This window comes from Pseudochelatococcus sp. (assembly GCF_050946405.1).
In the GTDB taxonomy this organism is placed as follows: Bacteria; Pseudomonadota; Alphaproteobacteria; order Rhizobiales; family Beijerinckiaceae; genus Pseudochelatococcus.
The window spans coordinates 1-56,463 of the sequence record NZ_JBMNUS010000015.1 but is presented as its reverse complement, the minus strand read 5'-3'; the positions used below and the strand labels follow the sequence as shown (position 1 = coordinate 56,463).

General features: G+C 66.5%; 50 protein-coding genes and 1 riboswitch. Of the genes, 35 read left to right on the top strand and 15 right to left on the bottom strand.

Annotated elements, in window-relative coordinates; all coding sequences use genetic code 11:
• Positions 1-522: 522 nt before the first annotated feature.
• The 4 genes from araD to ACOYJQ_RS17655 all read left to right on the top strand — a co-directional run bounded on the left by araD (position 523) and on the right by ACOYJQ_RS17655 (position 5,717).
• Entirely contained in the window at positions 523-2,256 is a 1,734-nt protein-coding gene (araD, locus tag ACOYJQ_RS17670) for an L-arabinonate dehydratase (protein WP_433460341.1), read from the top strand.
• 8 nt (positions 2,257-2,264) lie between these two features.
• Positions 2,265-2,990, top strand: coding sequence for a ribonuclease activity regulator RraA (locus ACOYJQ_RS17665; protein WP_433460340.1), 726 nt, complete (start codon positions 2,265-2,267; stop codon positions 2,988-2,990).
• Positions 2,991-3,085: 95 nt separating this feature from the next.
• Entirely contained in the window at positions 3,086-4,600 is a 1,515-nt protein-coding gene (locus ACOYJQ_RS17660; protein ID WP_433460339.1) for an aldehyde dehydrogenase (NADP(+)), read from the top strand.
• 163 nt (positions 4,601-4,763) lie between these two features.
• A complete protein-coding gene (locus ACOYJQ_RS17655) occupies positions 4,764-5,717 on the top strand; it encodes a 2-hydroxyacid dehydrogenase (protein ID WP_433460338.1) in 954 nt (317 codons plus the stop codon).
• Positions 5,718-5,884: 167 nt separating this feature from the next.
• Here ACOYJQ_RS17655 and ACOYJQ_RS17650 read toward each other — a convergent pair whose 3' ends face one another.
• From ACOYJQ_RS17650 to ACOYJQ_RS17640, 3 genes are all read right to left on the bottom strand, one after another.
• Complete coding sequence (locus tag ACOYJQ_RS17650; protein ID WP_433460337.1) at positions 5,885-6,754, bottom strand: ABC transporter permease; 870 nt, start codon at positions 6,752-6,754, stop codon at positions 5,885-5,887.
• A 10-nt stretch (positions 6,755-6,764) separates the two neighbouring features.
• The gene (locus ACOYJQ_RS17645; RefSeq protein ID WP_433460336.1) at positions 6,765-7,538 is read right to left on the bottom strand and encodes an ABC transporter ATP-binding protein; all 774 of its coding nucleotides are present in this window, start codon (positions 7,536-7,538) and stop codon (positions 6,765-6,767) included.
• Between the two features lie 71 nt (positions 7,539-7,609).
• The gene (locus ACOYJQ_RS17640; RefSeq protein ID WP_433460335.1) at positions 7,610-8,626 is read right to left on the bottom strand and encodes an ABC transporter substrate-binding protein; all 1,017 of its coding nucleotides are present in this window, start codon (positions 8,624-8,626) and stop codon (positions 7,610-7,612) included.
• A 119-nt stretch (positions 8,627-8,745) separates the two neighbouring features.
• Between ACOYJQ_RS17640 and ACOYJQ_RS17635 the strand changes: the two genes are divergently transcribed.
• Positions 8,746-9,975, top strand: coding sequence for an alpha-hydroxy acid oxidase (locus tag ACOYJQ_RS17635; protein WP_433460334.1), 1,230 nt, complete (start codon positions 8,746-8,748; stop codon positions 9,973-9,975).
• A gap of 77 nt (positions 9,976-10,052) precedes the next feature.
• Here ACOYJQ_RS17635 and ACOYJQ_RS17630 read toward each other — a convergent pair whose 3' ends face one another.
• From ACOYJQ_RS17630 to ACOYJQ_RS17620, 3 genes are all read right to left on the bottom strand, one after another.
• Positions 10,053-10,748: a GntR family transcriptional regulator gene (locus tag ACOYJQ_RS17630; protein ID WP_433460333.1), complete on the bottom strand. Its 696-nt coding sequence runs from the start codon at positions 10,746-10,748 to the stop codon at positions 10,053-10,055.
• A 288-nt stretch (positions 10,749-11,036) separates the two neighbouring features.
• Positions 11,037-11,657, bottom strand: a complete 621-nt coding sequence (locus tag ACOYJQ_RS17625; protein WP_433460332.1) for an acetate uptake transporter — start codon at positions 11,655-11,657, stop codon at positions 11,037-11,039.
• 307 nt (positions 11,658-11,964) lie between these two features.
• The gene (locus tag ACOYJQ_RS17620; RefSeq protein WP_433460330.1) at positions 11,965-12,726 is read right to left on the bottom strand and encodes an IclR family transcriptional regulator domain-containing protein; all 762 of its coding nucleotides are present in this window, start codon (positions 12,724-12,726) and stop codon (positions 11,965-11,967) included.
• Between the two features lie 264 nt (positions 12,727-12,990).
• Here ACOYJQ_RS17620 and ACOYJQ_RS17615 point away from each other — a divergent pair, with 264 nt between their 5' ends.
• The 16 genes from ACOYJQ_RS17615 to moaA all read left to right on the top strand — a co-directional run bounded on the left by ACOYJQ_RS17615 (position 12,991) and on the right by moaA (position 27,012).
• A complete protein-coding gene (locus tag ACOYJQ_RS17615; RefSeq protein ID WP_433460329.1) occupies positions 12,991-13,743 on the top strand; it encodes a 3-oxoacid CoA-transferase subunit A in 753 nt (250 codons plus the stop codon).
• Positions 13,740-14,429 carry a 3-oxoacid CoA-transferase subunit B gene (locus tag ACOYJQ_RS17610; protein ID WP_433460328.1) on the top strand — a complete coding sequence of 230 codons (690 nt, stop codon included), beginning with the start codon at positions 13,740-13,742 and terminating at the stop codon, positions 14,427-14,429. Before ACOYJQ_RS17615 ends, ACOYJQ_RS17610 begins: the two co-directional genes overlap by 4 nt.
• A 291-nt stretch (positions 14,430-14,720) precedes the next feature.
• Complete coding sequence (locus tag ACOYJQ_RS17605; protein WP_433460326.1) at positions 14,721-15,290, top strand: carboxymuconolactone decarboxylase family protein; 570 nt, start codon at positions 14,721-14,723, stop codon at positions 15,288-15,290.
• A gap of 252 nt (positions 15,291-15,542) precedes the next feature.
• Entirely contained in the window at positions 15,543-16,019 is a 477-nt protein-coding gene (locus ACOYJQ_RS17600) for a TRAP transporter small permease (RefSeq protein ID WP_433460325.1), read from the top strand.
• Positions 16,020-16,022: 3 nt separating this feature from the next.
• Positions 16,023-17,333: a TRAP transporter large permease gene (locus tag ACOYJQ_RS17595; RefSeq protein WP_433460324.1), complete on the top strand. Its 1,311-nt coding sequence runs from the start codon at positions 16,023-16,025 to the stop codon at positions 17,331-17,333.
• Between the two features lie 37 nt (positions 17,334-17,370).
• Positions 17,371-18,366, top strand: coding sequence for a TRAP transporter substrate-binding protein (locus ACOYJQ_RS17590; RefSeq protein WP_433460323.1), 996 nt, complete (start codon positions 17,371-17,373; stop codon positions 18,364-18,366).
• Between the two features lie 117 nt (positions 18,367-18,483).
• Positions 18,484-19,464: a VOC family protein gene (locus ACOYJQ_RS17585; RefSeq protein ID WP_433460322.1), complete on the top strand. Its 981-nt coding sequence runs from the start codon at positions 18,484-18,486 to the stop codon at positions 19,462-19,464.
• A gap of 9 nt (positions 19,465-19,473) precedes the next feature.
• On the top strand, positions 19,474-20,988 hold the full coding sequence (locus tag ACOYJQ_RS17580; RefSeq protein WP_433460321.1) for a bifunctional 3-(3-hydroxy-phenyl)propionate/3-hydroxycinnamic acid hydroxylase: 1,515 nt from the start codon (positions 19,474-19,476) through the stop codon (positions 20,986-20,988).
• A gap of 4 nt (positions 20,989-20,992) precedes the next feature.
• Positions 20,993-21,838: a fumarylacetoacetate hydrolase family protein gene (locus ACOYJQ_RS17575; RefSeq protein ID WP_433460320.1), complete on the top strand. Its 846-nt coding sequence runs from the start codon at positions 20,993-20,995 to the stop codon at positions 21,836-21,838.
• Between the two features lie 38 nt (positions 21,839-21,876).
• On the top strand, positions 21,877-22,701 hold the full coding sequence (locus ACOYJQ_RS17570; RefSeq protein WP_433460319.1) for a DNA-binding transcriptional regulator: 825 nt from the start codon (positions 21,877-21,879) through the stop codon (positions 22,699-22,701).
• Between the two features lie 112 nt (positions 22,702-22,813).
• A complete protein-coding gene (locus ACOYJQ_RS17565) occupies positions 22,814-23,089 on the top strand; it encodes a MoaD/ThiS family protein (RefSeq protein WP_433460318.1) in 276 nt (91 codons plus the stop codon).
• A gap of 3 nt (positions 23,090-23,092) precedes the next feature.
• Entirely contained in the window at positions 23,093-23,566 is a 474-nt protein-coding gene (locus ACOYJQ_RS17560) for a molybdenum cofactor biosynthesis protein MoaE (RefSeq protein ID WP_433460317.1), read from the top strand.
• A complete protein-coding gene (moaB, locus tag ACOYJQ_RS17555) occupies positions 23,567-24,103 on the top strand; it encodes a molybdenum cofactor biosynthesis protein B (protein ID WP_433460316.1) in 537 nt (178 codons plus the stop codon).
• Positions 24,100-24,585, top strand: coding sequence for a cyclic pyranopterin monophosphate synthase MoaC (moaC, locus tag ACOYJQ_RS17550; protein WP_433460315.1), 486 nt, complete (start codon positions 24,100-24,102; stop codon positions 24,583-24,585). Before moaB ends, moaC begins: the two co-directional genes overlap by 4 nt.
• Entirely contained in the window at positions 24,582-25,769 is a 1,188-nt protein-coding gene (locus ACOYJQ_RS17545; protein ID WP_433460314.1) for a molybdopterin molybdotransferase MoeA, read from the top strand. Before moaC ends, ACOYJQ_RS17545 begins: the two co-directional genes overlap by 4 nt.
• 118 nt (positions 25,770-25,887) lie before the next feature.
• A riboswitch (molybdenum cofactor riboswitch) is annotated at positions 25,888-26,021 on the top strand.
• The gene (gene moaA, locus ACOYJQ_RS17540; RefSeq protein ID WP_433460313.1) at positions 26,011-27,012 is read left to right on the top strand and encodes a GTP 3',8-cyclase MoaA; all 1,002 of its coding nucleotides are present in this window, start codon (positions 26,011-26,013) and stop codon (positions 27,010-27,012) included. It overlaps the preceding riboswitch by 11 nt.
• A 20-nt stretch (positions 27,013-27,032) precedes the next feature.
• On the opposite strand, the gene ACOYJQ_RS17535 is transcribed toward moaA, so the two are convergent.
• Complete coding sequence (locus ACOYJQ_RS17535) at positions 27,033-27,239, bottom strand: TOBE domain-containing protein (protein WP_433460311.1); 207 nt, start codon at positions 27,237-27,239, stop codon at positions 27,033-27,035.
• Positions 27,240-27,486: 247 nt separating this feature from the next.
• On the opposite strand from ACOYJQ_RS17535, the gene modA reads away from it, so the two are divergent.
• From modA to modC, 3 genes are read left to right on the top strand one after another with little or no spacing between them, the layout of a single operon-like run.
• Positions 27,487-28,254 carry a molybdate ABC transporter substrate-binding protein gene (modA, locus tag ACOYJQ_RS17530; RefSeq protein WP_433460310.1) on the top strand — a complete coding sequence of 256 codons (768 nt, stop codon included), beginning with the start codon at positions 27,487-27,489 and terminating at the stop codon, positions 28,252-28,254.
• Between the two features lie 7 nt (positions 28,255-28,261).
• Positions 28,262-28,954: a molybdate ABC transporter permease subunit gene (gene modB / locus ACOYJQ_RS17525; RefSeq protein ID WP_433460308.1), complete on the top strand. Its 693-nt coding sequence runs from the start codon at positions 28,262-28,264 to the stop codon at positions 28,952-28,954.
• A complete protein-coding gene (modC, locus tag ACOYJQ_RS17520) occupies positions 28,951-30,009 on the top strand; it encodes a molybdenum ABC transporter ATP-binding protein (protein WP_433460306.1) in 1,059 nt (352 codons plus the stop codon). Before modB ends, modC begins: the two co-directional genes overlap by 4 nt.
• Here modC and mobA read toward each other — a convergent pair.
• The 7 genes from mobA to ACOYJQ_RS17485 are packed head-to-tail and all read right to left on the bottom strand — an operon-like array spanning position 29,981 to position 41,257.
• Positions 29,981-30,622, bottom strand: a complete 642-nt coding sequence (mobA, locus tag ACOYJQ_RS17515; protein WP_433460305.1) for a molybdenum cofactor guanylyltransferase — start codon at positions 30,620-30,622, stop codon at positions 29,981-29,983. The two genes, modC and mobA, sit on opposite strands and share 29 nt — an antisense overlap.
• Positions 30,619-31,725, bottom strand: a complete 1,107-nt coding sequence (locus tag ACOYJQ_RS17510) for a peptidylprolyl isomerase (RefSeq protein WP_433460304.1) — start codon at positions 31,723-31,725, stop codon at positions 30,619-30,621. The genes mobA and ACOYJQ_RS17510 overlap by 4 nt, the downstream gene beginning before the upstream one ends.
• Positions 31,722-32,471, bottom strand: a complete 750-nt coding sequence (gene narI / locus ACOYJQ_RS17505) for a respiratory nitrate reductase subunit gamma (RefSeq protein WP_433460303.1) — start codon at positions 32,469-32,471, stop codon at positions 31,722-31,724. Before narI ends, ACOYJQ_RS17510 begins: the two co-directional genes overlap by 4 nt.
• A gap of 3 nt (positions 32,472-32,474) precedes the next feature.
• A complete protein-coding gene (gene narJ / locus ACOYJQ_RS17500) occupies positions 32,475-33,212 on the bottom strand; it encodes a nitrate reductase molybdenum cofactor assembly chaperone (RefSeq protein ID WP_433460301.1) in 738 nt (245 codons plus the stop codon).
• A gap of 2 nt (positions 33,213-33,214) precedes the next feature.
• Complete coding sequence (narH, locus tag ACOYJQ_RS17495; protein ID WP_433460300.1) at positions 33,215-34,744, bottom strand: nitrate reductase subunit beta; 1,530 nt, start codon at positions 34,742-34,744, stop codon at positions 33,215-33,217.
• The gene (locus ACOYJQ_RS17490) at positions 34,741-38,496 is read right to left on the bottom strand and encodes a nitrate reductase subunit alpha (RefSeq protein WP_433460299.1); all 3,756 of its coding nucleotides are present in this window, start codon (positions 38,494-38,496) and stop codon (positions 34,741-34,743) included. The genes narH and ACOYJQ_RS17490 overlap by 4 nt, the downstream gene beginning before the upstream one ends.
• Before the next feature lie 13 nt (positions 38,497-38,509).
• A complete protein-coding gene (locus tag ACOYJQ_RS17485; RefSeq protein ID WP_433460298.1) occupies positions 38,510-41,257 on the bottom strand; it encodes a nitrate/nitrite transporter in 2,748 nt (915 codons plus the stop codon).
• 306 nt (positions 41,258-41,563) lie between these two features.
• On the opposite strand from ACOYJQ_RS17485, the gene ftrB reads away from it, so the two are divergent.
• From ftrB to ACOYJQ_RS17465, 4 genes are all read left to right on the top strand, one after another.
• Positions 41,564-42,334 carry a transcriptional activator FtrB gene (ftrB, locus tag ACOYJQ_RS17480; RefSeq protein WP_433460297.1) on the top strand — a complete coding sequence of 257 codons (771 nt, stop codon included), beginning with the start codon at positions 41,564-41,566 and terminating at the stop codon, positions 42,332-42,334.
• Between the two features lie 165 nt (positions 42,335-42,499).
• Positions 42,500-42,940 (top strand): Rrf2 family transcriptional regulator, encoded by a 441-nt coding sequence (locus ACOYJQ_RS17475; protein WP_433460296.1) that lies wholly within the window; start codon positions 42,500-42,502, stop codon positions 42,938-42,940.
• Between the two features lie 206 nt (positions 42,941-43,146).
• Positions 43,147-43,587 (top strand): pseudoazurin, encoded by a 441-nt coding sequence (locus ACOYJQ_RS17470; protein ID WP_433460343.1) that lies wholly within the window; start codon positions 43,147-43,149, stop codon positions 43,585-43,587.
• A 13-nt stretch (positions 43,588-43,600) separates the two neighbouring features.
• A complete protein-coding gene (locus tag ACOYJQ_RS17465; RefSeq protein ID WP_433460294.1) occupies positions 43,601-43,969 on the top strand; it encodes a DUF488 domain-containing protein in 369 nt (122 codons plus the stop codon).
• 30 nt (positions 43,970-43,999) lie between these two features.
• On the opposite strand, the gene ACOYJQ_RS17460 is transcribed toward ACOYJQ_RS17465, so the two are convergent.
• Positions 44,000-45,241, bottom strand: coding sequence for an NnrS family protein (locus ACOYJQ_RS17460; RefSeq protein ID WP_433460292.1), 1,242 nt, complete (start codon positions 45,239-45,241; stop codon positions 44,000-44,002).
• A gap of 438 nt (positions 45,242-45,679) precedes the next feature.
• Here ACOYJQ_RS17460 and ACOYJQ_RS17455 point away from each other — a divergent pair, with 438 nt between their 5' ends.
• From ACOYJQ_RS17455 to ACOYJQ_RS17425, 7 genes are all read left to right on the top strand, one after another.
• Entirely contained in the window at positions 45,680-47,296 is a 1,617-nt protein-coding gene (locus ACOYJQ_RS17455; RefSeq protein ID WP_433460291.1) for an ABC transporter substrate-binding protein, read from the top strand.
• A 104-nt stretch (positions 47,297-47,400) separates the two neighbouring features.
• Complete coding sequence (locus tag ACOYJQ_RS17450) at positions 47,401-48,384, top strand: ABC transporter permease (RefSeq protein ID WP_433460290.1); 984 nt, start codon at positions 47,401-47,403, stop codon at positions 48,382-48,384.
• 1 nt (position 48,385) lies between these two features.
• Complete coding sequence (locus tag ACOYJQ_RS17445; RefSeq protein ID WP_433460289.1) at positions 48,386-49,339, top strand: ABC transporter permease; 954 nt, start codon at positions 48,386-48,388, stop codon at positions 49,337-49,339.
• Between the two features lie 4 nt (positions 49,340-49,343).
• Positions 49,344-50,987: an ABC transporter ATP-binding protein gene (locus ACOYJQ_RS17440; RefSeq protein WP_433460288.1), complete on the top strand. Its 1,644-nt coding sequence runs from the start codon at positions 49,344-49,346 to the stop codon at positions 50,985-50,987.
• A gap of 397 nt (positions 50,988-51,384) precedes the next feature.
• Positions 51,385-54,375 (top strand): MHYT domain-containing protein, encoded by a 2,991-nt coding sequence (locus tag ACOYJQ_RS17435; RefSeq protein ID WP_433460287.1) that lies wholly within the window; start codon positions 51,385-51,387, stop codon positions 54,373-54,375.
• Between the two features lie 39 nt (positions 54,376-54,414).
• Positions 54,415-55,443 (top strand): response regulator, encoded by a 1,029-nt coding sequence (locus tag ACOYJQ_RS17430; protein ID WP_433460286.1) that lies wholly within the window; start codon positions 54,415-54,417, stop codon positions 55,441-55,443.
• Positions 55,444-55,652: 209 nt separating this feature from the next.
• Complete coding sequence (locus ACOYJQ_RS17425) at positions 55,653-56,282, top strand: NAD(P)-dependent oxidoreductase (protein WP_433460285.1); 630 nt, start codon at positions 55,653-55,655, stop codon at positions 56,280-56,282.
• Positions 56,283-56,463: the final 181 nt, after the last annotated feature.

Genomic DNA, 56,463 nt, shown 5'->3' with positions numbered 1-56,463 from the left:
AAATTCTCTATCTTATTGACTTTACGCGCTTTCTTCACGCAAAGCGGTTTCCACTTTGCTTGAAAACGCTCTAGCGCAGTTTGCGTTCAAGCCGATCCATCGATTTGAACGCAAGTTGCGGTAAAATATGGAATGGAGAGCGGCGTCACGATTCCGCTTGAATGCACGCCGCTCCAGCGCCTCTCGATCGAACGGAAGCGTTCCGTCGATGATAACTCAATCAAAATCAAGATCTTATAGCATGCCGTCGTTTCGATGAAACGATGGCATGTGCTGATCTCACGTCGCCGAAACGCCGCATGGTTCAAAACCGCGCAGGCGCTCCGGCCGCCGGGAGCGTGGGACTTGCGCGCTTTCATCTAATGCATTAGTGTTTCTGATAAAGCGATTTGTGAGTTTCACACAACCGATGCGGAAGGGGAAAACGATGCGCGCATTGACGAGAAGAACCGGCGAAGCGGGGGGCGGAGCCCGCGAGTCATTGCGCGCGCAGACCTCACGGCCCTGAGAAGTTTCCGGGAAATGGCACTCAAAACACCTGACCAACTCCGCTCGGCGCGCTGGTTCGCCCCGGACGACCTGCGCAGCTTCGGCCACAGATCGCGGATGATGCAACTCGGCTATGGCGAGGAGGATTTCCGCGATAAGCCGGTGATCGGCATCCTGAACACCTGGTCGGAGCTCAACACCTGCCACTCTCACTTTCGCGAGCGGGCGCAGGATGTGAAGCGCGGCATCTCGCAGGCGGGCGGCTTAGCCGTCGAGATGCCGTCGCTGTCCGTCGACGAGAGCTTCACCAAGCCGACCTCGATGCTCTATCGCAACATGCTGGCGATGGAGACGGAAGAGATGATCCGCTCGCATCCGCTCGACGGCGTGGTGCTGATGGGCGGCTGCGACAAGACCACGCCCGGCCTCGTCATGGGCGCGATCTCGGCGGGCGTGCCGATGATCTACCTGCCTGCCGGGCCGATGCTGCGCGGCAATTACGCGGGCCGGATTCTCGGCTCGGGCTCGGACGCCTGGAAATACTGGGACGAGCGCCGCGCCGGCAACATATCGGACGCCGAATGGCTCGGCGTGCAGGGCGGCATCGCCCGCTCGGCCGGGACATGCATGACCATGGGCACCGCCTCGACCATGACGGCCATCGCTGACGCGATGGGGCTGACGCTGCCCGGCGCGTCGTCGATTCCGGCGGTGGATTCGGGGCATCAGCGCATGGCCTCGGCCTGCGGCCGCCGCATCGTGGAAATGGTGTGGGAAGACCTGACGCCGGACAGGATCGTCACCCAGGCCGCCTGCCGCAACGCCGCGATCGTCGCCATGGCGACGGGATGCTCCACCAACGCCGTCGTCCATCTGATCGCCATGGCGCGCCGGGCGGGCGTCGGCCTGACGCTCGACGATCTCGACGCGCTCGGCCGCGTGACGCCGCTCATCGCCAATGTCCGGCCCTCGGGCAAGGATTATCTGATGGAGGATTTCTACTACGCGGGCGGGCTGCGCGCCCTGATGAAGCAGCTCGAGGACCGTCTGGACTGCTCGGCGATCACCGTGACAGGCAGGACCATGGGCGAAAATCTGCAAGGCGCGCAGGTCTACAACGACGACGTGATCCGGCCGCTGTCGAACCCGGTCTATCGCGAGGGCTCGCTTGCGGTGCTGCGCGGCAATCTCTGCCCCGACGGCGCGGTGATCAAGCCCGCCGCCTGCGATCCGAAGTATCATGTGCACGAGGGACCGGCTCTCGTGTTCGACAGCTATCCCGAGATGAAGCGGGCGATCGACGACGAGGATCTCGACGTGACGCCCGACCATGTGCTCGTGCTGCGCAACGCCGGCCCGCAGGGCGGCCCCGGCTTCCCGGAATGGGGCATGCTGCCGATTCCCAAGGCGCTGATCAGACAGGGGCATCGCGACATGCTGCGGATTTCGGACGCGCGCATGTCCGGCACCTCCTACGGCGCCTGCGTGCTGCACATCGCCCCCGAATCCTTCGTCGGCGGGCCGCTCGCGTTGCTGAAGACGGGCGACATCATCCGGCTCGACCTGCCGAACCGGCGGCTCGACATGCTGGTCGACGAGGCGGAGATCGCCCGCCGCCGCGCTGCGTGGAAGGCGCCGCGCCCGCGTTTCGAACGCGGCTACGGCTACATGTTCCAGAACCATGTCACGCAGGCCGACAAGGGTTGCGACTTCGACTTCCTGCAATCCGATTTCGGCCGCGCCGCCGGCGAACCCGACATTTATTGAGGAACACCATGACCGATTACGTCCTTTCCGAAGAGACCCGCGCGAAGCTGAAGAAGGTGTCGACCGCCTCCGTCGCGACGGCGCTCTACAAGCGGGGCCTGCGCAACCAGTTCGTCCAGGGCGTCGTGCCGGTCAGCCCCAAGGCCGGGACCATGGTGGGGCAGGCGTTCACGCTCCGCTACATCCCCGCGCGCGAGGACCGCAACCCGATCACCGTGTTCCGCAACGCCGATCACCCGCAGCGTGTCGCCGTCGAGACCTGCCCGCCGGGTCATGTGCTGGTGATGGACAGCCGCAAGGATGCGCGCGCCGCGAGCGCCGGATCGATCCTGATCACGCGGCTCGCCCTGCGCGGCGCGGCGGGCGTGGTGTCGGACGGCGGCTTCCGGGACGCCGAAGGCATCGGGGCGCTGGACATGCCCGCCTATCACGCGCGGCCCTCGGCGCCGACCAACCTGACCCTGCATGAGGCGCTCGACATCAACGTGCCGATCTCCTGCGGCGACGCGCCGGTCTTCCCCGGCGACGTCATGGTCGGAGACCGCGACGGCGTGATGGTCGTTCCCGCGCATCTCGCCGACGAGATCGCGAGCGAATGCGCCGGCATGGAAAGCTTCGAGGATTTCGTGCTCGAACAGGTTCTGGAAGGGGCGTCGATCATCGGCCTCTATCCGTGCACGCGGGAAGAGCACCAGAGGAAATACGAGGAATGGCGGGCGCGAACCGGCCGATAATGCGAGTCGTCCCTTCAAGGAAACGATAACGGCTTCAAGGTACGGGCGGCGGCCCCGGCCCATCCCGTGCAAACACGGATCTGAAAGGATATCGGATGGCTTTCATCCCTCATGGCAGGCACCTGATCGCAGGTGAGTGGACCGCGACGGACCAGACCTTCGACAACGAGCCGGCCCGCGGCCCGGCGCATGCCTTCTTCGCCGGCACGGTCGATCTGGTCGCGCGCGCCTGCGAGGCGGCGGAACAGGCGTTCCGGACCTACGGCTACGGCAGCCGCGCGGAGCGCGCCGCCTTCCTGAACGCCATCGCCGACGAAATCGAGGCGCGCGCCGCCGACATCACGGACATCGGCAGCCGGGAAACGGGCCTGCCGGAAGCGCGCCTGAACGGCGAGCGCGGACGCACCACGGGGCAGTTGCGCCTGTTCGCGGATCATGTCCTGAAGGGCGACTACCTCGACCGCCGGATCGACGCCGCATTGCCGGACCGCCAGCCCGTCCCGCGCCCGGAAATCCGCCTGATGCAACGCCCGGTCGGCCCGGTGGCCGTGTTCGGCGCGTCGAATTTCCCGCTGGCATTCTCGGTGGCCGGGGGCGATACGGCGGCGGCGCTGGCCGCCGGCTGTCCGGTCGTGGTCAAGGGCCATTCCGCCCACCCCGGCACGGGCGAGATTGTCGCGGAAGCGATTCATGCCGCGATCCGTCGGCTCGGCATCCATCCCGGCGTGTTCTCGCTCGTGCAGGGCGGCGCGCGCGAGGTGGGCGCGGCGCTCGTCCGGCATCCGCTGATCAGGGCCGTCGGCTTCACCGGCTCGCTCGCGGGAGGGCGCGCGCTTTTCGATCTCTGCGCAAGCCGCCCGGAGCCGATCCCCTTCTTCGGCGAACTCGGGTCGGTCAATCCGATGTTCGTGCTGCCGCAGGCGCTGGAGGCGCGCGGCGCCGATCTGGCGAGGGGCTGGGCCGGCTCGCTGACGCTCGGCGCGGGCCAGTTCTGCACCAATCCCGGCATCGCCGTGGTGCCTGCGGGCGAGGCGGGCGACGCCTTCGTCGCGGATGCCGCGCGGGCGCTGGCCGAGGTCGGGCCGCAGACCATGCTGACGAACGGCATCGCCGAAGCCTACCATCGCGGCAAGGCGCGGTTCGACGGCCGCAACGCGGTCCGTCCCGTCCACATCACTGAGAGCGTGGGCCGTGACGTTCGGCCGAACCTGTATGAAGTCGCCTCTTCGGCCTTCCTCGCCGATCATGCGCTGTCCGAGGAAGTCTTCGGGCCGCTCGGTCTCGTCGTGCGCATTCCGCGGGCCGAGGATGCGGTGGACCTTGCGCGCGGCTTCGAGGGACAGTTGACGGCGACGATCCAGATGGACGCGGGCGACGCCGATCTGGCGCGCCGGTTGCTGGCCGTGCTGGAACGCAAGGCCGGCCGCGTGCTGGTCAACGGCTATCCGACGGGCGTCGAGGTCGTCGACGCGATGGTTCATGGCGGTCCCTATCCGGCCAGCACCAACTTCGGGGCGACGAGCGTCGGCACGATGTCGATCCGCCGTTTCCTGCGTCCGGTCAGCTACCAGAACGTTCCGCCGGAGATACTGCCCGCGGATCTCGTCTGATACGACGCCGGCAGGAGCGGATACCGCTTTTGCTTCGTGAGGGGATGGGCGGGGCGGCGATGCTGCCCCGCCATTCGTTTGCCTGCCGCCGGTGGCGTCGTCGTCCTGTCGGGCGCAAAGTGTTTCGGGCGGCCCCGCGTAACCGGAATCATGGAGAATGAACATGGAGAAACCGACAATCCTGCTGGCGGCGGCCCTGCCGGCCGCGACAATCACCGAGCTGAACGATCTGTTCGACGTCATCGCGCTGCCCGCCGACAAGGGAGCCATCGGCCCGTTCCTGCGGGAGCGCGGCGCCGGCGTGCGCGGCCTGGCCTTGCGCAAGACCGTGGTCGACGCGGCCTTTCTCGACGCGCTGCCCGCGCTGGAAGTGATATCGAGCTACAGCGCCGGCCTCGACAATCTGGACGTCGCCCATGCGAAGGCGCGCGGTATCAGGATCGAGAACACGTCGCACATCCTTGCGGATGATGTGGCCAATACCGCGATCGGGCTGGTGCTGGCCGTGACGCGCGATATCGTGCGGGCGGACGCCTATGTGCGCTCCGGCGCGTGGGCGAAAGGGGGCGAGTATCCTCTCGGCCGTTCGGTGAGCCGGATGAAGGCCGGCGTGGTCGGGCTCGGCGCGATCGGCTCGGCGATCGCCGCGCGGTTGCGGGCGCTCGGCGCGGAGGTTGCCTATTCCGGCCCCAGCCGCAAGCCCGTCGATCTCGCCTACTATGCCGATGTCGCGGAGATGGCCTCGGCATGCGATCTGCTCGTGCTGACCTGCCCGCTCTCCCCGGCGACGCATCATCTGGTCGACGCGAAAGTGCTTGAGAACCTCGGGCCGCGCGGATTTCTGGTGAATGTCGCGCGTGGGCCGGTCGTGGATGAGCAGGCGCTGGTCGCCGCGCTGGCGGCCGACGGGATCCGGGGCGCAGCCCTCGACGTGCTGGAGTTCGAACCCGAGGTTCCCGAGGCGCTCATTGCGCATCCGCGCGTCGTCCTGACGCCGCATATCGGTTCCGCGACGGAGGAAACCCGTCAGGCCATGGCGGACAACGTCGTCGATGCCCTGGCGCGGCATTTCGGGATCGCGGGGCCGCGAGACCGGGGCGGCGTGCGTCCGGCCTGATCGCCGGTCTGCGGAAGGAAAGATGCCCCGCTCCCTGAAAAGGGGCGGGGCGCGTCGTGATCGGATGGACATGGGCCCTGAATGTCAGATGGGCCCTGAATGTCAGAGGCTTTCCGATCGGGAGCGAATTCCTGTCGATCAGATGATTCCATCCGATCGAAAAGCGCTCAGTGCTGCATGCCCCATCTCGCGATGGTGCGCTGCTCGATCGTGCGGAAAATGACGTTCTCCACCAGCAGGCCGATGAGGATCACCGAAAGCAGGCCGGCGAAGACCGCCGGAATATCGAGCAGGTTCCTGTTCTCGAAAATGAACCAGCCGAGCCCGCCCTGTCCCGAGGAGACCCCGAAGACGAGTTCCGCCGCCACCAGCGTGCGCCAGGCGAAAGCCCAGCCGATCTTCAGCCCGGCGAGAATGGAGGGAAATCCCGCCGGCACCAGGATCTTGAAGATGTAGCCGAGACCGTGGAGGCCGTAGTTGCGGCCGACCATGCGCAGCGTCGGCGACACGGAGCGGAAGCCCGAATGGGTGTTGAGGGCCACCGGCCACAGCACGGAATGGACGAGGATGAAGATGATGCTGGACGGCCCGAGCCCGAACCAGATCAGCGCCAGCGGCAGGAGGGCGATGGCCGGCAGCGGCGAAAGCATGGCCGTCATCGTTTCGAGGAAATCGGACCCGATCCGCGTGTTGATGGCGGCGACCGTCAGGGCGCCCGCGGCGAGCACGCCGATCGCGTAACCCACCAGCAGCACCTGAAGCGATGCGGATATCCGGGCGGGCAGCACGCCGCTGGCCACATTGGACCACAGCGAGAGGACGGTATCGGTGAGGGTCGGGAAGATGAGCGGGTTGTCGAGCCAGCGGCCGTAGATTTCCCACAGCAGGGCGAGCAGCAGGATGATCGCGGTCTTGCGCACGAAGCCGACGTTCCAGAGCTTCTCGAGGGCGCCGAGTTCCTTCCCGGCGATGTCGGAGCTGCCGGCCGCCTCGCGCAGCTCGATCCGGGGGCCGCGGGTGGTCACGCTTTCGGTCATGTTCGTCATCTCACTCGGCATGAACGGATTCTGCGGAGAACAGCATGTCGCTGATTTCCTTTTCGAGGATGCCCGCCGAGCCGTCGAGCGTGGACGCCTTGTCGACGTCGATGGCCTCGGCCTTGACCCGGCCCGGATGAGGCGAGAGCAGCAGGATGCGGTTGCCGATCTTGATGGCCTCGGCGATGGAATGCGTGACGAACATCACGGTGAACTTCGTGTCGCTCCACAGTTCGAGCAACTGGTCCTGACAGGTCCGGCGCGTCAGGGCGTCGAGGGCCGCGAAGGGCTCGTCCATCAGCAGGATGTCCGGCTCCATCGCCATGCCGCGGGCGATGGCCACGCGCTGCTTCATCCCGCCCGACAGCGTGTGCGGATAGGCGTTCAGGGCGCGGGTGAGATTGACCTTCTCGATATAGTGGCAGGCCCTGTCGCGGGCTTCCGCCTTGCTCATCTTCCGGGCGTCGATGAGCGGGAACATCACGTTCTCGACCACCGTCTTCCAGGGCAGCAACTGATCGAACTCCTGAAAGACCATCATCCGGTCGGGACCAGGCCCCTCGACCTTGCGGCCCTTGATCGTGATCTCGCCCTCGCTGGGGCGGATGTAACCGCCCACAGCCTTGAGAATCGTCGACTTTCCGCAGCCCGACGGCCCCAGAAGGATGAATCGGTCCGAGGTGTTGACCTGGAAAGAGACGCGCTCGGTCGCGGTCACGATCAAACCGGGCGTCTTGTAGCGCAGCGTCACCGACGACGCGTTGAGAAGGGGGGTGTTGGCCATTCAGGAAACCTTCTGGCATGGACAGGGAAGGGGCGGCCCGCCGCGACAGGGCCTCGGCCGGCCGCAGCCGGTCAGTTGCCTGTCAGGTCGTGCGATATCGGCAGATAGAAATCTTTCCAGGATTCCGGCATGTTCTTGATCGCCCCGGTAAAGTGCAGGTGCTCGGCGAATTTCAGGGTGCCTTGCGGGAATATCTCCCACTGCATCATTTCCGGTTGCCTGAACATATCGATCAGGAGCGACGCTTCCGTCTTGTCTCCCGTGACCGTCTTGTAGATATCGACAGCCGCCCCGATATCGTTCTCGATGAAGTCCCTGGCCTCTTCGCCGGCTGCCCGGAGCGCGCGCAGGACGATTTCGTTCTTTTCCGCGAAACCGGTCGTCGTGATGAACTGGCCCTGGGATAGCGGCCCGCCGATGATCTCCGACGAACGGATGAGCAGGCGGGCGTCCGGCACGTTCTTCAGCGCGTAGAAGTCGTAGGGCGGCGCCGCGAAATGGCTCCTGACCTCATGGGTCGGGTTGCGCAGGGCGACATAGGCGTCGGCATGGCCGAGCTGCACGGTCATGGGGTCGAAATGGTTCCAGCCGCTGTCGCCGAACAGCTTGCGCGCCTGCATTTGCAGCAGGATCGATTGCGTCGAGATCCTGATCGTCGGCACCGCGATCTTGTCGTTGCCGCCGAAATCTTCAAGGGACTTGATCCGCGGGTCGCGGGTGATCAGATTGACGGGCTGGGCGGAGCAGGCGGTGATGCCCTTGACGCGGCCTTTGGTGCGGTCCCACAGCAGTAGCAGCGGCCCGGCGCCCGCGTTGATGATGTCGACCCCGCCGGAAAGCAGGGCGTCCTGCTGCGCGCTGCTGTTGGCGAAGGACATCCAGTTGACGCTGAAACCCGGCAGGCCGAGTTTCTCCGCGTGCTTCTCGATGAGCTTCTGCGACTCCATCACGTGAGTCGGAATATAAAGAATCCCGAGCTGGCGGCTGATGGAAACCGTGTCCCTGGCCTGCGCGAACAAGGGGCCGGGCGCTGCCACGGCGCCTGCGGCGCCCGCCATGCCGGCGAGCACCTGTCTGCGGTTCATCATTCTTTCCTCCCAAGCAAATTTGATTGCTCCACTTCTGGAAGCATAATAACATTCTTGCGCACTAATGCATTAGATGTCAACCGCGCATTCCGCAAGAGTGAACGGAACGGAGGAAACCGATGAACGCCCGGAACCGGTGGAGCTTTCCCGAGAGGCCGCCCCGCGCCATGCGGCGGATCTTTTCCCTTGAGGATCTGGAGCCGGCCGCGCGGCGCTTCCTGCCCGCGCCGGTGTTCGGCTATGTCTCCGGCGGCGCCGAAACCCTGGCCGCGATGCGCGACAACCGCGCGGTGTTCGATGAGATCGGTTTCGTTCCGCGCGCCCTGCGCGACGTCAGCGCGCGGCAGCTCGAATGTCCGCTGTTCGACGGCCGGCACGCGCTGCCGTTCGGAATCGCGCCGATGGGGGTCAGCGCCCTGACAGGATATCGCGGCGACATCTCGCTGGCGGCGGCGGCGCGGCGGGCGAACATTCCCATGATCGTTTCCGCGGCCTCGCTCATCAGGTTCGAGGATATCGTCGCGGCGAACCCCGATGCATGGTATCAAGGCTACCTTTCGGCGCAGGAAGACGGAATTGCCGCGCTGCTGGCGCGCGTCGCGGCGGCCGGCGTGACCACCTTCGTCATGACCGTCGACGCCAATGTCGTGCCGAGCCGGGAAAACAACCTGCGCGACGGCTACAGGACCCCGCTGCGCCCGAACTTCGCGCTGTTCCGGAGCGGCGTCACGCATCCGCGCTGGGCGGTCGGCACTTTCCTGCGGACGTTCCTGCACGGCATGCCGCATTTCGAGAACGCCGGAGCGGCGCGCGGCGCGCCGCTGCTGTCGCGCCAGGCCGTGCGCGATTTCTCCGGGCGCGAATCGACTTCCTGGGATGTGCTCCGCTTCGTGCGCGGCAGATGGAAGGGCCGGCTCATCGTCAAGGGCCTGCTCGCACCCGGCGACGTCCGGCGGGCGCGGGAAAGCGGGGCGGACGGCGTGATCCTGTCGAACCATGGCGGCAGGCAGCTCGATTACACCGTCTCGCCCATGCGGGGATTGCGGGCGGCGGTGTCGGTGGCGGGCGGGATGCCGGTCATGATCGACAGCGGCTTCCGGCGCGGCACGGATATCCTGAAGGCTCTCGCTCTCGGCGCGCGCTTTGTCTTTCTCGGTCGGCCGTTCAACTACGCGGCCGCGCTTGGCGGGGCCGACGGCGTATCCCACGCGATCGCGCTGATGGGGTCGCAACTGCATGCGGACCTCGGCATGCTCGGGCTGACGGGCCTTGAGCAGATCGGCCCGGAGCATCTGTTCCTGTCGGGTTTCAGGGAACTCCCGGCCGATTGCCAGAGCGCGTTCCGATAATCGATCAGAATTCGCTCGAATCGAAAAGTGAGAGGGTTTTTGCGTTTCAACGAAACGCGGAAAGCCTCTGACGGCCGTCAGCGTTCGATATACTCCGGGAATTCGCCGACGACCCGTTCGAGCAAGGCGAGCGTGTTGGCAAGGTGGGTCCGCAGGGCCGCCTCGGCGCGATCCGGGTCCCCCTTGTCGATGGCGTCGATCACGTCCTCGTGCTGGCGGACGATGCGATCGACGCCGACATTCTTGAGGTTGAGGCGGCGCAGGCGGTCGAGATGTCCGCTGGAATTGCGGACCAGCGACCACACGATCATCATGTCGGCATGCTGGAACATGGTCTGGTGGAAGGCGCGGTCGGCGACGAGAAAGGCCGCGTGGTCGGCCGCTTCCGCCTCCACGCGCACCAGGGCGTTGGCTTTTCTCAGGTCTGTCACGAGCGCGTCGGTCCGGTTTTCCGCCAGCAGGCGCACCACGTCGGCCTCGATCGCGCGGCGCATGAAATGCGCCTGCCGCGCCTGCCGCAGGTTCACCCGCGAAACCAATGTGGCATATTGTGGAAAGACCGTGACCAGACCTTCCTCTTCCAGCTTGAGGAGCGCATCGCGTACCGGCGTCTGGCTGAGACCGAACTGTTTCTGGAGATCGGCGCGCGACATGGCCAGACCCGGCGCTAGTTCCAGGGAGAGGATTTTCTCGCGCAGGTAATCGGCGATTTGCGGCGCGGCCTGCCGGGTGCGATCAAAGACGAAGCGTTCGGACGAATCGGGAAGGGCCATGAGCTGTGGACGTCGCTTCTGGTTCAGATAGTGTTCGATATATACACTACTACATCAGTTGCGAATGGCCAATGCGAACCATGACCATGAACCACGACCATGGGGAAGAATGCATGACGATGCCGCGGAACGGCTTTTGTTCGAGCCGCCGCTTCGGCCGTCGCCCGTTTTGCCGGATATCGGGGGAGCGGAGCATTTCCGCCTTTCATGCGAGCGGTTTGCGTTTGAAGCGGGGCCGGGTCAAACGCAAACCTCGGCAAATGAAGCGGATGGCGCGTCGGGCCTGCGTCAGCGGATCATCGGCTTGCCGACCGGCAGGACGTCATGGCCGAACACGTCGAGAAAGATCGTGTGCGCCATGACATAGAGCGCAAGCGCGGCGCAGATCATCAGTTCGTAACCGGCAATGACATTGAACACCGGCGCGCCGAAATGTCCGATGACGAGCAGGATGAAACCGATCAGCAGCGTGATGAAGACGAGCCCGAGCCCGGTGCTGATGCGCATGGCGCCCACCGTCATGATCGCGGTGTAGATCGTCCAGACGACGAGGAACCAGCCCACGTCCGCGGCGCTGACCGGAAACAGCCCCGTCTCGCTGGCGATCTGGATCAGGCAGAACGCGATCCAGAACGCCCCGTAGGAGGTGAAGGCGCAGTAGCCGAAATTGTTGCCGGTCTTCGCTTCCTGTAAACCGGCGATGAACTGCGCCAGGCCGCCGAACACGACGCCGAGCCCGATCACCGGACCGAGCGACGCCCAACCGACATTGTGGAATTGCAGAAGCAGCGTGGTCATGCCGAAGCCTGCCAGACCGACGACGGCCGGGTTGCCGTGCCTGTTCGTCTCGGGCGAGACGACAGGCGGGGCCGCAACCGGGGGAGACTGTGAAGCGAGGGTTATATTCATCGGAGGTCCATGAAAAGAGTTGCGTCGGAAAAAACGGCGGTTCCAGTTCGAGGCTTATACTGGGTCGCGGTGACGGTTTGATTTTGAGGATTCTCGAAGCAGGGAAAATCGGAGCCGTTGCCAGCCTCCGGGACAGGCGATGAATTGCTATTCGCTTCAGAATGATGAGTGGAAACGGGAAAAGTCCTTGCGCGTATCGATCCGATAAAAATTGCACCGGCGCCCCGGCGCCCGGACATGGCCACGGCCGGCCGCGCTGCGACACGCCGCATGACGCGGGCTCCCGCCTCGCGCCGCCTTTACGCATTCAGCGCAGGCTCTTCCTGATTTCGTCCCTGATCGCTTGCAGCGCCGGCAGGTAGCGGCTGACAAGGCATCCGGCAGCTTCTCCGATGGCGGGCAAGCCCAGGTTGAGCGCCGCCACCGTGACGCCGCGCGCGTTGAGAAGCGGGACGGCGATGGAACGCAGGCCCATCTCGACTTCCTGATCGATTATCGCGTAACCCTGTTCGCGCGCCAGCCGCACCCGCGCCATCACTTCCCCGGCATCGGTCAGTGTCAGCGCCGTTCGCGCCGCGAGCGGGGAGCGGGCGAGCCGCCGCGACGCCTCGTCTTCCGGCAGGGCGGCGAGCAGCACCCGGCCCATGGAGGTGCAATAGGCGGGCAGGCGCGAGCCGGGCATCAGCGCGATCGACATCACCTTCCGCTGCGCCGCGCGGGCCACGTAGACGATCTCGTCGCCGTCGAGGATCGATACGGAGGTGCTCTCGCCGAGTTGATCGGACAGACGGTCCAGCCACGGCTGCACGACCTGCGGCAGCGGCATGGTCGCCAGGCAGGCCGTGCCGAGGCGCAGCACGCGCGGCGTGAGCGTGAAGAACTTCCCGTCATAGTCCGCGTAGCCCAGTTGCGCGAGCGTCAGCAGGCACCGGCGCGCGGTCGCCCGGTCAAGCCCGCTCGCGGACGCGGCTTCCGCGATGGATTGGCGCGGTCTGTCGGCCGTGAAGGTCTCGATGATCGCCAGGCCCTTGGCGAGCCCGCCCATCGTGTCCCGCTGGCTGATGTCCATCGGCATGCGCTCCGGTTGATGATCGTGCGATAATCGAACAAATAACATATATCGCACAAATCATGTTGCCGTCCAGCCGGGGCGCCTATAGCGTTCGCAAGCGCGGCGGATGCCGATCGCGTTGAGAAAACACGTCAAAACAAACGGTTATGTTGTTTCTTGCCGCAGTTGTTTCTTGCCGTATCGGGTTTCCCCGGCCCGAAGAGCCGTATCCGGGCCGGGGCGCACGTCCGCTTTGGGGCCGGACGGTGAAAGGGGGAGCGAATGGACAAGACGGTGCTGAGTGCCGCCGAAGCGGTGGCGGATATCGGCGACGGAGCGGTGGTGATGATCGGCGGTTTCGGCGGATCGGGCGCGCCGATCGAACTCATGCACGCCCTGATCGACCGTTATGGAGAGACCGGCGACCCGAAGGAACTGACGGTCATCAACAACAACGCGGGCAACGGCCATGTCGGGCTCGCCGCGCTGATCGCGGCCGGCATGGTGCGCAAGCTCGTGTGCTCTTTTCCCCGCTCGGCCGATCCGCGGGTTTTCACCGACAGATATCTCGCGGGAGAGATCGAGCTGGAACTGGTGCCGCAGGGCACGCTCGCCGAGCGCATTCGCGCGGGCGGGGCGGGCATCCCCGCTTTCTACACGCCGACATCCTACGGCACGGAACTGGCGCGCGGCAAGCCCGTGGCCGAGTTCGACGGCCGTCCTTACGTGCGGGAGCGCTGGCTGAAGGCCGATTTCGCGCTCGTCAAGGCGGAGGTCGCGGACGCCCGCGGCAACCTCACCTACCGCAAGGCGGCGCGCAACTTCAATCCGCTGATGTGCATGGCGGCGCGCACGACCATCGTGCAGGCCGCGCGGATCGTTCCGCCCGGCGGCATCGATCCCGAGCATGTCGTGACGCCGGGCATCTTCGTGGATCGCGTGGTCGAGATCGCCGGGCCGATGCAGGAAGAGGTGCTCAACCGCGCCGATGCGCGCTATCCCGAGGCGACCCGTTCCGAAGGACCCCGCCCATGACCGGCACAGCCTACGAAACCATCAGGCTCTCCAACGCCGCCATCGCCTGGCGGGCGGCGCAGGATATCGCGGACGGAGCCTACGTGAACCTCGGCATCGGCCTGCCGGAAGCGGTGGCGCGCTATCAGCCGCCCGGCCGCGAGGCGATCTTCCACACGGAGAACGGCATCCTCGATTTCGGCGAGGCTCCGCCGGCGGGTGAGGAAGACTGGGACCTGATCAATGCCGGCAAGAAGGCGGTGACGCTGAAGCCCGGCGCAGCCTTCTTCCACCACGCCGACAGCTTCGCCATGGTGCGCGGCGGGCATCTCGACGTTGCGATCCTCGGCGCCTATCAGGTGGCGCAGAACGGCGATCTCGCGAACTGGAGCGTCGGCGCCGGGGGCGTGCCGGCGGTGGGCGGCGCCATGGATCTCGTGCACGGCGCCGGACGCGTGGCGGTCATCACCGAGCATGTCACGAAAAAGGGCGAGCCCAAGCTGGTGGAGCGCTGCACCCTGCCGCTCACCGGCGTGGGCTGCGTGACGCGCGTCTACACGAGCCTCGCGGTGATCGACATCGCGGACGGCCGCTTCGTGCTGCGCGAGAAGCTGCCCGCCGTCACGCTCGAAAGATTGCAGTCGTTGACCGGCGCCGAACTCGTCATCGACAGTCCGGTAATCGACCTGATCGTGCCGGATATCTAGAGCGTTTTCAAGCAAAGCGGATACCGATTTGCGTGAAGAAAAAGCGTCAAGTCAATAAGATAGAGCATTTCTACGTTTCAACGAAACGATGAAACGCTCCAGAGCGGCGTGCATTCAAGCGGAATCGTCACGCTGCTTAAATTCTATATTTTACCGCAACTTGCGTTCAAATCGATCAATCGACTTGAACGCAAACTACTCTAGTCAGGGGTTCCTGGCGATCGTCATCGCCGGCGCGCATCGTGGCGCGCCGGCCCTTTTCCGTTTCGGGATCTGATGGAGGCGCGCAACATGACGCATTTCGAACCGATCGACGACGACCGCTGGCCCGAAGAGGCGGAAGCCTTGCGGGGAAGCTTCGCGACGCAGCTTAACGTCTACCGCACGATGGCGCATCATCCCCGCCTGCTGCTGGCATGGGCGCCGCTGCGCGATCACGTGGTGGTGCGCAACGCGCTCGGCCGGCAGTTCAGCGAGGTCGTCATCCTGCGCACCGGTCATCGGCTGGACGCCGCCTACGAGTGGTCGCACCACGTCAGTCGCGGCAGGGCATGCGGCATGTCCGACAGGCGCATCGCCTCCATCGCGGGCTCTCCCGAGGAAATGGAGGAGGCGGACGGGACGCTGGCGCAGGCCGTGGATGACCTGGTGCTTCGTCATGCCCTGCAACCGGCGACGCGGGAAAAGGTCGAGGGCCTCGTGGGCGTCGAGGGGCTCTTTGACCTCATCGCCACCGTGGGCTTCTATATGTCGCTGGGCTTCATCGTGAAGAGCTTCGACACGCCGGTCGACGCAACCGTCGCCGCCGAGCTGGCGGCGCGGCCGCTCCGGCCGGAGCGGGAGACGCACTCCCGTGCCTGATTTTCCGTGTCCGGGGAAAAAGCGTCCGTTCCGGCGGCATCGGCTGTCCGCCAGGCGGACAGCCGGCATATTCCATTACCCTGTCCGAAGGGGCGGCGATAGGCTCTGACCGGCGCATACCCGACGCTGGATGCGTTGATACCATACAAAAAACAGAACAACGGGTTCGGGAGGAAAGTTCATGTATCTGTGCATTTCGCGCCGCCATTTTCCGGCGGGACGGTCGAGGCATGCCGTCCGTCCGGTGGCGGCATGAGCACGCGTCCCCACCGGTCCGGGGTCGCCGACGGATTGCTGGCCGCCGCCGCGATCTGCTTTCTGGCCGGGGCGGCGGTGACCGTCATCGACGTCGCGATCAGGCCCTTCCGGCTGAACGTGCCCGCGGCCATCGAGGCCACGAGCTTCGCCATCGGCCTCGGCGCTCTGGTGTCGATACCCGTCTGCTACCTGTTGCGCAGCCATGTGACGGCGAAGCTTCTCAGCGAAATGATGCCGCGCCGGATGGCCCGGCCCCTCGGCCTGCTGGGGGCGGCAAGCTCCGCCCTGTTCGCGGCGCTGCTGCTGTGGATCATGGCGTCCAATGTCTGGGACAAGTGGGGCAGCCCCGAAACGACCCGCGACATCGGCCTGAGAATGGACGTCCTGCTCGCCGTCGTCGCGGCCACGATGGGCATGTCGCTGGCCGGGGCCGTGGCGGGCCTGTGGCGCGAGATCCGGAAGGAACGCTGAATCGTGGGCAACGAACTTCTGCTGGGCGGGGGCGCCTTCGCCGCCACCGTCATCCTGATCATGCTGGAAGTGCCGGTCGGCGTGGCGATGGGGCTCGTGGGCATCGGCGGCTGCATGCTGGTGCTCGGCCCCCATGCGACGGTGGCGATGGGTGCGACGACGATCTGGGAATCCGTCACCAATTACACGCTGACCATGCTGCCGCTTTTCGTGCTGATGGGCAATCTGGCCATCCAGTGCGGCCTGTCCTCGCGTCTGTTTCAGGCGATGACGACGCTGATCGGCCACCGGCGCGGCGGGCTGGCGCTCGCCACCATCGGCGCTTCGGCGGGCTTCGGCATGATCGCCGGCTCGTCGCTGGCCACCACCGCCACGATGGGCCGCATCGCCCTGCCGGAGATGGAGCGGGCGGGCTATCCGCGCGCGCTCGCGTCCGGGACGGTCGCAGCCGGCGGCACGCTCGGCATCCTGATCCCGCCCTCGACCATCCTGGTCGTCTATGCCTTCCTGGCCGAACAATCCATCAGGGCCTTGATGCTTGCCACGGCGGGGCCGGTCGCGCTGGCGATCCTGCTCTATTGCCTCGCGGTCCATGCGTCGCTCGTCTTCGGCAACTCCGGTTTCGACGGCGTCAGCCGCGGCCGGGCGAGCCTTGCGGAAAAGCGCGCGGCGGTGCGTGAGATGCTGCCCGCCCTCGGGGTGTTCGGGCTGGTGATCGGCGGGCTCTATTCGGGCGTCTTCACGGCCAACGAGACGGCGGCGGTAGGCGCGGCGGTGGTGCTGGCCTATGGGGTGCTTTCACGCCGCCTGTCGCTGCAAGGGTTCGTTCTCGCCGCGCTCGACACGGCCGCCACCTGCGGCGCGCTCTATCTGGTGCTGATCGCGGCGAACCTGTTCAACTTCTTTCTCGCCCTGTCGGGGCTGCCTTTCCTCCTCACCGGCATGTTCAGCGGCGTCATGGACAATCCCATGGTCGTGATCCTGGTGATGACCGCCATCTACTTCGTTCTCGGCATGCTGATGGACGAGCTGGCGATGCTGCTGCTGACCATCCCGCTGTTCGTGCCGATCTGTCAGGCGGCGGGCGTGGATCTCGTGTGGTTCGGCATCTATGCGGTGGTGATCGTGGAACTCGGCCTGATCACGCCGCCGGGCGGCATGAACCTGTTCGTGCTGAAAACCACCAATCCCGAATACCGGATGCTGGATCTCTGGAAGGGCGTGGTGCCCTTCATCGTGGCCGATCTCATCCGTCTCGCGCTGCTGATCGCTTTTCCGATCATCGCCTTGTGGCTGCCGCAGAACGCTTTCTGAAGCAGCCGCGACAATCATCCGGAGGGAGGACAATACAATGACCAGGATCAAGCATCTGCTGGCGGCCCTGCTGCTTGTCGCCGCCGCGCTGCCAGCCGAGGCGCGCGAGTTCCGTGTCTCGAGCTTCGAACCGCCGCTGGGCTTCTATTCCCGGCAGGTGTTGCAGGCGTGGATCGACCGGATCAACCCGAAGCTGACGGCGGGATCGCGGTTCAGGCTCTATCCGGGCGGCATTCTGGGAGCGGCGCCCGCCCAGGCCGAACTGGTGAAGGCGGGCGTGGCCGATGTCGCCCTCGTGGTGACGAATTATACGCCCGGCCTTTTCCCGCTCTCGGGCGTGGTTGAGTTGCCGGGCGTCGCGCCTTCCGCGACGCGCGGGGCGGCGGTGCTGAACGCGCTGGCCGACGACGGCACGCTCGCCGGCGAATATGCCGACTACAAGGTGATCGCCCTGTTCACCACGCCCGGCTATCGCATCTTCACGTCGCGCGGCGCGCGCAAGCCGGCGGATCTCGCGGGGCTGAAACTGCGCACGCCGTCGCCCTTCGCTTCCGAGCTTCTGGCGCTGATGGGCGCCTCGGGCGTCTCCATCCCCGCGCCGCAGGTCTACGAGAACCTCGAACGCGGCGTGGTCGCCGGCGCGGTCTGGGTGTTCGACGCCTACAAGACTTTCCGTCTGAACGAGGTGGCGCCCGCCATCACCTCCACGCGGCTGACCGCAAGCCCGATGGCGATCCTCATGAACAGGGCCGCCTACGAGTCGATGCCCGAGGCCGACCGCAAGGTGTTGGACGAACTGGCCGGCCGCGCGACCGCCGAATGGATCGCGGATATCGTCGATACCGCCGACGCGGAGATCGAGAAGAGCTTTCGCGATGCGAACAAGGTGACGTTCATCGACCCCGCGGACGACGAGGCCGCCGCCTGGAATGCCGTCGTCACCCGCGCGCCGGACATCTGGATCGCCGCCCAGCCCGATCGCGCGGCGGCGAGCGCGACGCTGGCGAAGGCGAAAGCGGCGTCGGGAGGCTGACGCCGCCGCGCCCCGTCCGCCAGACGGACGGGGCGGGCCTTTTGCTGGAGCCGCCTCCGGCCGGATGGGATCATCCCGCTTATCGGCAATCACACAACAGGGACGGGGAGTTGCGCCATGTCCGTGACGGCATTGGGATATATCGGCATACGGTCCGACCGGCTGGACGACTGGTCGGATTTCGCCGGCAAGCTTCTGGGAATGCAGAAGATCGACCGGGGCGGCAAGTCGCTGGCCTTTCGCATGGACGACAAGGCCCAGCGCCTGATCGTCGCCCACGAGCCGGGCGAGACGCTCGCCTTCATGGGCTGGGAGGTCGAGCATCTCGCGGATCTCGATGCTTACGCCGCGCGGCTGGAGCGCGCCGGCACCCGTGTGTTTCGCGCCCCGAAGGCGCTCGCCGGGCAGCGCCTCGTCACGGAGCTGATCGCCTTCGACGACCCGATGGGCAACCGGATGGAGCTGTTCTGGAAGCCGATGCTGGCTGCCGATCCCTTCGTGCCCGGCCGGTCCATCAGCGGCTTCAGGACCGGCCCGCTGGGCATGGGCCATGCGGTGCTGCATGTGCGCGACATCGGGATCATGATGCCCTTCTACCGGGACCTGCTCGACTTCCACGTCTCCGACTACGGCCTTCAGCCCTACGGGCTCTATTTCTTCCACGTGAACGGCCGCCATCACAGCTTCGCCATGGTCGGCTCCGGCCAACAGGGCTTCCATCACTTCATGGTGGAGTTCTGCAACCTGGACGACGTGGGGCAGGGCTACGATCTCGCCTGTCGGCAGGAGGGGCGCGTCGCCTATACGCTCGGGCGGCATACGAACGACTACATGACATCGTTCTACGCGCACTCCCCCTCCGGCTTCTTCGTCGAGAACGGCTGGGGCGGCCGGCAGATCGACCCGGCCGCCTGGACGCCGCACGAGACGACGGACGGGCCGAGCTTCTGGGGGCATGAGCGGCTTTACCTGACGGAAGAAGGCGGCCGCAAGCGGCTGCGCGACATGCGGCTCGACGCCGCCGCCAGAGGCTTGCGCGCGCCGGCCGTCGTCGATTGCCCGTGGCTCTATGGCGAACTGGCGAAACAGGGCCGGTAGGAGGAAGCAATGTTGCAGTCCATCACTCGCCCGGCGGGCGAGGAGGAGTTCGATGTCGCCATTATCGGCTACGGGCCGACGGGCGCGGTGCTGGCCCACCTGCTCGGCCTCTGCGGGGTTCGCACGCTGGTGCTGGAGCGCGAGGGCGCGCACTACCACCTGCCGCGCGCCGTGCATTTCGACGGCGAGGTGATGCGCGTCTTCCAGTGGATCGGCGTTGCCGACAAGATCGAGCCGCTGACGGCGCGCCATCCCGGCATGCGCTTCGTGGACCCGCGGGGCCGGCTGCTGCTCGACTGGCCGCGCCCGCAGGAGACCGGCGCGCAGGGCTGGCGCTCGAACTATCGCTTTCACCAGCCGGACCTGGAGCGCCTCCTGCGCGAGGGCATGAGCGCCCGCCCGCAGGTGACGGTGCGCAACCGCAGCGAGGTTTTTCTGGTGGAAGACCGGGGCAGCCACGTCCATCTGCGCTACGAGGACATGGCGAGGGGCCGCATCCACCGCGTCCGCGCGCAATACGCGGTGGGTTGCGACGGGGCACGCTCGCTGGTGCGCCGCTTCATCGAAAGTCCGATGGAGGATTATGGTTTTCACGAGCGCTGGCTGGTGATCGACGCGCTGCTCAAGCGCGACATGCCGGAACTGGGCGATCATTCGGTCCAGTATTGCGATCCGGCGCGCCCCGCCACCTACGTGCGCGGCCCCTTCAATCGCCGGCGGTGGGAAATCACCGTCCTGCCTGAGGAAGACGCGACGCGCATCGCGACGCCGGCGGAAGTATGGAAGCTGCTGTCGCGCTGGATCGCGCCCGAGGATGCGGAACTCGAACGCACGGCCGTTTACGTCTTTCATTCGCTGGTGGCCGGCTGCTGGCGGCAGGGGCGGCTGTTCATCGCGGGCGACGCCGCGCACCAGACGCCGCCTTTCATGGGGCAGGGCATGTGCGCCGGCATTCGCGATGCGGCGAATCTCGGCTGGAAACTGGCGCTCGCCTGCCGCGGCGTCGGCGGGGAGGCGCTTCTCGACAGCTATCAGTCCGAGCGCAAGCCAAACGCCGCCGAATACATCGCCACCGCGGTCCGCCTCGGCGGGCTCATCAACACCGCGGGCACCGAGGCCGCGTTGCGCGCGGCGATGCCGCAGCCGGACGGCGGTTCGAAGATGGAGTCCATTCACCCGCCGCTCGGTCCCGGCCTTGGCGGCGGGCCGCACGCGGGGCGGCTGTTCGGCCAGCCGGCGCTGGCGGACGGACGGTTGATGGACGATGCCGTCGGCCATCGATTCGTGCTGGTCGCGGATGCGGCGCTGGCCGCCGGCGTGCGGCCGCCGGACGGCGTGGCGCTCGTCACCACCGCCGGCGCGCCCGATGTCGCCCGCCATCTCGCCCGCTTCGAAACCCGCGCGGCGCTGCTGCGCCCCGACCGCTTCGTCCACGGCACCGCCGAGACGCCGGAAACGCTGGCCGCGCTGCTGAATCAGGTGCTACCCTCGCCTTTATCCACCACCACACCGGAGCTGGTCTGATCCCATGAAACTGTCATCCTTCACCCATGACGGCCGCGCGAGCTACGGCCTTGTCACCGAGGCCGGAATCGTCGATCTCGGCGCGCGCTTTCCCGAAACGACGCTGCGCGACTTCCTCGCCGCCGGCGATCTTGACCGCGCGCGGGCGCTGGCGGACGCGCCGGCCGATTTCGCGCTCGACGCCGTGAAGTTCGCTCCGGTGATCCCGAACCCCGACAAGATTATCTGCGTGGGGCTGAACTATCATGCGCATGTGCAGGAGACCGGCCGCACCGTCACCGAAAAGCCGGTGCTCTTCGCGCGTTTCTCCGGCAGCCAGATCGGCCACGGCGCGCCGCTGGTCAAGCCGCTGGAATCCGACGAGTTCGACTACGAGGGCGAGCTTGCGGTGATCATCGGCCGCGAAGGCCGCCGCATCCCCGAGGCCGAGGCGCTGTCCTACGTGGCGGGCTATGCCTGCTACAACGACGGCTCCATCCGCGACTGGCAGCGCCATACCGCGCAGTTCCTGCCGGGCAAGAGCTTCGCCGGTACCGGCGCCTTCGGGCCGTGGATGGTGACGGCGGACGAAATCCCCGATCCGGCGACGCTGCGGCTGGTGACGCGCCTGAACGGCAAGGTGGTGCAGGACACGACGACGGATCTGCTCATCACGCCGATCCCGGCGCTGATCGCCTATATCTCCACCATCCTGCCGCTGCTGCCGGGCGACGTGATCGTGTCGGGCACGCCGGGCGGCGTCGGCGCGCGGCGCAACCCGCCGCTGTGGCTGAAGGAAGGCGATGTCAGCGAGGTGGAAATCTCGGGGATCGGCGTGCTCTCCAACCCGGTGACAGCGGAGCGTGCGTGATCCTTTCCCGCTTTCGGCGCTTGTGGCAGGATAGCCGCATGGTCGAAAACGAGACGGCTAACCGGAAGAGAGACGGTGTTCGGTCGCTGAATCGCGGCCTCGCCATCCTGCGGCAGATCAATGCCGCGGGAGAAGCCAGCGCGGGCGAGATCGCCCGCGCCACCGGCATTCCGCGCCCCACCGTCTATCGCCTGCTGGAGACGCTGGAGGAGGAAGGATACGTCAGTTTCTCGCCTACCTCCAACAGGGTGCGGGTGACGCGCCTCGCGGCTTCCCTCGGCGACGGCTATGCCGTCACTTCCCGCCTCTGTCAGGCGGCCGGGCGGCTTTTCGGGCAATACGCTCCCCGGATCGTCTGGCCGCTCGACATCTCTATCTACGACAATGCGGCGATGGTCATTCAGGAGACGACCCACGGCCGCAGCCCGCTGTCGATCGACCGGGGCATGATCGGCTACCGGCTGCCGGTGCTGCGTTCTTCCGCCGGCCGCTGCTATCTGGCCTTTTGCGAGGCCGAGGAGCGTCGTCTCATCGTCGAGCATATCCGGCGGCTGAACGATCCGGCCGACGGCCCCTATCTCGAGGAACGCTACCTTCGGCCGATGCTGGCCGATGTCGTTCATCGCGGCTACGCCGTTCGCGATTCGGGCGAGTTTCGCCCGCGGACGAGTTCCGTCGCCTTTCCCGTCCGCTCGGGCGGCGCGGTGCCGGCCTGCATTTCCGTGATCTGGATCCGCAGCGTCATGACGGTGCCGCAGGCGCTGGCAAGCTGCGAGGCGCCGTTGCGCGAGATCGCGGCGGGCGTCGCTGAGGCGCTGGACGAAAGCGGCGGGGCGATGCCATCGGACGCGCATTCGGTTTGAGTTGTATCATGCCCGAACTTGATCGCCGACAAGCAGCCTTTCGCAGCGCCCTGCTATGAAAATACGGGTTGCAAGACGCCGCCGGCGCGAGCGGTATTCCGATGGAGGCCCCATGTCCGACATGCGTCAGGAAGCATCCGTGACCGTGCTGTTCTTCGGCCGCGTGTCGGACCGCTTCGGCCGAAGCCTCGCTGTCCCGATTCCCGTTTCGGGGATGCGGATCGGGGACTTGCGCGGCCGGCTCGAAACCATGTTCGGCTCTCCCGCCGCGCCGCCGCTGCTCGGGGCCGGCACGCGCGCGGCCGTCGACAAGGTGGTTGCGAGCGATGATACGCCGGTTTTTCCGGGGCAGGAGATCGCATTCTTTTCCGCCGTGTCGGGAGGCTGAGGCATGAACGCGTTTCATCCCGAGCCGTTTCGCCTCTCGGAACAGGCCATCGACCCGGCCGCCGAACTCTCCCGCTTTACGGCAGAGGCGGGCGACGCCGGCGCGGTGGTCTCGTTCACCGGCCTGGTGCGGGCGCGGGACGCGGCGGGCGCGGCGCTCGATCACCTCGAACTCGACTGGTATCCCGGCATGACGGAACGGTCGATCCGGGACATCGGCACGGAGGCGCTGGCGCGGTTCGGCATCGTCGCGGCGACCATCGTGCATCGGTGCGGCGTCGTGCCCGCGCGCGCGCCGATCGTCTTCGTCGCGGCGGCGTCGGCGCATCGCCGCGAGGCTTTCAAGGCCGCCGACTACATGATGGACCGGCTCAAGACCGAGGCCGTTCTCTGGAAAAAGGAAGTCGGCCCGGACGGCGCGCGGTGGATCGAACCGACGAACCGGGACCGCGACGACCGGTCCCGCTGGAGCGAATGAATGGCTGGCATCGACGAAACCCTTCCCTTCCATCCGCTGAACATCGCGGTGCTGACCGTTTCCGACACCCGCGACGAGGCGAGCGATACCTCCGGCGCGCTGCTGGCGGCCCGGTTGCAGGCGGCGGGGCATGTTCTGGCGGATCGCCGGATCGTGACCGACGACATCGACGCCATCCGCGCCGTCGTCGGCGGCTGGGCGGGCGAGCCCGGCATCGACATCATCCTCACCACGGGAGGGACGGGCTTCTCGCCGCGCGACGTGACGCCGGAAGCCGTCGCGCCGCTGTTGCGCAGGACGATGGACGGCTTCTCCGTGGTGTTCCATCAGGTCAGCCTCGGCACGGTGGGGGTTTCCACCTTGCAGTCGCGGGCGCTGGCGGGGCAGATCGGCGATGCCTTCATCTTCTGCATTCCCGGCTCCACCGGCGCCTGCCGCGACGCGTGGGACGGCGTGCTGGCGCTGGAACTCGACAGCCGTTTCCGCCCCTGCTCGCTGGTGGGGCAGATTCCGCGATATCGGGGAATATGCCCATGAACGACAGGAACCTGACTCATCTCGACGAAACGGGGCGCGCGCGGATGGTCGACGTCTCCGGCAAGCCGCTCACCGACAGGATCGCGGTGGCGGAGGGCGCGCTGCGCTGCCTGCCGGCGACCGTCGAGGCCGTTGTCGCCGGGCGCGCGCCCAAGGGCGCGGTGCTCACCACAGCCGAGATCGCCGGCATCATGGGCGCCAAGCGCACCGCGGACCTCATTCCGCTATGCCATCCGCTTTTCCTGACCAGGGCGAAAGTCACCATCGAGGCCGACGCGGCCCTGCCGGGTTTCCGCGTGCGCGCCGAAACCCGCACCAACGGCCCCACAGGCGTGGAAATGGAGGCGCTCACCGCCGTCAGCGTCGCGTGCCTGACGCTCTACGACATGCTGAAGGCGCTCGACCGTGACATGATGATCGGCGAGATCCGTCTCGTCTCGAAATCCGGCGGACGTTCCGGCGACTGGCGGGCGGGATCGTGATTTCCTTCGATGAGGCCGTAGCGCTGGTCCGGCAATTGGCGCAACCGCTCGGCATGGAACAGGTGCCGCTCGACCGTGCGGCCGGCCGCGTGCTCGCCCGACCGGTCGTCGCGCCGCGCACCGCGCCGGCTTTCCCGACCTCGGCCATGGACGGCTATGCCGTGCGCGACGGCGACGTGGCGCAGGCCCCGGTGAAGCTGCGCGTGGCGGGGGAATCCTATGCCGGGCGGCCCTTCGGCAAGAAGGCGGGGCCGGGGGCCTGCGTGAGAATATTCACCGGAGCGGTCGTGCCGCCCGGTTTCGATCGCGTCGTCATCCAGGAGCAGGTCGGCCAGTCGAACGGGCTGGCCTTCCTCGGCCAGACGCCATCGGGCGGCCGGAATATCCGGCCTGTCGGGTCCGATTTCTTCGCGGGCGAGACGATCTTGCCGGCCGGTATCGCGCTTACGCCGCAGGCGCTGATCGCCGCCGCCGGCGCCGACATCAGCGAGGTGTGCGCCATACGCCAGCCGCGCATCGCCATTCTCGCCACGGGCGATGAACTGGCGGCGCCCGGCGCCGCGCATCTGCGGGCGGGGGCGGTGCCCGACAGCGTGTCGGTCGGGATCGCTGCGCTGGCGGAGGTTTTCGGCGGGACGGTCGTTCTGCGCCTGCGCATCGCCGACACGCTCGAAGAACTCGAACGGGGAGCGGGCGAGGCGCTGGCGTGCGGCGACATCGTCGTCGTCACCGGAGGCGCCTCGGTGGGAGAGCGCGACCATGCACGCGACATGTTTCGCGGGGCTGCGATGGAGCCGGTGTTCTCGAAAGTCGCCATGAAGCCCGGCAAGCCGGTGTGGATGAGCCGCGCGGGCGAGCGCGTCGTCGTCGGGCTGCCGGGCAATCCGGGATCGGCGCTGGTGACGGCGCGGCTCTTTCTTGCCCCGCTGGTGGCGGGTCTTTCCGGGCGCGGGGCGGGAGCAGCGTGGCAATGGCAGCGCGCCTCCCTCGGGGAAAGCGCGCCGGAAACGGGCGATCGCGAGACCTTCTATCGCGGGCAGTTGCACGACGGCAGGGCGGTTTTCGTCGGCAATCAGGATTCCAGCGCGCAGGCGGCGCTGGGCGTCAGCCGCATCCTCATCCGCCGCGCCGCCGGGGCGGGGGCGCTGCCCGCCGGCGAGGAAGTCGCCATCCTCCCGTTATAAGGCCGCGGGCGCGCGCCCGGCATCCTCCGGCTGTCATAAGCGGGGAGCGGCATTGATGACGGTCAACCGCCGGAGCGGGAACCGTCAAAGCCTTCGCCTTCGCCCTCGACTAGAGTGATTTCAGCATCTGCTCCGAGCCCCCTGTCCTAAAGCGCGCGCCATGGATACGGGGCCGGGCCCTGACGGGCCAAAGGGTGCGCGGGGAAACCCGTGCGCCTCCCGCGATTGGAAAGGAGCTTCCATGAATTTTCAGCCGCCGGCCTTGCTGGACGGGCACAGGCGCCGGTTTCACTATCTTCGCCTGTCGATCACCGAAGTGTGCAATTTCCGCTGTACGTACTGCCTGCCGAACGGCTGGCGCAAGGCGGACGGCGCGGCGCCGGCATCATATCTGGCCGTCGATGAAATCACCCGCCTCGTGCGCGCCTTTGCCGGTCTCGGCATATCCAAGATCAGGCTGACGGGCGGCGAGCCCGCGGTGCGCAAGGATCTTGCCGCCATCATCGCGGCCGTTGCCGCCACGCCCGGCATCGGCAAGGTCGCGCTGACCACGAACGGCTGGAACCTGCGCCACAAGCTGCCGGAGTGGCGGGCGGCCGGGCTCACCAACCTCAACGTCAGCATCGACTCCCTCGATGCCGGCGATTTCCACGCCATCACCGGGCATGACCGTCTGGCGGATGTGCTCGCGGGCGTCGATCTCGCCATCGGCATGGGGTTGCCGTCGGTCAAGGTCAATGCGGTGCTGCTGCGGGAAACGGCGGCGAAGGGCTTTGACGACTGGGCGCGTTTCGTCCGGCATCGTCCCGTCGCCGTCCGCTTCATCGAGCTGATGCGCACCGGCGACAATGGAGACTATTTCGCCGCTCATCATACGGGCGGCATGGTGCTGTGTGAATGGCTTGAGGCGCACGGCTGGTCGCGGGCGGAACGGCGCTTCGACGACGGGCCGGCCGTCGAATACACCCGGCCCGACCATGCCGGGCGCATCGGCCTCATCGCGCCCTACGCTCCCGGCTTCTGCGACACCTGCAACCGGTTGCGCGTGACGGCGCGCGGCAAGCTGCGCCTGTGTCTGTTCGGCGACGGCGGCCTCGACCTGCGCGATCTCCTTCAGGACGACGCGGACATGCCGGAACTCGGCGCGCGGGTGAAACGGGCGCTTTCGGGCAAGGCGGCAACCCATTTCCTGCACGAAAACGATCCCGGCGCGACGCGCAATCTCGCGCAGGTCGGCGGGTGAGGGCGCCGGGATCGCGGGGTTCAATCCGTTCCGACAATCACGTCGGAAGCCTTGATGATCGCATAGGCGGTCTGGCCGACGGCCAGCTTCAGGTCGTCCACGGCCTCGTTGGTGATGGAGGAAGTGATGACGTTGCCGCCCACGTCGATGCGGACATGCGCGGTGGTCGCACCCTTCACGATGTCGACGATCTTGCCTTCGAGCACGTTGCGCGCGCTGATTTTCATGACTGTCTCTCCTGATCCGGCCGTGGCCCTTGCGCCACCCGTGCCACCATACAGGGATCGTCATCCGCCGGCAGCGATGGATACCGGGCCGGGGCAATGAATTCTTCGGCCGTCCGCTTGATAAAGGTAAAGCATGGCCGGAAACCGCTCATCGCCCCTTCGCCGTGCCTGTAGGCTGTGTGCCATTCGTAGCGATGCGGCGGGTTCGACAACCCGCTCCGTTCGTTCAGCACGGGAGAGGCAGGAAATGGTATCGCGGTTTATCGCTGTCGCCTTGTTCTTCATGTCGGCGCTGTTGCCGGGAATGGCCTTCGCGCAGGCCCAACAGACCGTTTTCGCGGCGGCGAGCCTGACGGATGCGATCCGGCAGGTGAACGATCTGTGGGTGGCCAGGGGCAATGCGCCATTCGGGTTCAGCTTCGCCGCCTCCTCCACGCTGGTGCGCCAGATCGAGCAGGGCGCGGATGCGAGCATCTTCATCTCCGCTGACGAGCGCTGGATGGACTGGGCGCAGGAGCGCAACCTCATCGTCACGGAAACGCGCGTCTCGCCCATCGGCAACCGGCTGGTGCTGGTCGCGCCGAAAGACAGCACCCTGAGCGTCGAACTGACGAAGGAAACGGACATCGCGGCGCTGCTCGGCGAGGGCAATCGCCTGGCGACGGGGGATCCGCAGCATGTGCCGGTGGGGAACTACGCCAGGCAGGCGCTCACCTGGCTCGGCCAGTGGGATACGATCGAGCCGCGTCTGGCGCGGGCGGACAACGTGCGTTCGGCGCTGCTGCTGGTGGAGCGCGGCGAAGCGCCGCTCGGCATCGTCTATGAAACGGACGCCGCCGTCTCGCAGGGCGTGCGCATCGTCGGCGTGTTCCCGAAGGAGTCGCACGCGCCCGTGACCTATCCCTTCGCCGTCGTCACGAAAGCGGACGGCCCGGAGGCGCGCAAGCTCATCGGTTTCCTCACCGGCGGGGAAGCGCAGGCCGTCTATGGCCGCCTCGGCTTCACCAAACCTTGATGGGCCGATGTTCGCGCTCACGCCCGAGGAATGGCAGGCGGTGCGGTTGAGCCTCGCGGTGGCGGCGAACGCCATCGCGATGGGCCTGCCGGCCGCCATCGTCGCATCGCTGCTGCTGCGCTGGCGGAACATGCCGGGGCGCACGATCCTCAACATCGTCGTGCATCTGCCGCTGGTGTTGCCGCCGGTGGTGGTGGGATGGCTGCTGCTCGTCGTTTTCGGGCTGCGCGGTTATGTCGGGCAGTTCCTGCATGAATGGTTCGGCGTCCGCCTCGTGTTCACCGCCACCGGGGCGGCGCTCGCCTGCGCGGTGATGACCTTTCCGCTGATGGTGCGCGCCATCCGCCTGTCGCTCGACGCGGTGGATGCGGGGCTTGAGGAGGCGGCCGGCACGCTGGGCGCGGGCGCGGTCGACCGCTTCTTCACGGTGACGCTGCCCTTGATGCTGCCGGGCGTGATTTCCGGCGCGATCATGGGCTATGCGGCGAGCCTTGGCGAGTTCGGCGCGGTCATCACCTTCGCCTCCAACGTGCCGGGGCAGACGCAGACCCTGCCGCTCGCCATCTTCGCGGCCTTGCAGACGCCGGGCGGCGAGGCGGCGGCGGCGCGGCTGGCGCTGATCTCCATCGTGCTGGCGGTGGCGGGGCTGCTTGCCGGCGAATGGTTCGGCCGCTGGTCCGGGAAGCGCCTGCAATCATGAGCCTCGACGTTTTTCTCCGGCACCGTTTTTCGGACTTCGCCGCCGATGTCTCCTTTTCCGCGCCCGTTCCCGGCGTCACGGCGCTGTTCGGCCCCTCGGGCTGCGGCAAGTCGACGGTGCTGTCGGCGGTTTCCGGCCTCCTGAGGGCCGATGAGGTCAGGGTCGTGCTGGACGGCGCGGTGCTGTCGGACGTGCCGCCGGAGCGGCGGCGGATCGGCGTCGTCTTTCAGGACGGGCGGCTGTTTCCGCATCTGTCGGTGCGGGACAACCTGCGCTACGGCCTACGCCGCGCGCCGCCGGGGCCGATCGATTTCGGCGACACGGTGGAACTGCTCGGCATCGGCCATCTGCTGAAACGCTATCCGGTGAAGCTCTCCGGCGGCGAGCGCCAGCGGGTGGCGATCGGGCGGGCGCTTCTGTCGCAGCCGCGACTGCTCATCATGGACGAGCCGCTGGCGGCGCTCGATGCCGCGCGCAAGGCGGAAATCCTGCCGTATCTCGCTCGCCTGCGCGACAATCTGCACACGCCCGTGCTTTACGTTTCCCATGCGATGGAGGAAGTGGCGCGGCTGGCGGACACGCTGGTGCTGATGGAAGCCGGGCGGGTGATCGGCTGCGGGCCGGTGGGCGAGATCGCGGCGCGCGCCGACCTGCCGCTGGCGCTGGGCAGCGACGCCGGGGCCATCATCCCGGCCGAAATCGCCGCCCATGACGACGCGCGGGCGCTGACCGTGCTGACCGCAGGCGCAGACGCACGTTTCCTCGTGCCGAGGATCGACCGCCCGTGCGGCAGCCGGCTGCGCATCCGCATTCCCGCGAGCGACGTGGTGCTGGCGCTGGAGCGGCCCGCGCGCATCAGCGCCAACAATATCGTTCCCGGCACGGTGCGCGCCGTGCGCGAGGCCCCCGGCCGCAGGCTGGCGCTGGTGGAGGTCGCCGTGGGCGACAATCTGCTGCTGTCGCAGCTCACGCCCGATTCCGTCGCCCAACTGGAGATCGAGGCCGGAAAGCCGGTGCTGGCGCTGTTCAAGTCGATCGCCGTGCAGGTGCTGTGAGCAGCGCCTCGGCGAAGGCGAGATCTTCCGGCGTGTTGATGTTGAAGAACGGATCGACGGCCGCCGCCGGCCCGTTCAGCATCTGCCAGTCCACGATGCGCCGGTCGAGCCTTTCGGTGAGGTTGGTCAACGACAGCCTGCCGGCAGCCGCCTGCTCCAGCAGGATGGCCTCCGTATCCGGCGTCCACAGGGCGCAAACGGGATGAAGCCGTCCGGCGCTCGACGCCACGGCGACCGCCGGCCCGGCGATGCCGGCCAGCGCCGCGGACAGTCCTGACGCGAGATCGGCGGGCAGGAACGGCATGTCGCAGGGGATCGTCAGGACCGCGCGGCAGCCGAGCGCGCGGCCATGACGCAGGCCGGCGAGAAGGCCAGACAGCGGGCCGTCGACGGCCGGATCGTCGATGACGATTTCAGCATCAACCGGCGCCTGTCCGGGATGACGGACGGCGACCGCGACGTGCGGCGACCACGATCCGGCGAGCGCGCGGGCGCGGGCGAGCAGCGTTTCCCCGGCGAGCCGGCGTTGCGGCTTGCCGCCGCCGATGCGCCGCCCCTCGCCGCCGGCGAGGATGACGACGCACGGATCATAGGCCGGGGCGGTTTCGGTCATACGGTGCGGATCAGGGTGCGGGTGGGCTTTGGCGGCACCAGCTTGCTGCGCAGCATGAAGCGCAGGGCGGCGAGTACGGGATCGGCGCCGTTCTGCGCGGCGGAGATCAGCGACGTCCACGTCTCGTCATCCGCCCCCGCGATGAAGGCGCGCGCCTCGCGCTGGATGAGGCCGGCGACATCGGCATCCGCCACGGCGCGCACCCGTGCCATGAGATCGGGATCGGCGGCCGCGAGCCATGCCTCGAAGCGCGCCAGCGTGGCGGCGTCCGCGCCGAGCACCTGTCCGAGCGTGAGCGTCGGCGTGCCGACGGTGCCGTCTGCGGTGAGCGAGACGACGACGCCCTTGCCGCGTGCGTCGTCGGCCAGCCGGCGCACATAGCGGCCCGCCGCCTGCATCCACGCGCGGCTGTCGAGATGCAGGCGGATCGCCTCTTCCACATGGGCGAAGGGCAGCACCGCGCCCGCGAGACGCCGGTCGAGCCGCAGGATGTGCCAGCCGTAGCGCGAGCGCACCGGGCTCGCGGATATCTCGCCCGGTGCGAGCGCGGCGAGCGCCGCTTCCACGGCGGGGTCGAGGTCGCCGGTCTGCATCTGCCCCAGATGCCCGCCCGCCTTGCCGGTGGGGCAGTCCGAAACGTCGCGTGCGATGTCGGCGAAGGTTTGCGGCGCGCGCCTGATGTGCCGCAACGCTTCCCCGGCACGCGCATGGGCCTCGTGCAGGGCATCCTGCGCGCCCTTTTTCGGCGCGAACAGGATGTGCGCGGCGTCGTAGAGATCGGGGGCGCGGAAGCGGTCGCGGTTGCTCTCGTAGAAGCGCAGACGGGCGGCGCTATCGGCGGGCTCCGTTTCCACCTCGCGGCTGAGGACGGCGCGGATGAGCGCCTCATCGGCGGTTTCCTCGCGGCCCGCGTCGTCCCGCTCCGGCAGCGGCACGAGGGCGAGTTCCCTTGCGCGCGCCAGCAGCAGGGCGCGGGCGGCGAGCGCGCGGCCGGCGGCCTCCCGCGCCGCCTTCGCGGATGGCGCGGGATGGTGCTGCGCTTCCTCCGCGATCAGAGCCTCGGGAATCTCCACGCCGTCCACGACGATGCTGGTCCTGATCATTCCGCCGGCTCCGGGTGCTTTTTCGGGCCGATATCCCGCCGGGTGCGCACGAGCTGCCAGCCGCGCCGGTTGAGATACCAGACCGGCGCGGAAAGCATGTGAACGAGACGGGTGAAGGGAAACACCAGCAGGATGGTGAGGCCCAGCACGAGATGCGCCTTGAAGATCCAGTGCGCATCCGCGACGTAGGCGGCGGCGCCCGGCCGGAAGCTGAAGATGCCCTGCGCCCATTGCATGAACTTCACCATCTCGCCGCCGTCGAGGTGCTGGAGCGAGACCGGAATGGTGAGCAGGCCCAACGCCAGTTGCAGCGTCAGCATGATCAGGATGGCGATGTCCGAGAACGATGACGTCTGGCGGATGCGCGGATCGTAGAGCCGCTGGTGCAGCAGCAGCAGCGCGCCGGCCATGCAGCAGATGCCCGCCACACCGCCGGCGACGATGGCGAGCACCTGTTTCTGGCCGTGGCTGATGCCGATGAAATCGAACACCGCGATGGGCGTCAGCAGGCCGACGAGGTGGCCGAAGAAGATGACGAGAATGCCGAGGTGAAACAGCGTCGATCCCCAGAACAACTGCTTGCGCCGCAGGAGCTGGGACGAGCCGGAGCGCCACGTGTATTGCTCGCGGTCGAAGCGGATGATCGAGCCGAGCGCGAGCGTGGTCAGCGCGACATACGGGTAATAGCCGAACACGGCCTGCGTGATCCAGCCGATATCGCCGGCGGCGACGGGTTCCGTGGCCATTTCTCACACTCCCTTGTTCATCTTGCCGTTGTTCATCTGGCGGATAAAGCTGTCCGCTTTCGGACAGCCGGCCTCGCCGGGACCGAAATTCACCGGTTCGTCCATCCATGCCTTGTCGATCCGGTCGAGATCGTCCGGGTCTTCGTCGGGCTCGGCGAGCAGCGCGCGCAATGCCTCGCGGTCGGCGCGCTCGCCGGCAAGTTGCACCAGCGCGCCGAACACGGCCCGATAGGGGCTGGCGCGCTTCTTCAGCCGTTCCGCCAGCGCCTCCAGCACATGCGCGGCTTCGGCCAGCAGCGAGGCCGCCTCGGCGGGCGGGCGGGTGGAGAGGAAATCGAGGAATACCGGCAGGTGGTCCGGCAGCTCCCGCGACGACAGTTCGAGCCCGCGCGAGCGGTAGAGCGCGAGAAGCGCCGCCATCGCCTGCCCGCGCTCGCGGCTCTCGCCGTGTACATGCTCGTAGAGGTTGAGCGACAGCGAGCGGGTGCGGTCGAACAGCCTGACGTAACGCTCCTGCACGGTGAGAAGGTCGCCGGTGGCGAGTTCGCCGGCGAGTTTTTCGAGCGCCTCGATCAGGGGGCGGGGCAGGCCGCTTTCATCGGCGATGACGGCCATGGCCGCCGGGGCTGCGGCCTGTACATCCTCGGTGGGATAGCACAGGAAGGCCGCCAGCGCCCGGTAGGTCTTTGGCGAGGGCTTCTCGGGCGAGGGCAGGGATTTGGCCATGTTCATGCCTCTCATGCTCATGCCTCCATCGGCGTGCTGGCGGGCGTGTGCCCGTGCGCGTGCTTCGGCTTGCCGAACAGGCCGACATCGGAACTGCCGCAGCCGTTGCCGAAGGTGAAGCCGCAACCGCCGCGCAGGTCGAAGGCGTCCTCGCCGGTCTCGCGGTGCACGGTGGGAATGACGAAGCGGTCCTCGTAATTGGCGATGGCGAGATAGCGGTACATCTCCTCGACCTGCGGCGCGGTGAGGCCGACCCGCTCCGCCGCCGGATGGTCGATGACGCCCTCGACCGTTTTCGCGCGCATGAAGGCGCGCATGGCGAGCATGCGCCGGAGCGCCAGTTCGACCGGCGCCTCCTTGCCGGCGGTCAGCATGTTGGCGAGATAGCGCAGGGGAATGCGCAGGCTCTTCACATCCGGCATGTCGCCGTCCATCTCCAGCACGCCGGCGGCGGCGGCCGACTGGATGGGCGAGAGCGGCGGCACGTACCACACCATCGGCAGCGTGCGGTATTCGGGATGCAATGGAAAGGCGATCTTCCAGTCGATCGCCATCTTGTAGACGGGGCTGTGGCGCGCGGCCTCCAGCCACGCCTCGGGCACGCCGTCCGCGCGCGCCTGCGCGATCACGGCCGGGTCGGCGGGATCGAGGAAGATGCCGAGCTGCGCCTCGTAAAGATCCTGCTCGTTCTCGGTCGAGGCGGCTTCCTCGATGCGGTCGGCGTCGTAGAGCACCACGCCGAGATAGCGGATGCGCCCGACGCAGGTTTCCGAGCAGACCGTGGGCTGGCCCACCTCAAGGCGCGGATAGCACAGGACGCATTTCTCGGATTTGCCGGAATCCCAGTTGTAATAGATCTTCTTGTAGGGACATGCGGAAACGCACATGCGCCACCCCCGGCATTTGTCCTGATCGATGAGGACGATGCCGTCTTCCTCCCGCTTGTAGATCGCGCCCGAGGGGCAGGCGGCGACGCAGGTCGGGTTGAGGCAATGCTCGCACAGGCGCGGCAGATACATCATGAAGGTGTTTTCGTAAGCGCCGTAGATCTCGGTCTCGATGCCCTCGAAATTGTAGTCCTTCGCGCGGTGCTCGAACTCGCCGCCGAGGATTTCCTCCCAGTTCGGCCCCCACTCGATCTTTTCCATGCGCTCGCCGGTGATCTTCGAGCGCGGGCGGGCGGTCGGGAACGCCTTGAGTTCCGGCGCGGTCTGGAGATGGGCGTAGTCGAAATCGAACGGTTCGTAATAATCGTCGATCTCGGGCAGGTCGGGATTGGCGAAGATCTTGGACAGAATGCGCCATTTCGCGCCCATGCGCGGCTCGATGCGGCCGTTCCTGCGCCGCCGCCAGCCGCCGTTCCAGCGCTTCTGGTTTTCCCAGTCCTTGGGATAGCCGATGCCGGGTTTCGTCTCGACGTTGTTGAACCAGGCGTATTCGACGCCGTCGCGGTTGGTCCACACGTTCTTGCAGGTGACGGAACAGGTGTGGCAGCCGATGCACTTGTCCAGATTGAGGACCATGGCGATTTGCGCGCGGACTTTCATCGGGCAAGCTCCTTCCCTGCGGGCGTTGCGGAAGCGGGCTGACCGGCCAGCGGCTCTTCCAGCCAGTCGATCTTCTTCATCTTGCGCACGACGACGAATTCGTCGCGGTTCGCGCCCACGGTGCCGTAGTAGTTGAAGCCGTAGGCGAGATGGGCGTAACCGCCGATCATGTGCGTCGGCTTCAGGATGGTGCGGGTGACGGAGTTATGGATGCCGCCGCGCTGGCCGGTGATCTCGGAGCCGGGCGTGTTGATGATCTTTTCCTGCGCGTGGTACATGAACATCGTGCCTTCGCGGATGCGCTGCGACACCACCGCGCGCGCGGTGATCGCGCCGTTGGCGTTGAACACTTCCACCCAATCGTTGTCGCGGATGCCCGCCGTGCCGGCGTCGGTCTCGGCGATCCACACCACCGGCCCGCCCCGGTTGAGGGTGAGCATCAGCAGGTTGTCGGTATAGGTGGAGTGGATGCCCCATTTCTGGTGCGGCGTGATGAAGTTGAGCACGATTTCCATCTCGCCGTTGGGCTTCAGGCCCTTGACGTGCGTCGTCTTCAGGTCCACCGGCGGCCGGTAGACGACGAGCGCCTCGCCGAAGGCGCGCATCCACGGGTGATCCTGATAGAGCTGCTGGCGGCCGCTGATGGTGCGCCACGGGATCAGCTCATGCACGTTGGTGTAGCCCGCCGTGTAGCAGACGTGCTCGCTCTCGATGCCCGACCAGGTGGGCGAGGTGATGATCTTGCGCGGCTGGGCGACGATATCGCGGAAACGGATCTTTTCGTCTTCTTTCGGCTCCGCGAGATGCGTGTGGTCGCGCCCGGTGAGCTTGCCGAGCGCCTGCCACGCCTTCACCGCCACCTCGCCGTTGGTCTCGGGCGCGAGCATCAGCACCACCTCGCAGGCGTCGATGTCGGTGTCGATCTTTGCAAAACCCCTGGTCGGGCCTTCCTCCAGCACCTCGCCGTTGAGGGCGCGCAGCAGATCGACCTCGTGCCCCGTCTGCCAGGCGATGCCCTTGCCGCCGTTGCCGATCTTGTCCAGCAGGGGGCCAACGGAGGTGAAGCGCTTGTAGACGTTGGGATAATCGCGCTCCACCACCGCGACCGCCGGCATGGTCTTGCCCGGCACGGGCTCGCATTCGCCCCTGTACCAGTCGCGCACGTCGAAGGCTTGCGCGAGTTCGCCGGGGCTGTCGTGCTGGATGGGCGTGAGCACGACATCCTGCTCCTTGCCCAGCACTTCGGGCGCGACGGCCGAGAACGCTTTCGCAATGGCCTTGAAGATCTCCCAGTCCGACTTCGCCTCCCACGCCGGATCGACGGCCGCGCCGAGCGGATGGATGAAGGGATGCATGTCGGAGGTGTTGAGGTCGTTCTTCTCGTACCATGTCGCGGTGGGCAGCACGATGTCGGAATAGACGGCGGTGGTCGACATACGGAAGTCGAGCGTCACCAGCAGGTCGAGCTTGCCTTGCGGCGCCTCGTCATGCCACGTCACGTCGCGCGGCTTCTCGCGGCCCGCTTCGCCCAGATCCTTGCCCTGCACGCCGTGAGAGGCGCCGAGCAGGTGCTTGAGAAAGTATTCGTGGCCCTTGCCGGAGGAGCCGAGCAGGTTCGAGCGCCACACGAACATGTTGCGCGGCCAGTTCTGCGGATCGTCCGGGTCCATGCAGGACATTTCCAGCCGCCCGGCCTTGAGTTCGCGCGCCACGTATTCGCCGGCCGGAATTGCCTCGGCGGCGACGGCCGTCGCGACGTCGAGCGGATTGGTCTTCAGCGCCGGCGCGGAGGGCAGCCAGCCGAGACGTTCGGATTTGGCGTTGTAGTCGATGAACGAGCCCGCCCAGTCGCCTTCGGGCGCGGTCGGGGAGAGGATTTCGCCCGTCGCGACGGTCTCGTAGCGCCACTGGTCGGTGTGGGCGTAGAAGAAGGACGTCGAGTTTTGCTGGCGCGGCGGGCGCGCCCAGTCGAGGGCGAAGGCGAGCGGCGCCCAGCCGGTTTGCGGGCGCAGTTTCTCCTGCCCCACGTAATGCGACCAGCCGCCGCCCGACTGGCCGACGCAGCCGCACATCACCAGCATATTGATGGCGGCGCGGTAGGTCATGTCCATGTGATACCAGTGGTTGACCGCCGCTCCGATGATGATCATCGATTTGCCGTCGGTCTTTTCCGCGTTGGTGGCGAAACCGCGCGCGGTGGCGATGATCTGGTCGCGTGGCACGGATGTGACCGCCTCCGCCCAGGCGGGCGAGTAGGGCTCGGCATCGTCGTAGGTGGCGGGCATGTGATCGCCGCCAAAGCCCTGATCGACGCCGTAATTGGCGAGCAGCAGGTCATAGGCGCTCGCCACCAGCGCCTCGCCGTCCTTCAGGGCGAGCCGCTTCACCGGCACGTTGCGGGTGAGTACTTCCGGGTGGGCGGTGGCGGCGAAACCGTTGCTGGCCTTGCCGCCGAAATAGGGGAAGCGCACGCCGGCCACCGCGTCGTGAATACCTTTGAGGCCAAGACGCAGCGTGACGGGTTCGCCGCCGGCCTTTTCCTCCAGGTTCCACTTGCCCTGCTCGCCCCACCGGAAGCCGATGGAGCCGTTCGGCGCGACGATGAGGCCCGTGGCTTCATCAATGGCGACTGTCTTCCAGTCAGGATTGTTCGTTTCGCCGAGATCGTCCGAGAAGTCGGAAGCGCGCACGAGCCGGTCCGGCACATAGCCGCCGTCTTTCGCCACGAGGCGCACCAGCATCGGCATGTCGCTGTAGCGGCGCAGATAATCGCGGAAATAGGGCACCTGCCGGTCGACGTGGAACTCCTTCAGGATGACATGGCCGAAGGCCATGCCGAGCGCCGCATCCGTGCCTTGCTTGACCGCCATCCACAGGTCGGCGAATTTCGACGCTTCCGAATAGTCCGGGCAGATGACGACCGATTTCGCGCCCCGGTAGCGGGCTTCGGTGTAGAAATGCGCGTCCGGCGTGCGGGTCTGCGGCACGTTCGAGCCCCAGAGAATGAGGAAGCTCGAATTGTACCAGTCCGCGCTTTCGGCCACGTCCGTCTGCTCGCCCCAGGTCTGCGGCGAGGCGGGCGGCAGGTCGCAATACCAGTCATAGAAGGAGCCGCAGACGCCGCCGATCAGTTGCAGGTAGCGCGCGCCCGCCGCATAGGAGATCATCGACATCGCCGGGATGGGCGAGAAGCCGAACACGCGGTCGGGGCCGTACTTCCTGATGGTCCAGGCGTTGGCTGCGCCGATGATTTCGGTCAGTTCCTCCCAATGCGCGCGCACGAAACCGCCGGAGCCGCGCACGCCGATGTAATCCTTGCGCTTTTCCGCGTCCTCCTGAATGGACGCCCATGCGGCGACCGGCGTCAGCGTGGCGCGCGCCTCGCGCCACAGTTTCAGCAGGCGGGCGCGGATCAGCGGGTATTTCACCCGGTTGGCCGAATAGAGATACCAGCTATAGCTCGCCCCGCGCGAGCAGCCGCGCGGCTCGTGGTTGGGCAGGTCGGGGCGCGTGCGCGGATAGTCCGTCTGCTGCGTCTCCCATGTGACGATGCCGCCCTTGACGTAGATCTTCCACGAGCAGGAGCCGGTGCAGTTCACGCCGTGGGTGGAGCGCACGATCTTGTCGTGCCGCCAGCGGTTGCGATATGCCTCCTCCCACGAGCGGTCGTCGTCGGTCAGCACCCCGTGCTTGTTGGAAAAAGTCTCCGTCTTGCGGGTGAAGAACAGCAGGCGGTCGAGCGTATGGCTCATCGTGGGGCTCCTGTCAGTGCGCCGTCAGCGGGCCGGAACGAGGGGTGGTGGCGCCGGGCTTCTTGTGGTTTTCCTCGTCGTGCAGCAGCCCGCCGGGGCGTGCGTAGACGAACCAGGTGATCGCGAGGCACGAGACGTAGAACACCAGAAAGACGACCAGCGCCGGCACGGCGTTGCCCGCCGTCGCGATCGAGAGGCCGAAGCCCATGGGAATGAAGAACGCGCCGTAAGCCGCGATCGCCGAGGTGAAGCCGGTGATGGCGGCGCTCTCGCGGTCCGCCTCATGCAAGGCTTCCTCGCGCGACAGATGCGGTTCGAGGCGCGCCACCTCCTTGCGCATGATCGGCGCGATCATCTGGAAGGTGGAGGCGTTGCCGACGCCGCTGGCGATGAACAGCAGGATGAAGCTGGCGAAGAAACCGGCGAACGAGCCCGCCCCGGCAAACCAGATGACGCCGACGATGCCGGCCGACATGCCGACGAACACGCCGAGCGTCACCTTTGCGCCGCCGACCCTGTCGGCGAGACCGCCGCTGAACGAGCGGGCGAGAGCGCCGACCAGCGGGCCGAGGAAAGCGAGTTGCAGCGCGTTCACCTCCGGAAACTGGATCTTCGACAGCAACGGGAAGGCGGCGGAAAAGCCGATGAAGGATCCGAAGGTGCCGGTGTAGAGCCAGCACATGATCCAGTTGTGCGTGCGCCGGAAGATCACCGCCTGTTCGGCGAAGGACGCCTTGGCGGCGGCGAGGTCGTTCATGCCGAACCACGACGCGAAGGCGGAGGCGATGATGAACGGCACCCAGATGAAGCCCGCGTTTTGCAGATAGAGCGAGGTGGCGACGCCGTTGCCGGCCGCCGTCTGCGGCTCGCCGCCGAAACTGCCGAACACGGCGAAGGTGATGGCGAGCGGCACCAGGAACTGCATGGCGCTGACGCCGAGATTGCCGAGCCCGGCGTTGAGCGCCAGCGCGCTGCCCTTCTGCGAGCGCGGGAAGAAGAAGCCGATGTTCGCCATCGACGAGGCGAAGTTGCCGCCGCCGAAGCCGCACAGCAGCGCGAGCAGCAGCAGGATCCAGTAGGGCGTTTCCGGGTTCTGCACGGCGAAGCCGATGCCGAGCGCGGGCAGGATCAGCGACCAGGTGGAGAGTGTCGTCCACAGCCGCCCGCCGAAGACCGGCACCATGAAGCTGTAGAAGATGCGCAGCGTCGCTCCCGACAGGCCCGGCACCGCGGCGAGCCAGAACAACTGGTTGGTGGAAAGGTCGAAGCCGATGCGCGGAAGCTGCGAGACGACGACCGACCATACCATCCACACCGCGAAGGAGAGGAACAGCGCCGGGATCGACAGCCACAGGTTGCGGCTGGCGATCCGCTTGCCCTTCTCCTCCCAGAACGCCGGATCGTCCGGCCGCCAGTCCTCGATGACCGCGCCCTTGAGCGCGCCCGCCGTCGCGGCGGTGTGAACGGGCTGCATCTCCGGCAGGGCGGGCAGATCGCGCGTGGCGGTGCCGGCCGCCTCGGCTTCCATCCGGCGGATGGCGACATGCATCCATACCAGCGAGACGGTGGCGATGAGGAACAGCAGCATGAAGCAGCTTTGCGCGACGCCGGTGAGATCGTTCAGCAGGCCGAACACGATGGGCAGGATGAAGCCGCCAAGACCGCCGATCATGCCGACGAGCCCGCCGACAGCGCCCATGTCCTTCGGATAGTAGATCGGGATGTGCTTGTAGACGGCGGCCTTGCCCAGGCTCATGAAGAAGCCCAGCACGAAGATGATGACCACGAAGGCCGCGGGGCCGGTCTCGATGCGGAAGCCGATCGGGCCGTGAATGCCGTCCACGACATAGCTCGTCGGCGGGTAGGAGAGCAGGAAGGTGGTGACGACGGAGACGATGAACGTCCAGTACATCACCTTGCGCGCGCCCACCCTGTCGGCGAGATGGCCGCCGTAGATGCGGAACAGCGAGGCCGGCACCGAATAGGCGGCGGCGACGATGCCCGCCGTCTTGACGTCGAAATGGTAATTGGCGACGAGATAGCGCGGCAGCCACAGCGACAGCGCCACGAAAGCGCCGAAGACGAAGAAATAGTAGAGCGCGAACCGCCAGACCTGAAGGTTCTTCAGCGGCGCGAACTGTTCGGCGAAGGGGCGTGGTTGCGCGCCGGTGCGGCGGCGCTCGGCGAGCTGGGGATCGTCGCGCGTGACGAGAAAGGTGACGACGGCGATGACGGCGAGCGCCGCCGCCCAGACCTGCGCGACCGTGTTCCAGCCGAAGGCGACCATGACCATCGGCGCGAGGAACTTGGTGACGGCCGCGCCCACGTTGCCCGCGCCGACGATGCCGAGCGCCGTGCCTTGCAGACGGGCGGGGAAGAACTTCGACACGTAGGTGGTGGAGACGGTGAACGAACCGCCCGCGATGCCGACGCCGAGCGCCGCGATCAGGAATTGCGGATAGGTCTGGGCGTAGGCCAGCAGGAAGGTCGCGACCGCCGCCGACAGCATGACGATGAGCTGCATGACGCGGCCGCCGAACCGGTCGGTCCACACCCCCAGAATCAGGCGGATGAGCGAGCCGGTGAGGATGGGCGTGCCGACGAGAAGGCCGAACTGCGTCTCGCTGAGACCGAGTTGACGCTGGATGTCGATGCCGATGATGGAGAAAATCGTCCAGACGGCGAAGCACGCCGTGAAGGCCCCGGTGCTCATCCACAGGGCGGAACGGGCACCTTGAGCCGGCTGGTCTGATGTGATCATGATGGCTCCTCGCGGACAGGTTCGCGGCGCGGCTGCTTCGCGATATGTCCTTCTGCGGAAACCTTCACCCGGCCGTGCCGGATCGGACTTGACCGTAATCAAGCGCCTTCGTGACGGGAATCCGGAATCGATCCGGACTTGACGGCGATCTTGCGGGGAGCGCCTTTTGTCAATTTTCAGCCTAATTGATGCCAATCAAGGGCATCAATTTTGACAGATTCTAAAAACACGAATATAGTTCCCGGGCTTGACCTGCATCAAGCCGCAGCGAGCGATCCAGCTACCCGTAAAGCAGCGATTCAAGCCATGCGCACAACCGATCTGGAACGTATCAGGACGCTGCCGCTGTTCGCGGGGGCGGATGCCGACACCTTCAACGAAGTCACGGGCGGCGCGTTCCTGCAACGGTTTCCGGCGGGAACGACATTGCTTCTCGAAGGCGATCCCGTCGATTTCCTTTATGTGCTGCTCGACGGGCAGGTTGAATTGCAGGGCACCTGGAAGGAGAAGGAAACGACGCTCGCCGTGCTGCGGCCCGTTTCCACCTTCATCCTCGCCGCCGTGGTGCTCGACACCACGTCGCTGATGGGCGCGGTGACGCTCGAACGATCCGAGATCCTGATGATATCCGGCAACGCCTTGCGCCGGGGCATGAAGCGCGACGCGGCTTTCTGCTTCGAGGTGTCGCAGGAGCTGGCCGGGTGCTATCGCGGGCTGGTGCGCTCGGTGAAGAATCTCAAGCTGCGCAGCGCCGTGGAGCGGCTGGCCAATTATCTGGTCACGTTGCAGGTGCGCCAGGGCGGCGGCGTCGACGTCACCATTCCGCACGAGAAGCGCGTGCTGGCCTCGCTGCTCGGCATGACGCCGGAGAACCTCTCGCGCGCCTTCGCCAAGCTCGATGCCTACGGCGTCGTCGTCGACGGCAACCGCGTGCGTCTCGGCAATCCCGACAAGCTCTCGCGCCTGGCGCGGCCTTCCGCCTGGATCGACAACCATACGCCGCCTCTTGAGGAGCCGCTGGGAAAGGCCGAACGGGAACGCTGGCCGCTGGGGAACGGGCATCGTTCCTGGGCGTAGAGCGCCACGGCGCCGTTTACGGCTTGCAAATGATGAACCCGGTATACAATTTGGCATGAAGGGCCGGCGGCGCCCGGACGGCTTGCGCAGCCGTCAACCCGGCGGCCATATCTGCAACAGGGCTAACTGCATGATCCCGACAGTTACCGATAACCGGGCGCTTCGATGCGGCTGACGAACTTTTCGGATTACGCCCTGCGCGTCCTGATGTACGCGGCGACCTGTCGGGATCGGCTGGTGACGATCGAGGAAACGGCGGACGTTTACGGGATATCCCGCAACCATCTGATGAAGGTCGCCAATCAATTGACGCGCGCCGGCTTTCTGAAGGCGGTGCGCGGCCGCTCCGGCGGCCTGACGCTGGCGCGGGAGGCCGCGGACATCCGTCTCGGCGACGTGCTGCGCGCGACGGAACCGGATTTCGCCCTCGTCGAATGTTTTGCCGCACAGAAGGAAAACGGCGCGTTTTGCCGCATCTCCTGCCAGTGCCGGCTACGCGGGGTGCTGGCCGAGGCGCTGGCGGCGTTCATGACGACGATGGACCGCCATACGCTTGCCGACATCGTGCTTTCTCCGGCCGATTTCGGCATCAAGCCGGCCGCCTGAAGCACCGCCGTCGCCGGTTTTCCGCCAACATTTTTCCGCAGACATCATGACGCATGGAACCGGCGGGCCTTAAGATATATTCACGATATATCTATTGCGGCAGGTCAGGGCGCAGGCGTTCGATTGCCAGGGCCTGACGCGGGGAAACGATGCGGCGTCTTGCCGATGCCGGGGACGCCGCCGGGAGATGAAGACAAATGGTCGATATGATGGGTAGAGCCTTCTGTGGCGCGGCGGCGCTGGCGTTGCTGTCCGCGCCGGCGCTGGGCGCGGATTTCAGGGTCGAGATGCTCAACAAGGGCAAGGCCGGGCCGATGGTTTTCGAGCCGTCGCTCCTCAGGATCGCGCCCGGCGATACCGTGACCTTCGTGCCGACCGACAAGACCCACAATGCGGAAACGGCGAAGGGTCTCATTCCCGATGGCGCGGAGCCGTTCAAGGGCAAGGTCAACCAGGAGATCTCGTCGACCTTCGCCGTGCCCGGCGCCTACCTCATCAAATGCCTGCCCCATATGCCGATGGGGATGGTGGCGCTGATCGTCGTTGGCGAAGGCGCGCCGTCCAATCTCGATGCGATCAGGGCGGCCAAATTGCCGAAGAAGGCCCGCGAGCGGCTCGACGCGTCGCTTGCCGAACTGGGGCAATGACAGCGGCGGGGCGATGGCGAACGGCAATATCCGGCTGAAGCGCATCTATGAACCGCCGGAGGCGGACGATGGCGCGCGCGTGCTCGTCGACCGTCTCTGGCCGCGCGGCATCCGCAAGGAAGAGGCGGCGTTGACGCTCTGGCTGAAGGACATCGCGCCCAGCCCCGAATTGCGCCGCTGGTTCGGCCACGATCCGGCGCGGTGGGCCGCGTTCGCCCGCCGCTACCGCGCCGAACTCGCCGCGAATGCGCCGGCCGTCGACACGCTCCGCGATCTCGCCGCGCGCGGGCCGGTGACGCTGCTCTACGCTGCCCGCGACACGGCGCACAACCATGCGCTGGTTCTTGCGGATCATCTTCTCGACAAGCCCCCGGAGGCGTAGCCGTCGCGCGGCGACGGCTACGCCGGCCCGTCAGCCGGCCGGCTTTGCGGCGCGGTTCGGCTCGCGCGGTTTCAATTGCGGCTGAAGCAGCATGCCGCCGTACCGGGCGCAATAGCCGAGAAAGGCGAGGGTCCACAGCGTCGCCGAGACATGCAGCAGGCTCACCGACTCCGGCATGAAGCCGGCGGCGATCCGCGACAGCGCCGCCAGCACGATCGCGGCGTAAATCAGTTGGGTCGCCGTGTCCGCCCTGAGTTCGCGGCCCGTGTGGCCGAGCGCCGCGCGGGTCATGACCGCGAGCGTCATCACGCCGATGGCGCCGACGCCGAGAGCGTGAAGCGCCGCGACCGGGGGAAAGCGCGCCGGATCGAGAGCGGAGAGGCCGGCAAGCAAAAGGCCGGCGGGCACGAACAGATAGGCGATGTGCAGGATCAGCACGAGGGCGCCGCGCCGCGCCCTGTCGCCGGCCCAGCGCACGAGCCGCGCGAGGTTGAGCCCGCCGGCGGCGATGAGCAGGAGGCCCGCCGCCCCGCTTTCCGGCATCAGTGTCCAGAGCGAAAGCGCCGCTACCGAAAGGAGGATGCAGAACTTGTCGAAACCGTTGAAGGGAACGGGCAGGCGGCCCGGATTCTCGCGCGCGAGCCAGTTGCGCGTGAAGCTCGGGATGATGCGCCCGCCGATGATCAGGATCAGGACGATCGCCGCCGCGGTCGCCAGCCGGCGGCTGTAGTCGCTGGCGCCGTCGACCGCCGCCTCGACGTGAAACAGAACGTTGGCGAGCAGGAACACCGCCACCGGCACCAGGATCTTGAGATTGCGCCAGTTTTTTCCCGCGACGATCTCCGCCGCTGCGGCGGCCGCGACCGCCGCGAGGAACAGGCTGTCGATGACGGCCGCCGCGAGCCAACCCGTCCAGGCGGAGAAGAAGACGGCGACGCGTCCGGCAACCCATAGCAGCAGCAGGCCGAGCAGCGGCGCTCCCTGCACCGGCAAGCGTCCGGTCCAGTTCGGAATGGCGGTGAGCAGGAAACCGGCGACGATGGCCGCAAGATAACCGAACAGGGTTTCGTGGATGTGCCAGTCGACGGGCATGAAGGCGCTGGCGGTGCCGACCGTGCCGTCGCGTATCGGCAGCCAGGCCAGGATGATCAGCCCGCCGTAGAGCGCGCCGAACAGGAAGAAGGGGCGGAAGCCGTAGGACAGAAGCGCCGGCCGGCCGCCTTGCGCCCGCCGGGCCGGCGCCGGTCTCGTTTCACCTTGCGCGGTCATCATGAGATTTCCTCGGAAGAGGTGTCGCAAGGGCGATCCGCCTGAGCAACGAAGCCTGCCCGCGATCGGACACCCTGCGGCATCGGTCGTCTCCATATAAATGGAGTATTTTCGATATATCTTTTTTAGTCCGAATTCAGAGGTGCCGCAAGCGGCAAACACCATGGCGCGCGGGCGTTGAAGCGGCGGATCGCCCGTTTGCGAGACGGCGCAGCCTCTCCGCGTCGTTGTGTCTCATGACATTTCACAGCGCTCGCTTTCCGTCCAAACCGCAAGTCGAGAGGAATCGATGCCATGCGGCTTCCGGGCGGACCGTGCAGCCGGGCGCGGACCGCGGGCTTCCGCGGCCCGGTGGACAAGGAATATTATTTAATCTATAGATTTAATTTAAGTTCGATTCTCAACGCTCCCGTCGTTCGTCCGTTGCTCCGGAGATTTTTCATGGCCCGGTTTCGCCGTCCTCATCGTCCGTTTGCCCTGCGATCGCGGGCCGTCATCGCCCTTGCGGCTGCTCTGGCCGGATTGCCGGCCGGCGCCGCGTTCGCCGAGACCCTGATCTGGTCGCGCAGCGCGGATGCGCTCACGCTCGATCCGCATGCGCAGAACGACGGCGTAAGCCACGCGGTCCTGCGTCAGATCTACGAAACGCTGGTGCAGCGTGACGGCAGCGGCAAGCTCATTCCCCTGCTGGCGAAGGAATGGAAGCTGAAGGAAGGCGATCCCACGACGTGGGTTTTCACGCTGCAGGAAGGCGTGAAATATCATGACGGCGCGGATTTCACCGCGGAAGACGTCGTCTTCTCGCTCGACCGCGCCCGCTCCCCGCTCTCCAAGCTGCGCCAGCTCCATGCGGATGTGGTGTCCGTCACGGCCGTGGACAACCATACGGTCGAGGTCAGGCTCAGGGGGCCGAACCTCGTCTATCCCAACAATCTGACCGGCACTTATATTCTTGATAAGGGATGGTCGGAAAAGCATAACGTCCTTGAGGTGCAGGATTATGCCGCCGGAAAGGACAATTACGCCGTTCGCCATACGAACGGAACAGGCCCCTTCGTCCTGAAATCGCGGGAAGTCGGCGTGCGGACCGTGCTGGCCGCCAGCGGCATCCATTGGGCGCAGGAAAAGCCGCAGGTGACGGAGATCGTCTTCACGCCGATCGCCGATGCCGCTACCCGCGTGGCGGCGCTGCTTTCCGGCGAGGTGAATTTCGTGCAGGACGTGCCGGTGCAGGATGTCGAGCGGCTGTCCGCCACCAAGGGCGTCACGGTCGTCAAGGGGCCGGAGAACCGCAACATATTCATCGGCTACAGGCTGGACGACAAGCCGCTGGCCTCCTCCGACGTCAAGGACCGGAATCCGTTCGCGGATCCGCGCGTGCGCGAGGCCGTTCACCTCGCCGTCGACCGCGACGCCATCGTCAAGGTGGTGCTGCGCGGCAACGGCATACCGACCGGGCTCGCCGCGCCGCCTTTCGTCAACGGCTGGACGAAGGAACTGGACGCCTACGACAGGCCGGACCCGGCGCGGGCGCGGCAATTGCTGGCGGAGGCGGGCTATCCGAACGGCTTCGCCGTGACGCTGGACACGCCCAACAACCGCTATCTGAACGACGAGGCCATCAGCCAGGCGCTTGTCGGGTTTCTGGGGCAGATCGGCATCAAGGCGACGCTCGCCTCGCGCCCCTTCGCCCAGCATTCGCCGCTGATCGCCGAGGCCAAGACCGATCTTTACCTGTTCGGCTGGGGCGTTCCCACCTTCGACAGCGCCTATAATTTCAACGACCTCGTCCACACCCGCACGGGCAGCTACGGCGCGTGGAATCCGAGCGGCTATTCCAACGCCGACCTCGACAAGCGCATACAGGCGCTCGGAACGGAGATCGACCCGGCCCGCCGCAACGCCGCCATCGACGACATATGGCGTTTCGTCAAGGAAGAGCGCCTTCTTCTGCCGCTGCATAACCAGATCATCGCATGGGCGACACGGGACGGGATCTCCATCCCGATCCAGCCGGACAACTCGCCGAAGGTTCACCTGATCACTTTCAGCCGCTGACGGCAGTTCCGGCCCTCCTGCCGGTCATCCTTCCCCGCGCGCCTTCCCGGAAGCCGGTCGTCCGGCCTCCGGGGCCGAAAGGGGGCTTTGGCTGAAGAAGTACCATGCTGTCATTCATCATCCGCCGTCTGGCGCAGTCCGTCGTCGTCATGCTGGTCGTCGCGTTCGTGGCGTTCGTCGTCTTCCGCTATGTGGGCGATCCGCTGGAATCGCTGGCAACCCAGGAGACGCGCCTCGAAGACCGGGAGATCATGCGCGAGAGGCTCGGCCTCAACGCGCCGGCGTATGTCCAGTTCGCCGATTTCGTCGGCCGCCTGCTGCGCGGCGATCTCGGCGTCTCCTACCGGTTGCAGGAGCCCGTGACGCGCCTCATTCTCGAACGTCTGCCGGCCACGCTGGAGCTCGCCTTCGCATCGGCGACCATCGCCCTCGTGTTCGGCGTCCTGCTGGGCGTCCATTCCGCCTTGCGGCCGCGCTCGGCGGGCGCCTGGGCGGCGATGACGCTTTCTCTCGTCGGCGTCTCCCTGCCCACTTTCGTCATCGGCATCAGCCTGATCTACGTCTTCTCGGTGGAACTCGGATGGCTGCCCTCCTACGGCCGGGGCGAGACGGTGCAGCTTGGCTGGTGGCGCACCGGCCTGCTGACGGAAAGCGGCCTGCGTTCGCTCGTCCTGCCGGCGATCACGCTGTCCCTGTTCCAGCTCACGCTGATCATGCGGCTCGTCCGCTCCGAGATGCTGGAGGTGCTGCGGCAGGACTACATCCGCTTCGCCCGCGCGCGGGGGCTGTCGCAAAGGGCGATCCACTTCGGCCATGCGCTCGGGAACACGCTGGTGCCGGTGATCACCATCACCGGGCTGCAACTCGGCTCCGTCATCGCCTTCGCCATCGTCACCGAAACGGTGTTCCAGTGGCCCGGTGTCGGTTCGCTTTTCATCAACTCCGTGCAGGGTGTCGATATTCCGGTCATGGCGGCCTATCTCATCTTCATCGCCCTTGTCTTCGTGGTCATCAACCTCGTCGTCGACATTCTCTATTACGTCGTGGACCCGCGTCTGCGCGTCGATTCCGGCAAATCCGGGGGCTGACATGACATCGACCGACACTCGCGACGACGCCCCGCGCTCCGCCGATGCCGCCGCCGCGCCTGAATCGGGCTCGGACCTGCTTTACGCCTTTCGCCGCTCTCCCGTTGCCATCGTGGCGGCGGCGGTGGCGGTGACGCTCGTGCTGGCCGCCGTCGTCGGTCCTTTCCTGTCTCCGCACGATCCCTTCAACCCCGCCACGCTGAACCTGATGGACGGTTTCACGCCGCCGCTGTCGACCTCGGCCGTCGGAAACCGGTTCTTTCTGGGGTCGGACAGCCAGGGGCGGGACGTGCTGACCACGCTGCTCACCGGCAGCCGGCTGTCGCTGTTCGTCGCGTTGACGGCGACCCTGTTCTCGATGACGGTCGGGATCGCGCTCGGGCTGATCGCGGGCTATCTCGGGGGATGGCCGGACGCGGTGATCATGCGCGTGGCCGATGTTCAGCTCACCTTTCCCGCCATTCTCATCGCGTTGCTGATCTTCGGCGTCGCGCAAGCCATCATCCCGCCCGGCAGGCAGGAGTCGGCCGCCGTCTGGGTGCTGGTGCTCGCCATCGGCATTTCGAACTGGGCGCAATTCGCCCGCACGGTGCGGGGCGCCGCCATGGTGGAGCGGCAGAAGGATTATGTCGCCGCCGCGCGCATCATCGGCGTGTCTCCGCCGCTCATCCTGCTGCGCCACATCCTGCCCAACGTGCTGGGTCCCGCGCTCGTGGTCGGCACCATCGGTCTCGCGGTCGCCGTGATCGAGGAGGCGACGCTCTCCTATCTCGGCGTCGGCGTGCCGCCCACCCAGCCGTCTTTGGGAACGCTCATCCGCATCGGCCAGCAATATCTGTTTTCCGGCGAATGGTGGATCTTCTTCTTCCCCGCCCTGACGCTCGTGCTTCTGGCGCTTTCCGTCAACCTGCTGGGCGACTGGCTGCGTGACGCCCTCAATCCTCGTTTGCGGTGACGTCATGCCGGCCCATCCCGTCCTTTCCATCCGCAATCTGACGGTTGAATTCGAACTCCGGCATCGCATTTTCACGGCGGTGCGCGATGTGTCGCTCGACATCGCTCCGGGAGAAGTGCTGGGCGTCGTGGGAGAATCGGGGGCCGGCAAGTCCATGACGGGCGCCGCCGTCATGCGCCTCATCGATCCGCCCGGCCGCATCGCGGCCGGCGAAATCCGCCTGAAGGGCCGGCGGATCGACGATCTGCCGGAAAAGGAGTTCGCCGCCTTGCGCGGCAAGCGCATCGGCATGGTGTTTCAGGACCCGCTGACGAGCCTCGATCCGCTCCGGACCGTGGGCGGGCAGCTCGTCGAGACCATCCGGGCGCATCTGCCGCTCGGCGAGGAGGAGGCGCGCCGGCACGCGGCCTCGCTGCTGGAGGAGACGGGCATCCCGCAGGCGCGCGCGCGGCTGTCGGCCTATCCGCATCAGTTCTCCGGCGGCATGCGGCAACGGGTGGTGATCGCCCTGGCCATTGCCGCCGGACCGGAACTCGTCATCGCCGACGAGCCGACCTCGGCGCTCGACGTTTCCGTGCAGGCGCAAATCATCAAGGTGCTGAAATCCCTGTGCGCGAGGCGCGGCACCGCCGTGCTGCTGATCACGCACGACATGGGCGTGATCGCGGAGACGGCGGATCGCGTCGTCGTGATGAGCGACGGCCGGATCGTCGAGACCGGCAAGGTGAACGATATCATCGGGCGCCCGCGCGAGAGCTATACGCAACGGCTGATCGCCGCCATTCCCTCCGTCCACGCGCGGAGCGCGCGCCCCGCATCGGGCGGCGAGGCAACGCCTTTCGTCGTTGTCGACGCACTCAGCCGAAGCTTCACGCCGCCCGGCGCATCGCTGTTCCGCTGGCCCGGAGCCGGCAGGAAGGCCGTGACCGTGGTCGACGACGTTTCGTTCGCCGTCGCGCGCGGGCAAACCTTCGGCCTCGTGGGCGAATCCGGCTCGGGAAAGTCCACGATCGCGCGCATCCTGACCGGCCTGCTCCGGCCGAGCCGCGGCACGGTGCGGATCGACGGGCTGGACATCTGGTCCAGCCCCGCCGGCAGCGCCGAGCGCCGCCGGAAAGTGCAGATGATCTTTCAGGACCCCTACGCCAGCCTCAATCCGCGCTGGCGCGTGGGCGACATCATCGCGGAGCCGCTGCGGACGCTGGATTCGTCCGTCGGGCGGTCGGAGGCGGAGGATCGCGTGGCTCATCTCCTGTCACGCGTGAGGCTCGATCCGGCCGCCATCCGCAAATATCCGCATCAGTTCTCGGGAGGCCAGCGCCAGCGCATCGCGATCGCCCGCGCGCTCTCCAGCCAGCCCGCCTTCATCGTGTGCGACGAGCCGACATCGGCGCTCGACGTATCGGTGCAGGCGCAGGTGCTCGAACTGATGCTCGAATTGCAGAAGGAGTTCGGCCTTACCTACCTGCTGATCAGCCACAATCTCGCCGTCGTGCGCAAGATGGCCGACAGGGTGGGCGTGCTCCATCAGGGCGTGCTCGTCGAGGAAGGCGAAACGGATGCCGTATTCGACGACCCGCGTTCCGACTACACCCGAATGCTGCTGGATGCCGTGCCCGACATCAAACGGGCCGCGGACGCGGCCTGATCGCCCGGCCGGGCCCTGTTCTCCATGGATCGGCAAGAACGGTTTTTGCAGAATGCCGGATTATGGCTGTCATCCGCGCCCATGTCATGAATCATTCTTCGATTATAATCGTTGATGCGCGCTTTGTGCATTCCATAATTAATTATTGATCAGACATGATGCGTATCATATTGGGCGGCAATAAGTAAAATTTCCGAAAAGATACTGATTTTTTTGGTATACGAGATCGAGAAAATGCTGTCAGGCCCCTTCCGTGAAGCTTTGGAACGGCGCGGGCGATGCGACGAAACCTGTTTGTGCAAGCCTCGGTTGCTATGCTATAAGTAAATCCCCTCTTATCAATCCGATGCGCTCGTTGGTTGGCCATTGCACAGGTGTCGTTACGTCAGGCTTCAAGGTGACAACATTGGGCGCGTTCGAGAGTTTCTTCATCCGCTCCGCTGATGGCCCCTATCTGAGCGGCGCCTACAATCCCGGTCTCGTTCTGCTGTCCATTTTCGTGGCGATCTTTTCCGCCACCATTTCGTTGCAGACGGCGCAGATCGCCGGCAGCACCGAAAACAGGCTGTATCGGCACGTTGCCGTCGCCACGGGGGCTCTCGCTCTGGGCGGCGGCATCTGGACCATGCACTTCATCGGCATGCTGGCCTTCGAGCTGCCGACGCATGTTCATTTCGCGCTCGGCCTGACCTTGTTGTCCCTGCTGCCGGCCTGCGCGGTCTCGTGGGTCGCCCTCCGCATACTCGCCCGTTCCGAGGTCGGCTGGAGGCAATTGGCGACCAGCGGCACGATCGTCGGCCTCGGCATCGGCGCGATGCACTACAGCGGCATGGCGGCCATGCAGACCTCGCTGCTGATGCGCTACGACGCCGGCATCTTCGTTCTGTCCATCATCGTGGCGGTGCTGCTTGCGATCGTCGCGCTGTGGGTGCGCTACAGGTTGCAGGCGACGACGCTTCGCCCCCTCCAGCGCCTGCTGGTCGCCGGCACGGTCATGGGCTTCGCCATCGCCGGCATGCATTATGTCGGCATGGCGGCGGTCCGCTTCATCGGCGCGCCGGGAGAGGCGGGCACCGACCTGCTGATCGGCACGACCGTCGCCTCGCTCGCGTTGTCCGCCTTCACCGTCATCATGACGCTGCTGACCTTCGCGCTGAACGGCCTGATCCGTTTCCGCGAGATGTATCACAGCATGGAGGAGGGCAGGGCGCGCTTGCGCGCCATCCTGGACACCGCCGTGGACGGCATCATCATCATCGATTGTCGAGGGCACATCCAGAGCTTCAACCAGTCTGCCGAACGCCTTTTCGGCTGGAGCGCGGATGAAGTGGTCGGCCGCAACGTCAAGATGCTGATGCCCGAGCCGCACCAGTCGGAGCATGACGGCTACCTGCACAACTACCACGTCACGGGCGTGCCGAAGATCATCGGCTCCGGCCGCGAGGTGACGGGCCTGCGCAAGAACGGCAGCCTGATGCCGATGCGCCTTGCCGTCGGCCGGGTAAGTCTGCCGGGGGAGGTGCTGTTCGTCGGTTTCGTCACCGATATCAGCGACCATCGCGCGCTGGAGGAATCGCTGCGCGAGACGGCGGAGCGCGCCGAGCGCGCCGCCGCCGCCAAGAGCACCTTTCTGGCCAACATGAGCCACGAGATCCGCACGCCGATGAACTCCGTCATCGGCTTCACCGAGTTGCTGCTACAGACGGACCTGACGCCGGTTCAGCGCAATCACCTGAACACCGTCCGGCAGTCGTCGCGCTCCCTGCTCGGCCTCCTCAACGACATCCTCGACACCACCCGGATGGAGAAGGGCGGGCTGATCCTGGAAGCGATCGATTTCTCGCTCAAGGGGCTGGCGCTGCAAATCGAATCCTCGCTGCGGCTCAGCGCCCAGTCCAAGCGGCTGACGTTCTCCACATATTATCCGCCCGACATGCCGGAGCATTTCCGGGGCGATCCGCTGCGCATGCTGCAAGTGCTGACCAATCTGGTGGGCAACGCCATCAAGTTCACCGAACGGGGCGGCGTGGAGGTTATTTTCTCGCGCGAGGACGGCATGGTGCATGTGGAGGTGCGCGACACCGGCATCGGCATGGCGCCTCAGCAGGTCGAGGCGATCTTCGCGCCCTTCACCCAGGCCGACGCCTCGATCAGCCGCCGCTTCGGCGGCACCGGTCTGGGCACCACGATCGCGCGTCAACTGGTCGATCTGATGGGCGGGCGCATCGAGGTCGAAAGCGCGCCGGGCCGTGGCAGCTCTTTCCACGTATACCTGCCGCTGCCTCCCGGCGAGAAACCGCAGGCCATCGAAGCCGCCGCCATTCGCCGATCCCTGCCGCCGCTGACCATCCTGATCGCCGACGACGTGCCGCAGAACCTGGAACTGCTGGCGCTGACGCTGGCCGATGGCGGGCACAAGGTCGCCGCCGCCAGGGACGGCGACGAGGCGATCGGGAAATTCAAGGCGGGGCGCTTCGACGTGGTTCTGATGGACGTCCATATGCCCGGCACCGACGGCCTCCAGGCCACGCGCATCATCCGCCAGTATGAACGCACCGAGGGGCGCATCCCCACGCCCATCATCGCGCTGACGGCCAGCGTGCGGGTCGAGGACCGCCGCGCCGCGCGCCAGGCCGGCATGGACGGGTTCGCCATCAAACCGCTCGACGTGCCCCAGCTTCTCGACGAGATGGCGCAGGTGCTGAACATCGCGCACTCTCCGGCGCCGCTCGACGAAATCGCGAGGGGCGAGCCCGCCGCGACGCTGATCGACTGGCAGGCCGGTATAGCGCTCTGGGGCAGCGAGGAGCGTCTGGCGCGGGCGCTGGACAGCTTCCTCAGCACGGTGGCGCGGAAGCACCCGCTTCCCCCGGTGGCCCCTGGTTCTGAAGAGGCCCCTGGTTCCGAAGAGGCCCCTGGCGATATCGACCGGAACGCGACATTGCACAGCCTGCACGGGATTCGTGGAGCCGCCGGCAACCTTGCCCTGCCGAAGGTCGCGGCGCTGGCCGGCCGGCTGGAGGACCTGCTCGTGAAGGGCGGGCCAGAAGAAGTCCGTTCGCGGATAGCCGAGCTGCCCGCCTTGTTGCAGGAGGTGAAACGGGAGCTGGGCAACGTCGCCCTTTCCGACGGCGAGACGCCGGACGCCGTGGCGGCATCGCAATCCGCCGCCGATCTGCTGAACCAAATGCGGGCGCTGATGGCCTATCTGGCGCGCAATGAACTCGACGATGCCGCGCTGGAGGCGGTCTGCGCCGGTCTGGAAAGCGAAGGACAGCGGGCGCACGCGCAGACGCTGCGGATCGCCGTCGATGCTTTCGAGTTTCCCAGGGCGCATGCCCTGTTGCGGCGGCTCGTGGCTGAGCGCGTCCCTGAAGATGCATCGTGAGGAGCCCTGACATGGAGCGGGTGAAGGAACATGGAGCGAATGCGGGATTCCCGGCCGACCCTGTTGCTGGTTGACGACGAAACGACCAATCTTCAGGTGCTGCGCCACACTTTGCAGGACGAGTACCGGCTGCTCTTCGCCAAGGACGGGCGCAAGGCGCTGGACATCGTGCATGCCGATCGTCCCGACCTGATCCTGCTCGACATCATGATGCCCGGCCTGTCGGGCTATGAGGTTTGCAAGGCGTTGAAGCGGAACGAGTGCGTCGCCTCGATCCCGGTGATCTTCGTGACGGCGCTCGCCGAGGCCTCCAGCGAGCAGCAGGGGCTCGAAATCGGCGCGGTCGACTACATCACCAAGCCTTTCAACCCTCATATCGTCCGCGCGCGCGTGCGCACCCACCTGTCTCTGGTGCAGGTGGAGGAAGTCCGCGCGACACGCCTGAAGATCGTCCGGTGTCTTGGCGCGGCCGTCGAGTTCAGGGACAACGAGACGGGCTTTCACGTCATCCGCATGAGCCACTATGCCCGGACGCTGGCGCTGACCGCGGGATACAGCGAGAGCGCCGCCGAGGAACTCCTGCACGCGGCGCCGATGCATGATGTGGGCAAGATCGGCATTCCCGATATGATTTTGCAGAAACCCGGCAAGCTCACCGATGACGAGTATCGGGTCATGCAGCAGCATACCGTCATCGGGGCCCGGATCATCGGCAACCATCCCTCCGGCCTTCTCCGAATGGCCGCCGTCATCGCGCTGAACCATCACGAGAAATGGAATGGTAGCGGCTATCCGCAAGGGCTTGCCGGCGAAGACATCCCCCACGTCGCCCGCGTCGTGGCGCTGGCCGACGTGTTCGACGCGCTCGTCAGCGTGCGCCCTTACAAGGCCGCCTGGTCGGTCGACGAGGCGGTGACGCTGATCCGCGATGAAAGCGGGAAGCACTTCGATCCTGAGCTGGTGAGGGCGTTCCTCGATTGCATGCCGGACATCCTGCTGATCCGCGAGCGTTGGGCCGACCCGGAAAACGGCGGTTGCACCGGCGGAACGCGGTCATCGCACGCATGACGCGGCAATTGCGGGGCCATGATTGCGGTTCGGGCGTGCGGCTTTTGAAGACAGGGAGCGGCGTGACGATTCCGTTTGCATGCATGCCGCTCTATCCTTTTGTTTGCGCATCAAGTTTTCAAAAAAGTGCATGCGCTTCCAGCTTGATGCTATAGTCGCACGGCCTCACGTCGCAGGCACCGCCGTCAGGCAACAGGTCGGAGGCAACGATGCGATTGTTCGTTCTGGGCGCTTCGGGGGGCGTGGGAACCTGTCTGCTGGAGCAGGCAACCGCGCGCGGACACAGCATCACCGCCCAGACGCGCAGCGCGGGCAAGCTGACCGGGACGGCGTCCGTCAACGTCATCGTCGGTTCGCCGACCGATGAAGCCTTCCTGAAGCGGCATATCGCCGGGCATGATGCCGTCGTCCTGTGCGTCGGCATCGACGGTCTGGGCAAGACGACCCTGTTCTCCGAGACGACCCGGGCGGTCATGGCCGCGATGCAGGCGGCGGGCATCGCGCGCCTCGTGGCGATCACCGGCATCGGGGCGGGCGACACCAGGGGCCATGGCGGGTGGTTCTACAACCACATCGTCTATCCGCTCTTCACCCGCCACCGCTACGCCGACAAGGATCGGCAGGAAGCCATCATCGCGCAAAGCGGCCTGGACTGGACCATCGTCCGGCCGGCCCCCTTCGCCACGAGGGCGGGCAGCGGACCGCTACAGGTCCGGACGGACATACCGGCAGACCTGCAACTGACCTCCATCACCCGCGCCGAGGTCGCCGGATTCATTCTCGACAGTCTGGAGAACGGCGGTTTCATACGCCAGAAGCCCTTCATCGGCCATGCGTGACGCGGCAAAGGGCGCCGCTGTATGGAACAGGATCCCGTTGTCTTCACGCCTGTTTTTGACGATCGCGCGGCTCTTGCGCATTTTTCTGCTTTGACGAGCTGGCGGGACGGGCGCGGAAGCGGCTACACCTGCACGACCCTCAGGTTGTTCGTCGTGCCGGCTTGCCCGAAGGGGATGCCTG

What these genes read in the sequence shown, in the direction of transcription:
- araD (WP_433460341.1), top strand. Translation starts at nt 523, where the DNA reads ATGGCACTCAAAACACCTGACCAACTCCGCTCGGCGCGCTGGTTCGCC.
- ACOYJQ_RS17665 (WP_433460340.1), top strand. Translation starts at nt 2,265, where the DNA reads ATGACCGATTACGTCCTTTCCGAAGAGACCCGCGCGAAGCTGAAGAAG.
- ACOYJQ_RS17660 (WP_433460339.1), top strand. Translation starts at nt 3,086, where the DNA reads ATGGCTTTCATCCCTCATGGCAGGCACCTGATCGCAGGTGAGTGGACC.
- ACOYJQ_RS17655 (WP_433460338.1), top strand. Translation starts at nt 4,764, where the DNA reads ATGGAGAAACCGACAATCCTGCTGGCGGCGGCCCTGCCGGCCGCGACA.
- ACOYJQ_RS17650 (WP_433460337.1), bottom strand. Translation starts at nt 6,754, where the DNA reads ATGACCGAAAGCGTGACCACCCGCGGCCCCCGGATCGAGCTGCGCGAG.
- ACOYJQ_RS17645 (WP_433460336.1), bottom strand. Translation starts at nt 7,538, where the DNA reads ATGGCCAACACCCCCCTTCTCAACGCGTCGTCGGTGACGCTGCGCTAC.
- ACOYJQ_RS17640 (WP_433460335.1), bottom strand. Translation starts at nt 8,626, where the DNA reads ATGATGAACCGCAGACAGGTGCTCGCCGGCATGGCGGGCGCCGCAGGC.
- ACOYJQ_RS17635 (WP_433460334.1), top strand. Translation starts at nt 8,746, where the DNA reads ATGAACGCCCGGAACCGGTGGAGCTTTCCCGAGAGGCCGCCCCGCGCC.
- ACOYJQ_RS17630 (WP_433460333.1), bottom strand. Translation starts at nt 10,748, where the DNA reads ATGGCCCTTCCCGATTCGTCCGAACGCTTCGTCTTTGATCGCACCCGG.
- ACOYJQ_RS17625 (WP_433460332.1), bottom strand. Translation starts at nt 11,657, where the DNA reads ATGAATATAACCCTCGCTTCACAGTCTCCCCCGGTTGCGGCCCCGCCT.
- ACOYJQ_RS17620 (WP_433460330.1), bottom strand. Translation starts at nt 12,726, where the DNA reads ATGGACATCAGCCAGCGGGACACGATGGGCGGGCTCGCCAAGGGCCTG.
- ACOYJQ_RS17615 (WP_433460329.1), top strand. Translation starts at nt 12,991, where the DNA reads ATGGACAAGACGGTGCTGAGTGCCGCCGAAGCGGTGGCGGATATCGGC.
- ACOYJQ_RS17610 (WP_433460328.1), top strand. Translation starts at nt 13,740, where the DNA reads ATGACCGGCACAGCCTACGAAACCATCAGGCTCTCCAACGCCGCCATC.
- ACOYJQ_RS17605 (WP_433460326.1), top strand. Translation starts at nt 14,721, where the DNA reads ATGACGCATTTCGAACCGATCGACGACGACCGCTGGCCCGAAGAGGCG.
- ACOYJQ_RS17600 (WP_433460325.1), top strand. Translation starts at nt 15,543, where the DNA reads ATGAGCACGCGTCCCCACCGGTCCGGGGTCGCCGACGGATTGCTGGCC.
- ACOYJQ_RS17590 (WP_433460323.1), top strand. Translation starts at nt 17,371, where the DNA reads ATGACCAGGATCAAGCATCTGCTGGCGGCCCTGCTGCTTGTCGCCGCC.
- ACOYJQ_RS17585 (WP_433460322.1), top strand. Translation starts at nt 18,484, where the DNA reads ATGTCCGTGACGGCATTGGGATATATCGGCATACGGTCCGACCGGCTG.
- ACOYJQ_RS17580 (WP_433460321.1), top strand. Translation starts at nt 19,474, where the DNA reads ATGTTGCAGTCCATCACTCGCCCGGCGGGCGAGGAGGAGTTCGATGTC.
- ACOYJQ_RS17575 (WP_433460320.1), top strand. Translation starts at nt 20,993, where the DNA reads ATGAAACTGTCATCCTTCACCCATGACGGCCGCGCGAGCTACGGCCTT.
- ACOYJQ_RS17570 (WP_433460319.1), top strand. Translation starts at nt 21,877, where the DNA reads ATGGTCGAAAACGAGACGGCTAACCGGAAGAGAGACGGTGTTCGGTCG.
- ACOYJQ_RS17565 (WP_433460318.1), top strand. Translation starts at nt 22,814, where the DNA reads ATGTCCGACATGCGTCAGGAAGCATCCGTGACCGTGCTGTTCTTCGGC.
- ACOYJQ_RS17560 (WP_433460317.1), top strand. Translation starts at nt 23,093, where the DNA reads ATGAACGCGTTTCATCCCGAGCCGTTTCGCCTCTCGGAACAGGCCATC.
- moaB (WP_433460316.1), top strand. Translation starts at nt 23,567, where the DNA reads ATGGCTGGCATCGACGAAACCCTTCCCTTCCATCCGCTGAACATCGCG.
- moaC (WP_433460315.1), top strand. Translation starts at nt 24,100, where the DNA reads ATGAACGACAGGAACCTGACTCATCTCGACGAAACGGGGCGCGCGCGG.
- moaA (WP_433460313.1), top strand. Translation starts at nt 26,011, where the DNA reads ATGAATTTTCAGCCGCCGGCCTTGCTGGACGGGCACAGGCGCCGGTTT.
- ACOYJQ_RS17535 (WP_433460311.1), bottom strand. Translation starts at nt 27,239, where the DNA reads ATGAAAATCAGCGCGCGCAACGTGCTCGAAGGCAAGATCGTCGACATC.
- modA (WP_433460310.1), top strand. Translation starts at nt 27,487, where the DNA reads ATGGTATCGCGGTTTATCGCTGTCGCCTTGTTCTTCATGTCGGCGCTG.
- modB (WP_433460308.1), top strand. Translation starts at nt 28,262, where the DNA reads ATGTTCGCGCTCACGCCCGAGGAATGGCAGGCGGTGCGGTTGAGCCTC.
- modC (WP_433460306.1), top strand. Translation starts at nt 28,951, where the DNA reads ATGAGCCTCGACGTTTTTCTCCGGCACCGTTTTTCGGACTTCGCCGCC.
- mobA (WP_433460305.1), bottom strand. Translation starts at nt 30,622, where the DNA reads ATGACCGAAACCGCCCCGGCCTATGATCCGTGCGTCGTCATCCTCGCC.
- ACOYJQ_RS17510 (WP_433460304.1), bottom strand. Translation starts at nt 31,725, where the DNA reads ATGATCAGGACCAGCATCGTCGTGGACGGCGTGGAGATTCCCGAGGCT.
- narI (WP_433460303.1), bottom strand. Translation starts at nt 32,471, where the DNA reads ATGGCCACGGAACCCGTCGCCGCCGGCGATATCGGCTGGATCACGCAG.
- narJ (WP_433460301.1), bottom strand. Translation starts at nt 33,212, where the DNA reads ATGAGAGGCATGAACATGGCCAAATCCCTGCCCTCGCCCGAGAAGCCC.
- narH (WP_433460300.1), bottom strand. Translation starts at nt 34,744, where the DNA reads ATGAAAGTCCGCGCGCAAATCGCCATGGTCCTCAATCTGGACAAGTGC.
- ACOYJQ_RS17490 (WP_433460299.1), bottom strand. Translation starts at nt 38,496, where the DNA reads ATGAGCCATACGCTCGACCGCCTGCTGTTCTTCACCCGCAAGACGGAG.
- ACOYJQ_RS17485 (WP_433460298.1), bottom strand. Translation starts at nt 41,257, where the DNA reads ATGATCACATCAGACCAGCCGGCTCAAGGTGCCCGTTCCGCCCTGTGG.
- ftrB (WP_433460297.1), top strand. Translation starts at nt 41,564, where the DNA reads ATGCGCACAACCGATCTGGAACGTATCAGGACGCTGCCGCTGTTCGCG.
- ACOYJQ_RS17475 (WP_433460296.1), top strand. Translation starts at nt 42,500, where the DNA reads ATGCGGCTGACGAACTTTTCGGATTACGCCCTGCGCGTCCTGATGTAC.
- ACOYJQ_RS17470 (WP_433460343.1), top strand. Translation starts at nt 43,147, where the DNA reads ATGATGGGTAGAGCCTTCTGTGGCGCGGCGGCGCTGGCGTTGCTGTCC.
- ACOYJQ_RS17465 (WP_433460294.1), top strand. Translation starts at nt 43,601, where the DNA reads ATGGCGAACGGCAATATCCGGCTGAAGCGCATCTATGAACCGCCGGAG.
- ACOYJQ_RS17460 (WP_433460292.1), bottom strand. Translation starts at nt 45,241, where the DNA reads ATGATGACCGCGCAAGGTGAAACGAGACCGGCGCCGGCCCGGCGGGCG.
- ACOYJQ_RS17455 (WP_433460291.1), top strand. Translation starts at nt 45,680, where the DNA reads ATGGCCCGGTTTCGCCGTCCTCATCGTCCGTTTGCCCTGCGATCGCGG.
- ACOYJQ_RS17450 (WP_433460290.1), top strand. Translation starts at nt 47,401, where the DNA reads ATGCTGTCATTCATCATCCGCCGTCTGGCGCAGTCCGTCGTCGTCATG.
- ACOYJQ_RS17445 (WP_433460289.1), top strand. Translation starts at nt 48,386, where the DNA reads ATGACATCGACCGACACTCGCGACGACGCCCCGCGCTCCGCCGATGCC.
- ACOYJQ_RS17440 (WP_433460288.1), top strand. Translation starts at nt 49,344, where the DNA reads ATGCCGGCCCATCCCGTCCTTTCCATCCGCAATCTGACGGTTGAATTC.
- ACOYJQ_RS17430 (WP_433460286.1), top strand. Translation starts at nt 54,415, where the DNA reads ATGCGGGATTCCCGGCCGACCCTGTTGCTGGTTGACGACGAAACGACC.
- ACOYJQ_RS17425 (WP_433460285.1), top strand. Translation starts at nt 55,653, where the DNA reads ATGCGATTGTTCGTTCTGGGCGCTTCGGGGGGCGTGGGAACCTGTCTG.